Source organism: Methylobacterium sp. Leaf123 (assembly GCF_001423405.1).
Taxonomy (GTDB): Bacteria; Pseudomonadota; Alphaproteobacteria; order Rhizobiales; family Beijerinckiaceae; genus Methylobacterium.
The window spans coordinates 1-45972 of sequence record NZ_LMNS01000011.1 but is presented as its reverse complement, the minus strand read 5'-3'; the positions used below and the strand labels follow the sequence as shown (position 1 = coordinate 45972).

The window sequence follows — 45972 nt, the reverse complement described above, 5'->3', positions numbered from 1 at the left end:
CGCGTAGTGGCGGTTGGTCGTCTCGTACTCGACGTGGGCGGTCGAGATCGTGATGCCGCGCGCCTTCTCTTCCGGCGCCTTGTCGATCTGGTCGTAGGCCGTGAAGGTCGCCCCGCCCGACTCCGCCAGAACCTTCGTGATCGCCGCCGTCAGCGACGTCTTGCCGTGATCCACGTGCCCGATCGTGCCGATGTTGCAGTGCGGCTTGGTACGGGAGAACTTTTCCTTACCCATCAGGGCCTCCTAATCGTCAGTGTCGTTGATCGAGGAAGTTTGACGCGTTCGCGTCAGGCGTACTTGGCAATGACCTTGTCGGCCTCGCCGCGCGGCACTTCCTCGTAATGGTCGAACTGCATCGTGAAGTTGGCGCGTCCCTGCGAGAAGGAGCGCAACTGGTTCACGTAACCGAACATGTTGGCCAGCGGCACCATCGCGTTGATGACGTTGGCGTTGCCGCGCATGTCCTGGCCCTGGATCTGGCCGCGGCGGGAGTTGAGGTCGCCGATGACCGAGCCGGTATACTCTTCCGGCGACACCACTTCGACCTTCATCACCGGCTCGAGCAGAACCGATCCGCCCTTCTGCAGCGCCTCGCGGAAGGCGGCGCGGGATGCGATTTCGAAGGCCAGCGCCGAGGAGTCGACGTCGTGGTAGGCGCCGTCGATCAGCTCGACCTTGACGTCGACCACGGGGAAGCCGGCGAGCACGCCCGCGCCGAGGACCGAGTTGAGGCCCTTCTCGACGCCGGGGATGTACTCCTTGGGCACCGCACCGCCGACGATCTTCGACTCGAAGGCGAAGCCTGCGCCCGGCTCGTTCGGCTCGACGATGAACTTCACCCGGGCGAACTGACCGGTACCACCGGTCTGCTTCTTGTGGGTGTAGTCGATCTCCTGACGGCGGGTCAGCTTCTCGCGGTACGCCACCTGCGGCTGACCGATATTCGCGTCGACCTTATAGGTACGGCGCAGGATATCGACCTTGATGTCGAGGTGGAGCTCACCCATCCCGCGAAGGATGGTCTGGCCGGATTCCTGATCGGTCGAGACGCGGAAGGACGGATCCTCGGCGGCGAGCTTCGAGAGCGCGATGCCGAGCTTCTCCTGATCGGCCTTCGACTTCGGCTCGACGGCGATCTCGATGACGGGCTCGGGGAACTCCATCTTCTCGAGGATCACCGCATCCTTCGGATCGCACAGCGTGTCGCCGGTGCGGGTGTCCTTGAGACCGGCCAGGGCGACGATGTCGCCGGCGAAAGCCTCCTTGACGTCCTCACGGTTGTTCGCGTGCATCAGCAGCATGCGGCCGACGCGCTCTTTCTTGTCGCGCGACGAGTTGATGACGTTGGCGCCCGATTCGACCTTGCCGGAATAGACGCGGCAGAAGGTGATCGTCCCGACATGGGGATCGTCCATGATCTTGAAGGCGAGCATGGAGAAGGGGTCGCTGTCGGTCGGGTGGCGAACCACCTCTTCCTCGGTCTTGAAGTCGAGACCCTTGATCTCGCCGCGGTCGGCGGGAGACGGCAGGTAATCGACGACGGCGTCGAGGAGCGGCTGCACGCCCTTGTTCTTGAAGGCCGATCCGCACAGCACCGGATGGAAGGCACGAAGCTGCACCGCCTTGCGCACGAGCTTGCGCAGAGTCTCCTCGTCCGGCTCCACGCCGTCGAGGTAGGCGGTCATCGCGTCGTCGTCGAGCTCGACGCAGGCCTCGATCATCTTGGTGCGGTACTCGACCGCCTGATCGGCGAGATCGGCCGGGATCTCTTCCTCGGTGAAGTTGGCGCCGAGCGCCTCACCCGACCAAACGATCGCCTTCATCTTGATGAGGTCGATCACGCCCTTGAAGGACGACTCCGCCCCGATCGGCAGCTGCAGGCAGACCGGCTTGCCGGCGACGCGGCCGATGATGTCGGCCACGCACTTGAAGAAGTCGGCGCCGATCTTGTCCATCTTGTTGACGAACACGACGCGCGGCACGTCGTACTTGTCGGCCTGACGCCACACGGTCTCGGTCTGGGGCTCGACGCCCTGGTTGCCGTCGAGCACGCAGACGGCGCCGTCGAGCACGCGTAGCGAGCGCTCCACTTCGATGGTGAAGTCGACGTGGCCGGGGGTGTCGATGATGTTCAGGCGCTTGTCGCGCCAGAAGCAGGTGGTCGCAGCCGAGGTGATCGTGATGCCACGCTCCTGCTCCTGCTCCATCCAGTCCATCGTGGCGGCGCCCTCATGGACTTCGCCGATCTTATGGGACTTGCCGGTGTAGTAGAGGATCCGCTCGGTCGTCGTGGTCTTGCCGGCATCAATGTGAGCCATGATGCCGAAGTTACGGTAGTCCTCGATCGCATGCGTGCGGGGCATCGGGGTCTCTCCGGGAGAAAGCGGGCTTGGAGCGCGGCCCGGTGGCCGCGCTCGACAGGCGAATTACCAGCGGTAGTGCGAGAAGGCGCGGTTGGCCTCGGCCATCCGGTGGGTGTCTTCCCGCTTCTTGACCGCGTTGCCGCGGTTGTTGGCGGCGTCGAGCAGCTCGGCGGAGAGACGCTCGATCATGGTGCGGTCGTTGCGGCCGCGGGCGGCCTGAATCAGCCAACGGATCGCGAGAGCCTGGCGGCGCTCGGTGCGGACTTCGACCGGGACCTGATAGGTCGCACCGCCGACGCGGCGGGACCGGACTTCGATCGCCGGAGCGACGTTGTCGAGCGCGGCGCGGAACACCTCGATCGGGTTGGCGCGGGCGCGGTTCTCGACGATGTCGAACGCGCCGTAGACGATCCGCTCGGCGGTCGACTTCTTGCCCTCGTACATGATGGAATTCATGAACTTGGTCAGGACGACATCGCCGTACTTGGCGTCCGGGATGATCTCGCGCTTCTCAGCAGAGTGACGACGGGACATCTGTTTGCTCTCAGATCAATCGACTTAAGCACCTCGCGCAGGCCGCCTTGAGCGTAAACGCCGGCGACATCCTTGCGAGGTCGTGGAAATGGCCGTCCGTAGAATCTTACTTCGGACGCTTTGCACCGTACTTCGAACGGCGCTGCTTGCGGTTCTTGACGCCCTGCGTGTCGAGCACGCCGCGCAGGATGTGGTAGCGCACACCCGGAAGGTCCTTCACGCGGCCGCCGCGGATCATGACCACGGAGTGCTCCTGAAGGTTATGCCCCTCACCGGGGATGTAACCGATCACCTCGAAGCCGTTGGTCAGGCGCACCTTGGCGACCTTACGAAGCGCCGAGTTCGGCTTCTTCGGGGTCGTGGTGTAAACGCGCGTGCAAACGCCGCGCTTCTGCGGGCAGGCGTTGAGCGCCGGCACCTTGTTGCGCGCCTTCTGCGCCTTGCGCGGCTGGGCGATCAGTTGGTTGATCGTCGGCATCCTGTGCCCTCTTCATCCGGCCGCACAGGGCGGCCACCGTCTGAAACCTGTCGAAGCCCCTTGCGGAGCGGCCGGGCCCCGGGCGAACCCGCGGCAAAACGAATAGCGCCAGAGGCCGATCAAGGCCTTTGACGATGGTGAGGCAGAGGATCACGCCGTGAACGACGCGTTCTTACCCGCTGATCTGACGAACACGTCAGGGTGTGATGCCGGTATCGGTCTGACGACGGTCGCCGAAGCCCCTGGCCTCGACCCGAAAGCGACTCTCGATCCACCGGAGTGGCGCGCTTCTACGCGGGGTAGCCGGGCCCGTCAATGCCCGGAGAGGATAAAGTTCGATGAACGGGCGTCCGATCAGCGACCCAATCGGTGATCGGCGGCCCTTCGGTTATTCGGCGGCGTTCGGGAGGCGAAACGCGTCGATTCCGCGCCGATCCGGGTTGATTTCGGCCAGCGCCCGCTTTGCGGTTTCCAGCGGATGTTCGGCCTCGATTCGGACCGAGCCGAGATCGGGGCTCTTATAGACGGTGACGACGGTGTCCATCACCTCGGTCAGCGTCGTGCGCTTGTCCTCCGGCGCGGCGATGAGGAGCTGCAGACCCCAGGCGCGGAACAGGTCGACCAGCGATTGGCTGTTGCGCACGTCGAGCTTCGAGAAGGCTTCATCCAGCAGGCAGAGGCCCAGCCCCGGCGTCTCGTCGCCGGGGCGGTCGCCGGGATAGTAGGCCGAGGCCATGGAGGCGGCGATCGCGACGTAGAACGGCGCCTGTGCCTCGCCGCCCGAACCACGCAGGGCCCGACTCGACAGGGTGGTGCGGTTGCCCGCCCGGTCGCGCATGCCGATCTCGTAAACGAAGTAGTTGCGGTAATCGGCCAGCCGTCCGGCGTTCTCCTCGCCCTCGATCAGCGCCGTGATCTCGGCGAGCGCGGCCGCGAGCGGGCTCTTGTCCGGTCCGCCCTCGGGGCCATCGTCGGGGCTCGGCAGCACCGCCTGCGCCGCATCGGGCGAGCGGGCGACTTCGGTGGCGAGCGCGTGGACGGCGGCGTAGCGGCGGTCCACTTCGGCCTCGAAGGCATAGGTCTGGCCGGTGAAGGTCTGCGAGGCGAGGCGCTCGTTGAGGGCGTCGAGCCGGGCGCGCATCCGCTCGAACTTGTCGGCGAGCCGGGTCAGCAGATCCTCGGTCATCAGGCGGCGCATCTCGGCCTCCGCCCGGAGGGACTGGTCGCGGTAGCGGCGCAGTTCGTGCCCCGCCACCTCGTCGCGCTCGCGGGTCGCCCAGGCGTAGCCGAACGAGGCCGGCTGCTCGCCCGAACCGAGCGGGTTCTCGACGCGCCACGCGGCGCAGTACTCGGCCAGATCCCGCTCGGCGGCGCGGCCTTGGTTGCGCACGCTGTCGGCCGCCTCGCGAGCGGAGGCGCGGGCCTGTGAGGCCAGTGAGGCCAGCGCCTTGGTGTCGAGCGCGGCACGGTCGGCCCGTGCCGCGGCGATCCCGGCCACCGTGTCCGGCACGTCGGCGGGGACGGTGCCGGTGAGGCGGATGCGGACGGTGTCGCCGGAGGTCCAGCGCTTGAGCGCCGTGCGGTAGGTCAGGAACGCGGCGCGCGCCGCCTCCCTCCCTTGCGCGACACGGGCCTTCAGTCCGGCCTCCTCCGCGAGGGCGGCGTCGCGCTTGGGCTCCAAGACCTGCACCAGTTCGGTGAGATAGGCGGAGCGCTCCTTCTGAAGCTCCTTCAACTCCGCCTCGATCACGCCGGCATCGCCGCGGGCGACGGTCTCCTGCTCGGTGGAGAGGCTGCGGCGACGGCCCTCGATGGCGTCGGCCTCCGCGCGCAGGGCTTCGAGATCGACCGGCGCTTCCGCCAGCCGGCTCCGCAGCAGCGCGGCGATGCGGGCGGCCTCACGCATCACGGTGGCCTCGGCCCGCAGGGTCCGCGCCTCCTCGCGCGCCTCGTCGAGGCGGCGGCGGGTCTCGGCGGTGGGCCCACGCTGGCCGCGGGTCATCATCAGCGGCACGGGGCGCACTACCGAATAGGCCATGCCCGAAGTCGAGCGCCCGCTCGGCGCCACGGCGCGGCTCATGTTCCGGAGCGCCGCATCGTCCGGAGCGAGGTCGTAGCCGCCGAGCCGCGCGGCGAGGAAGGCCTCGGCGTGGTCGCTGTCAGTCTCGATCAGGCCCATCGGCCCGTCATCGAAGCGGCGGGCGGCGCGGCGGGACGTATCGGTGGTCTTCACCAGGAGGCAGCGGAAGAACTGGTTCTTTCGCGACTCGAGGAGCGCGAAGGCACGGTCGAGCCGATCGGGCTCCACCACCAGGGCCTCGCGGGCGCGGCCGAGCAGGCCTTCGAGCGCCGGGCCCCATTTCGGATCGACGATCTCGGCGAGTTCGCAGATCGGCGCCGCCTCGATGCCGAGCCGGCCCAACTCGTCGCGGAACGCCTCCGTATCGGAGGACAGGCGCGCGGCCGAGGAGCGACCGGCATTCACCTGCCCATCGAGGCCGCGGACCTCGTTCTCGCGCTCCCGGGCCTTGAGGGCGAGATCCTCCGCTTGCTCTTCCAGGGCCTCGGCCACGTCGGGCATCTGCGCGAGGCCGTCCAGCAGACCCTTCAAAGGCCCGTCGACCCGTAAGATGTCCTCCGGCGGCGCCTCGCGGCGGAGCCCCGAGCGGGCGCAGGCCTCGACGATGCGGGCCGCCTGAAGATCGATCCGGCGCAAGGGACCGGCAATGGCGCTGAGGCGGCCGGCATCCTGCACGAGGCCGACGATCCCGGCGAGGCGGTTGGTCAGGTCGCGCCGGTCGCGGGCGACCATGGCAAGGCCGGCATGGGAGGCGGCGAGCCGCGCCTCCGCCACGCTGCCGACGATCAGCGCCTTGCGGGCGGCGATCTCGCTGTCGATCTCGCGCACGAAGCCCTGGCTCGTGGTCACGCTCTCGCGGGCGATGCGCAGGCGCTCCGACGTCTCGGTGAGCAAGCGGCGGGCCTCCGCATGGTCGAGGATGCGGCGGCGCAGATCGGAGCCGGCGGCGCGCATCTCGTCGAGGGCGGCGGTGAGGCTCGCCCGCGCCCAGCCCTCGTACCGCGCGCAGATGCGCGAGAGGTGGGCGAGGCGCTTCTCCAGTTCCTCGATGGTCTCCAGCAGGCGCCGCCACGTCTCGATCGACTGGCGGATGCGGGCGACATCGAGCGGCTCGGCCTCCAGCACGAAGCTGCGCACGAAGGCGCTGGTGTCGAAGATTGGCTTGAACGCCACCGCATTGGAGAAGGTGCGCAGGAACTGGCGCGGGTCGGGCACGGCCGCCCCCTCGCGCAGGGTCGCCAGTACGGCGGCGGTGAAGCGCTCGCCGGAGGTCCGGAACTCCTCGAACGTGTCAGCCCGGCGGCGGAGATCCGCGGCGATCTCGGCCCAGGGCGCGACGAAGCTGCCCTCGCTCGTCTCGCGCACGTAATCGGCGATCTCGAAACGGTGGCCGACAGCGATGAAGCGCGAAAGCGTTTCCTCCTTCGGCTCCTCGGAGCGGGCGGCAAGCGCCAGCCCGACCGTGACGATGCGGCCGCTCGCGGGATTCTCGAACACGAGGGCGATGAGGGTCTCGCAGGCCTCCCGCGTCGGGCGCCCGCCCTCGGCCGGGTCACTGATCCAGCCGAGGCAATAGTCGCGCACCGTGCGCGCGCTGCGGCCCGAGGCGGAGGCGTTGAGCGCGAGCCGGCTCGCATTGTTGCCGGCCAGCACCGTGCCGACCGCGTCGAAGATCGTCGACTTGCCCGCACCCGTGGGACCGACGAGCGCCGCCGCGCCCCGAATCCGGATCTGCTCGCGCCGGATGAGGTACCAATTCGAGATCGCAATGTCGGTGAGGCGGTACACCGGCCTGGCCGCTTATCCCGAGGTTGAGCGAGAGACAGCGCAATGGACGCTACGCCGCACACACGCAAGGGCGGGATCGCGCCAGGCCACGGGCACCGGCCGATCCGCACAATCTGAGAATGCACCGACCCTGACGCACGATTGCTCCGAGCATCCGGCGGCATCGATACAGCAATCACCGACCCGTGATTTGACGGGGCCGCATCGATCCGAGACCAGAGCCGTTCGGCCGAGCATCGAGGCTCGACGCGTGGAACAACTGCCGCAGATGACCTACAACGGCAGGTTTACGAAACTCGGTCGATTACTGCCTTTCCACGCCCCATGCGTACTTTGACACCTGCGAGAACCTTCAATTTTGACGCAAATTCAATACGATCTGTGCCATACAATGGGCTGCACGCCCCGACCGCCCCGAACGCCGATCGTTGAAATGCCCGCCCGCCGTCCGCGCCTGACTTACGGTGTTCTCTTTATCGTCGCTTCAATTGTTCTATGGGGCACGGCATCGTGGGTCGCAGGCAGTCTCATCTGGGTCTGAGACCGACTCAGGCATCTTTTCTGCAAGCGATATAGCCTCCCAAGACATAACCGCCCTGCAGCGCGCAGAGGGAGGCGGCGATCATCAGCAGGTCGACCAGCACCAACCCGCCGCTGTGGAAGTGATAGATAACCCGCGCGACGATGATAAGAAAGCTTGCAACGGCAAGCATCCCCCAGTGATAAAACAAGCCGATCAATAGTCCGGCAATAACGAGAAGCGGGATCGCTAGCACTGGTTCATGACCCTATCCTGCCGGATCGGCACCTGAGAGCCTTTTTGACGAAATCTTTCCTTAGGTTACCGCTGCGGCCGACGGCGCGCAAAGGGCCACTTGGCTTAAAACTAGGCGGATTTTGCAGGTTCCCCTTTATCCTAGGGCATCGTTAACGAACCGGTCACCCTAAGGACGGGCGCCCGGTCGGGAAGGCATCACCTTGGCGCCGCTGCGTATCGAGCCGCGCATCAGCGTATTCAAGCGGTATCGCAATGACATGCGTCGTGCTCCGGCGTCGCTCGCTCGTCCGCGACGTCGCCGATGCCACCGCCTCAGGCCGCCCGTCCGCTTAGTTGACTCCGTCAACTTTCTCGTCGACGTTGCGGCCATGAAGGATGCCAGCGCCGACGACGTCATCGCCACAATCCGCCGCTTCAACCGGTTCTACACCGGGCTGGTCGGCGCGCTCGACGATCAGTTTCTTGGCTGCGACGTCACGCTTCCGGATGCACGCCTGCTGTTCGAGATCGCGACGCACGACCCGGCGGAGGCGCCGCTCACCGCGTCCACGGTGCAGGCAACGCTCGGCATGGATGCGGGCTATGTCAGCCGGATCCTGGCCCGCTTCGAGCAGCGGGGCTGGATCACCCGTGCCCGCGGCGCCGATGCGCGCGCCCGGCCGATCCAACTGACCGAAGCCGGGCGCAGGGCGTTCGAGGAGGTGGACGGACGGCAGCGCGCGGCCGTGAGCGACCTCGTCGGCGGGCTCGATTCCGTCCAGAGGGCGGATCTGGCAGAGGCGATGGCGCGCGTGCGCCTGCTGTTGCGACCCGAATCCGTTCCGGGCTTCGCCATCCGCCCGTTCCGTACCGGGGATATGGGCGTGATCGCGGCCCGGCAATCAATGCTCTACGCCCAGAGCCACGGCTGGGGCCGCGGCCTGGAGATCATCGAGGGCGAGACCACCACCAACTTCCTGCGGAATTTTAAGCCGGGGCACGAGCAGTGCTGGATCGCGGAGATCGACGACGTGCTGGCGGGGTCCGTTTTCCTCACCGACGAAGGTGACGGCACCGCGCGGCTGCGCCTGCTCTATGTCGAGCCTTTCGCCCGCCGCCGCGGCATCGGCGATAGGCTGGTCGAGACCTGCATCGGCTTTGCCCGCGAGACGGGCTATGGCCGCCTCACCCTGTGGACCCATACGGTTCTGGAAAGCGCCCGGCGCCTTTATGCCCGCCACGGCTTCGCCTCCATCGAGACCGCGACGCATACCAGCTTCGGCATGCCGGTTCAGGGGGAAACCTGGATGCTTCCCCTGGGCGAGACAGGGGCGGCACCGGGGCAGGTCGCGTGACGGGGGCGATGCCCCCCCGCCACATCAGGTGTGTCAGGCACAATCCCCGATCCCCGCGGGACGCTTAGCCGCCAAAATTCTTGGCGAGCCACGCTCCGGAGGCGGTCAAATCGGCCTGCGATAGGCCGTGACCGGCCGGGTTGACCGTGTGGGTCACTGCCGCGCCCGCTTGCTGGAGACGCGCGGCGAGTCGCTCGGCATTCTCGGCGGGCACGATCGGATCGAGAGCGCCCGAGAGCAGCAGCACCGGGCGGCCGGCGAGATCGGCCGGCGGGTTCTCGGCGAGCGGCACCATCGCCCGCAGCAGAACCGCCCCGGCCAACACCTCCGGATGCAGGAGCAGGGTCGCTGCCGCGATGTTGGCCCCGTTCGAGAAACCGACCGCCACCGGTGCGGCGAGCCCATAGGCCGCCCGCGTCTGCGCGACGAAGGCGGCTAGGTCGCCGGCCCGGCGCCGGACATCCGCCTCGTCGAACACGCCCTCCGCGAGACGGCGGAAGAAGCGCGGCATGCCGTTCTCCAGAACCGGCCCGCGCGGCGAGAGCAGCGCGGAGCCGGGCGAAAGCGCGCGGCCGAGGGAAAGCAGGTCGTTCTCGTCCCCGCCCGTGCCGTGCAGCAGCAGGAGCGGCGGCGCGTTCCCGTCGGTGCCGGGCTCGAAGCGGTGGACGAAGTCGAAGGTGACGCCGCTGGTCATGGCTGTCTCCGTTCAGTCTGAGGAGGGTGCGGCCGTCCGGACAGAGTCCGGGCGGCCGCGAGGGTAGGCGGTCGGTTCAGGCGACCTTCGGCAGCACCGCCTCGATCCGCCCGCGATGCGGCTCGAGGAAGGGCGGCAGCTTCAGCGTGGTCCCGAGTTCCGCCACCGGCTCGTCGATGGCGAAGCCCGGCGCGTCGGTGGCGATCTCGAACAGCACGCCGCCGGGCTCCCGGAAGTAAACCGAGCGGAAGTACTGCCGGTCGCGCTGCTCGGTCACGGACAGGCCGTGCCGATCGGTCAGCCGCTCCGTCATCGCCGCCTGCGCCGCATCGTCGGCGGCACGGAAGGCGATGTGGTGGACCGAGCCGGCCCCCTGCCGACCGGGCAGGAAATCGCCGACCGCCCGGAGCGTCACGAACCCGCCGAGACCCGCCCCGCTCGTCAGCCGGATCTGGCTGCCCTCGCGGGCGGCTTCCGCGAAGCCGAGCACGTCGGTGAGGATCGCAGCGGTCGCCTCCGCCCCGCGCAGGAGCAGGGTGACGCCGTGGAAACCGCGGATCGCGTGATCCGGCGCGATGCCCTCGGAGGTCCAGGCCGGCTCGGCCTCCGCCCCCTCGACGCCGATGAGGGCCAGCGGCATCCCGTCGGGATCGCGGAACCGCAGCACCGTCTCGCCGAAGACCGTCACCGGTGCCTCATGCGGGACGTTCAGCGAGACGAAGCGGTGCGTCCATTCACCGATGGACGCGCGCGGTACGCGGAAAGCCGTCTCCGACACCTGCCCGATGCCGACGCGGCCGGGGGCGGCCTGGGCGATCGGGAAGAAGGTGAGGATCGTGCCGGGCGCGCCTGCCTCGTCGCCGAAATACAGGTGGTAGGTGCCCGGATCGTCGAAATTGACGGTCTTCTTCACCAGCCGCAGGCCGAGCACGCGAGTGTAGAAGTCGATGGTGCGAGCGGTGTCGCTGGCGAAGGCCGTGACGTGGTGGATGCCGTGCGCGCTCATGGTGCGGGTCTCCTGTTCGAGAGGATCGCCGCGGGAAGCCGTGTCCGGCCCGGGCTGCGATCGGTGTGAGCGCAATCTGGCCCTTGCCTGTTCACTTGAAAATGGAAACGATTGAAATGCATCGTTTCCGGATTTGAGCAATGGCGAAACTCCCCGATTTCGAGGCCTGGGCCGTGTTCGCGGTCGTGGCCGACGCCCTGTCCTTTGCCCGCGCGGCCGACGAACTCGGCCTGTCGAAGGCGACCGTCTCGAAGGCCGTCGCGCGACTCGAGAGCCGGCTCGGCGCGCGGCTGTTCCACCGCACCTCCCGCCGTCTCGCGCTCACCGAAGCCGGCCGCCTGGCGCGGGAGGACGCGGCGGGGCTGCTCGCGGCGGGCGAGGCGGCGGAGGCCCGCGCCCTCGACGCCAACGGCGTGCCGCGGGGCCGGGTGCGGCTCGCGGCGCCGATGTCCTTCGGCGTCGCCCATCTGGCGCCGGTGCTGCCGGAATTCCTGGCCACTTACCGCGAGGTTTCGGTCGATCTGCACCTGTCCGACGCGCTGGTCGATCTCGTCGGCGGCGGGTTCGATCTCGGCCTGCGCATCGCCGCTCTGCCCGATTCCTCGCTGCGGGTCCGTCGGCTCTGCGGCGTGCGCCGCTCGCTCGTGGCGACCCCGGCCTATCTCGAACGCTATGGGCCGCCGCAGCACCCGGAGGATCTGAAGGGCCGCGCCTGCCTCGGCTACGCCTACCTGCCGACGCCGGACCGCTGGCCCTTCACCAATGCCGCCGGTGAAACCGTGGCGATCGTGCCCGAAGGCCCGCTGCGGGCCAACAACGCCGACGCCCTGGCGCCGGCCCTGCGCGCCGGGCTCGGCCTCGCGGTGCAGCCGGATTTCACGATCTGGGAGGATCTGAAGTCGGGCCGACTGGAGCGGGTGATGCCGGACTGGCAGCCGCCGCCGATCGCCCTCAACCTCGTGATGCCGCCGGGCCTGCCGCGGCCGGCGCGGGTCTCGGCGCTGATCGCCTTCCTGGAACGGGCCTTCGCCACCGCGCCCTGGGCGCAGGAAGAGGCTTCGCCTCAGATCGATATGCGTTGACCCCGCCCGTCGCTCGGGATCAACGCGCCCGGCGGACGACCGCCGCCACGCATTCGCGTGGGCGAACGGCGATGAATAGGCTCAGACCCCCCTCCCCTCCGCGGCGGAGGCCCAGGCGCGGACCTGATCCATCCACGCATCCGGCGAGAGCACGGTGATGCCCGGCATCACCATCAGCGGCGTGACCCGCTCGGCCCGGTCGCGCTCGCCCAGCCGCAGCGCGCCCTTGCGGGCGAACAGGCGCAGGATCTCGATCAGGCGGGCCTCGTCCGGCGGCTCGGTGCGGGCGGCGGAGCGGATCGCATCGGCGATGTCGTCGGTGCTGCATTCCACCGTGCCGTCGGTGGAGACGCGGTGGTCGCGCAGGCCCTCCTCGTAGGCGAGCCGGAGCGCCAGGAGCACCAGGGTCTCGTCCTTGCGCAAGCGTTCCCCTTGCGCGTCGTGGCGCACGCCGTCCGGCGGCAAAGCGAGGAACACCATCTGGTCGCGGTGGGCGACCTCGAAGCGGTAGCCGAGGCAGGCGAAGTAGTCGCGGAAGAACGGCGCGTAGTGCCGCGCGAGTTCGTAGGAGCGGCCGATGCCGGTGGTCGCGGCGTAGATGCACTGGCTCTTCAGCATCACCTGAAGCGCGCGGATCAGCTCCTCCTCGCTCGGCGCGGAGCTGCCGGGCGGGGGCGTCTCCTCGCCGTCGAGGATGGCGCGGAAGGGTTCGAGCATCGGGTTGTCCGTTCAGCCTGCTTTGCCGGCTCCGCGCCGGGCGGCGGGGGGCGGGATGCGCTCGATCGTGAAGTCCGGGCAGTCGAGCCAGCCGTTGGAGACGCGGCCCTCGATCCGGGCGACGCGGTAGCGGCTGCGCAGCACGCCGTCGAACAGCACATCGATCTCGCGCAGGCGCTGGAACACGACGAAGGCATCGACGTCATCGACTTGGATGTCCGAGCCGCGCAGGGCCTTCACCTGGGCGAGCCGCGCATCGAGATAGGCGACGATGCGCTCCGGCGTCACGGTGATGCGGCGGCGGAATTCATCCTTGGCGGCGATGAAGGCCTCGATCGCCGGATCGATGTCGATCTCCGGCAGCGGTTCGTACTCGATGATCCGGCGCGGCATGCGCGGATTGGTGAGCTGCGGCGGGCCGATCGGCGGGCGCAGCATGGAAACCTGCGGCAGGGGCAGGCCGGCAAGGTCGTCCTCGCCCGCGCCGACTGCCCGCAGCGCCGCCGCCGCCCGCTCGATCCGGGCGGAATCGCGCGGGTCGCGGTAGCGGAGTGCGGCCGAGATGCGCCGCTCCAGCCGGGCGACCACTTCGGCCACTGCATCGAGATGCGGGTCGAGGCCTTCAAAGATCGAGAGGATCTCGACGAGGTCGGTCCGCACCATCCGCTCGGCCGCAGCGATGTCGGCGGCGCGGCCCTCGCGCAGGTTGCCGTCGGCGAGCGCCCTGAGCGTCAGCGGATCGCGCAAGGCGCGGCCCGCCTCACGCACGATGCCGGAGCGGAAGCGGAACGGATTGAAGCGGGTGTGCAGCGTCCGGTAATCGGAGACGAGGTGGCGCTCGACGAATTCCTCGAAATAGAGCCGGAAGGCCGCGCTGAGATCGGGCTCGCGCAGGATGCGCTCTTCGAGCTTGCGCATGGCGCCGGCCAAGCCGCGCAGATGGCCGAGGAAGGTGCGCGAGGCCTTGGCCGCGTTGCGCAAGGCCTCCGAGCGGTCGGCGGGGCTGGCAATGGCGCTTTCCAGCGCGCTCAACACCTCCAGCACGGCGCCGCCATAGGAGCGGGTCTCGCCGCGCTCGATCCGGGCCAGTTCCTCGATCAGGAGCCGCGCATCGGGGTCGAAATCGACCACAGGCACGTAGCGCTCGCGCCGCTCCACCAGCCAGCCCGCCTCGATCAGCCGACGGAACACCGCCGAGCGCCGCTCGATCGGATCGACGGGCGTCGCCTCGTCGTCGGCGATCTCGGCCTGGCTCCAGCCGGCGGAAAAGTCGCCGATCGCGGCCAGCAACTCGCTCTTGCGCAGGGGCTCGGCGGCATCGCCGAACACGCGGGCATGCAGGTGCAGCAGCAGGGCCGCGTTGAAGGCGCGGCTCGGCGAGGCGAGCGGTCGGAAGAGGTCGTCGGCGAGGTGAGTGAATAGCATTTTTTCGGGTGCAGCCGGTAGCACACCCCACGAGGGTCGCGCCAACCCAGACGGATCGTCCGGCAATTTGCCTCTGGATGCCGGGGCTTCGGAGCGCTCACCCCGAAAGCGCCAGAACCTCAACCTTCCGGAGTAGATGCCCATTGAGATGGGGGATGTGCGCGACCGGAAGCAACCACGGTCCGCCCTCACGCGGGTCCACAAAGTCCATGATCGCGCGACCCGGCAGGTTGAAGCCGACCAGCGCCGCAGCCTCCGGCTCGCTGAGCAGTTGCTGGCCGAGTTCCGCCTCGTCGCCCCGTCTCCAGGCGGTGACGCGCAGGAAATCGCCCTCGCACGGGGGAAGCGCGCGGTAGCCGGCCGCTTCGATCCACCTCAGACCCTCGGCGGAAACGGTGCAACACAGAGCCAGACCGGCCCAGGCCCCTACACGGGAGGCGATCCACCAGTCGTTCTGCCAATCCTCGTAGCCGAGGAGCATTCCCTCAAGGCGCTCGAATGTCTCGTTCCAGCCGCCAGCCGGCTCCGCAGCGGCGCGCAACTGCCTGAAGGCCGGGATGCGCCATTCCTCACCCTTCGGCGTGTAATAGGCAGTTCGAATACCATCGAACCGAGAGCCAGGATTGGGCTCGAACGGCTCCAGCACAACCTCTTTGTGCAGTATGCCCCTCTCGACCCACCGGTCGAAGCTGTCCTCGCCGGGAAAACAATGCGGCGGATACTCATAGTACATGAAGGCCAGCTTCTTGCGGCCCTCCAGCATGAGCGGAAGCTCGAAATTCGTATGGATGAGGTAGGGTGCCTCCCTGACCGGCGGCGGCCGCCGCCAGAGACGCACCTCGACCTCCCGCGGGCCCAGGGCCGCGAGATCGAGCCCGACGCCGAAACGCGCTTCGATCGCCTCTCGCTCGGCCGCATCCAGAGGGTAGCACCGGGCAAGGCGGGGATCCCCCGCGCTCATCTCTCCGAGGATTGCCCGTAGGTCGTCGAGGCAGGCAACCTCGAATTTTGCCACCAGAACGGGGCACCACAGCTCCACATCAAGAGCTTCGAGTATGAAGACAGATTTTTCCGGAGCGGACTGCATCAACTCAAGTCATTACATCCCGATCGACACATTTCCACTCCGATGGCGCCGACCCTTGAACAGGTAAACCTCAACCGTCATCGGATGAAGAGAACGGAAAAATCACCTCCGCCGTAAGGCGTCGGATGCGCCGCGCCGTACGGGCGCCGCGGGAACGCATCGCCGGCCGCGCCTCTTGCGGTCATGAGAACCGCAAGGAGCGTCCATGCGCATCGAAACCGTCTTCCTGTTCGATCTCGACGGCACGCTGGTCGACAGCGTCTACCAGCACGTGCTCGCCTGGAAGGAGGCGCTCGACGCGGAGGGGATTCCGCTCTCGGTCTGGCGCATCCACCGCAAGATCGGGATGAGCGGCGGGCTGTTCACCAACCAGCTCCTGCGCGAGACCGGGCTCGCCATCGATCCGGAGCGGATCGACCGGCTGCGGCGGCTGCACGCGGAGGCCTATGGCCGGCTCTCCAAGGGCGTGGTGCCGCTGCCGGGTGCCAAGGAGTTGCTCGCCACGCTCACGGAGAACCGCATCCCCTGGGCCATCGCCACCAGCGGGCGGATGGAGACCGCCGGCCACAATCTCGCGGCACTCGACGTCGATCCCGCTCAGGTGCCCGTGGTGACCCGCGACCTCGTGAAATACGCCAAGCCCGATCCCGACCTGTTCCTCGCCGCGGCCGAGCGGCTGAACGCGCCGATCGAGCATGCGGTGATCGTCGGCGATTCGATCTGGGACATGCTGGCCGCCCGCCGCTGCCGCGGGCTCGGGGTCGGTCTGCTCTCGGGTGGATACGGCACGGAAGAGTTGGAGCGCTCCGGTGCAGTCAGGGTCTACGACGACCCCGCGATGCTTCTGGACCATCTCGACGAAGTCGGCGGCCGGCGTTGAACGCGATGCGCGCGATATGGCCAAGGTTAGGCCGGTCATCCGCCGGGCCCGGCCCCGGTTACGGGTCCGTCGCGCGATCCTGACGATTGGATGAACGGGATCTTGCATCGTCGTTCATGCGACAGGACGTAGCGTGAGCTTCGGCACATCGGGAGTGAACCGAATCCAGGCCGTACCCGTTGGGGTGCCAATGGATCGGTGATCCACCGTTCTCGGAGAGACTTCCATGAAGAAGCTTGCGATTCTGTCCGCCGTGGCTGTCCTCGGCGTGGGCGCCCTGTCTTCGACCGATGCCGAGGCCCGCTGGCGCGGCCGTGGCGGCGGTGGCGCGATCGCGGCCGGTGTCATCGGTGGGCTCGCGGCCGGCGCGCTCGTCGGTGCGGCCGCCTCGAATGCCTATGGCTACGGTGGTTATGGTGGCGGGTACGGCTACGGCGGTGGTTACGGCTATGCCCGTCCGGTCGCCGGTTACGGGTATGGCTACGCCCGCCCTGCCTACGGATACGCTCGTCCCGCCTATGGGTACGGCTACCGCAACGTCGGCTACTACGATGGCGGCTACTACGCCCCGCGTCGGGCCTATGGCGGCTATTCCTGGGGTGGCCCGGCCTACGATTACGGCTACGGCTGGTAAGCCTTTCAGCCCTTACAGGCTTCCATGACGAAACGGCCGCGCCCCCTCCGGGCGCGGCCGTTTCGCGTTTCAGGCTGCGGCGTCGCGGGCGGCGATGGTCTCGGACCAGACCACGGCGCGGCGGGCCACGCCGATATGCTGGCGCTCATACATGCGGCCCTCGACCTTGATCGCCGCACGCTTGGCGTTCTCCGGCAGGTTGAAGGCCTCGATCACGAGGCGGGCGCGGCGCACCTCCTCCTCCGTCGGCGCGAAGGAGGTGTTGGCGGGCTCGATCTGGTTCGGGTGAATCAGCGTCTTGCCGTCGAAGCCGAGGTCGCGGGCCTGACGGCACTCCTCGCGGCAGCCCTCCGGATCGGCGATGTCGTTCCACACGCCGTCGAGGACGATCAGCCCCTCCGCGCGGGCCGCCGCCAGGGTCAGCATCATCCAGGGCAGCATCGGCACGCGCCCGCGCACCAGTTGCGCCCAGGTGTCCTTGGCCAGATCGTTGGTGCCGAGCACGAACCCGGTGAGCCGGTTGCGGCGGTCGCGGCGCGCCTTGGCGATCTCGTGGATGTTGAGAATCGCCGCCGGGGTCTCGATCATCGCCCAGACCGCGATGGAATCGGGGGCGTCGAGCGCCTCCAGCGCGTCGGCCACGCTCTCTAGCACGGCGGGCGAGGACACCTTCGGCATCAGAATCGCGTCGGGCTTGGCTTGGATCGCCGCCCGCAGGTCGCCGTCGCCCCAGGGCGTCTGCGGTGCGTTCACCCGGATCACCAGTTCGCGATGGCCGTAGCCGCCGCCCTTCACCGCGGCGCAGACCTGCTCGCGGGCCAGCTCCTTCTCCTCCATGGAGACCGCATCCTCGAGATCGAGGATCAGCGAATCGGCGGGCAGCGTCTTCGCCTTATCCAGCGCCCGCTGGTTCGATCCCGGCATGTAGAGAACGCTGCGGCGCAACCGCAAATCGGACATGTCTCGTCTCCTCCCAGGGGCCGGTGAGGGGCCCGGCGCGCCGCTCCCCACCCTCGTTTGAATGCATAATACGAACTATCCCGATCGGTTGGAAGCGGCCGGAAGCAAAGCTATTTAAGCGCGGGCGCCCGTTCACCGCCAGTGGGCGCAACCTCCCCTTGCGGCGCGATCGTCCGGTTCTCGGATCCGGCCGACGCGCCCGACCCGTCTTTTCCGCCTCGTTCCCCCTTCGGGGACGACGCTTCATCCCGGAGAGTCCCATGCCCTTGATGCGTTTCGACCTGATCGAGGGCCGCAGCGACGCGGAACTGAAGGCGCTTCTCGACGCCGCGCACGAGGCGATGCTCGAAGCCTTTCAGGTACCGCCAGGCGACCGCTACCAGATCGTGACCGAGCACAAGCCCTCGCGGATGATCGTGGAGGATACCGGCCTCGACATCCCCCGCACGCGGGACGTTGTGGTGGTGCAGATGATCACCCGGCCGCGCGGGCGCGAGAAGAAGGAACTGTTCTATCGTCTGCTGACCGAGAAGTTGCAGGCCGCCTGCAACATCGCGCCGGCCGACGTGATGGTCTCGACGGTGGAGAACACCGACGAGGATTGGTCGTTCGGACACGGCCGGGCGCAGTTCCTCACCGGGGAATTGTGAGCCCCGGCCGCGCGCCCTCCGCCACCAGCCAGTCGATGAAGGCCATGAGCGCCGGCGACTTGTCGGCGTCGAACGGCGTCAGTGCGAAGTAGGCGGCGCGCCCGACCCGGATCTCCGGAAAGGGCGCGACGAGCCGGTCCGCGGCGACCATCTGGTCGAGGACCGGGAACGGCCCGATGCCGAGGCCGGCCCCGTCCTCCAAGGCCTGAAGCGTCACGAAGAAGTGGTCGAACACCCGGCGGCGCACGCCGCCGGGGAGCGTCACACCGGCGGCCGCGAGCCAATCGCTCCAATCCCCCGGCCGGGTCTCCGTGCCGAGGAGGATGTGACCGTCGAGGTCGTGTAAGCCCTCGAGCGGCTTGTCCCGCAGCAAGGCGGGGCTCGCCACCAACGTGTCGGTCTCGGTCAGAAAGGGGACGGCCCGGTGCTGGGGCCACGGCTCGGGGCCGCGCCGGACCGCGAGGTCGAACCCGCCGCGCAGCGCGTCCTGCAAGGTCGTCGTGGTGGTGACTCTGACCTCCGTGCCGGGGCGGACCGCATGGAAGTCGTCCAGGCGCGGGATCAGCCAGCGCATGGCGAAGGTGGCGGGCGCGCTGACTCGCAGGACGCGCGGCGCCTGGGGCCGTCCGCAGGCTTCCGCCGCTGCCGTGAGCCGGTCGAAGGACAAGCTGATCTCCTCGGCGAAGACGCGCGCCGCCGGGGTCGCCACCATCCGCCGCCCGACCCGCACGAACAGCCTATGGCCGAGCCACGTCTCCAGGGCGGCGATCTGCCGGCTCACCGCGCCGTGGGTCAGCCCGAGCTCGAGCCCGGCCTGCGCGTAACTGCCCGCCCTGGCGGCGACTTCGAACACCTGCAACGCGTGCAGCGGCGGTAGCCGGCGCATGTCCCTCGCTCTCTCGATCCGTGAGGAAACCGCACAGAACCCGTGAAGCAAACGGGTCTCATCGCTTAAAATTCACAAGTCTAGGATCACCGCGCAATCACCGGCGGGGATTTTCGTGTGAGCCAGGCCGTCCGAATCGATGAATTCCGGCAAGGCGACAGCGCGAGCCTCGACCGCAAGCGGCGCAGCCTCGGCGGGGCCTGCCTGGCTCACGCCCTGCACGACGGCTACACCGACCTGCTCTACGTGCTGCTGCCGGTCTGGCAGGCGGAGTTCGGCCTCGGCTATGCCGGGCTCGCCGTTCTGCGCAGCCTCTATTACGCGACCATGGGCGGGTTGCAGGTCCCCGCCGACCGGCTCGCCGAACGCTGGCCGATCCGCGTGAGCCTCGCCGTCTCGACCCTCGTCGCCGCCGCGGGCTTCGCTGCGATGGCGCTGAGCGGCAGCCTGTTCGGGCTCTGCGCCGGGCTGGTGCTCGCCGGGATCGGCGCGAGCCTCCAGCATCCCCGCGCCTCACTCCTCGTCGCGCAGGCCTATGACGACGCCGCGCGCGGGCCGCTCGGGATCTATAATTTCGCCGGTGATCTAGGGAAGGCGGTGTTTCCGGTCGCCGTCGCGCTGCTGCTGGGCGTGATGGCGTGGCGGCCGGTCGCCGGGCTGATGGCGGGCGTCGGCCTCGCCGCGGCGCTGGCGCTCGTCGTCGTCCTACCGCGGGGGGCGCTGGCCACCGCCGTCCCGCGCGCCGGCCGGAGCAGCGGCGAGGGCGCGGGCTTCACCCTCCTCATGACCGTCGGCGCCCTCGACACCGCCACGCGGATGGGCACCCTGCTGTTCCTGCCCTTCCTTCTGGAGGCGAAGGGCGGCACGGGCACGACCACCGGGCTTGCCCTCGCCCTGGTCTTTTCCGGCGGCGCCTTCGGCAAGGCCGTGTGCGGCTGGATCGGCGCGCGTGTCGGTGTCGTGGCCTGCGTCGTCGCGACCGAGACGGCCACCGCCTTGGGCGTTGCTGCACTTCTGGTTCTGCCACTCGGGCCGGCTCTGGCCCTGCTGCCACTGATCGGCGTCGTCCTCAACGGCACCTCCTCGGTGCTCTACGGGACGGTGCCGGATCTCGCACCGCGAGGGGATGTCGGCCGGGCGTTCGCGCTGTTCTACACGGCAGTGATCGGGTCGGGCGGCCTCGCGCCGATCGCCTACGGGGCGCTGGGCGACACGGCCGGACCGTCGGTCGGCCTCCTGGCCGCCGCCGCGACAGCGCTGATGATCGTTCCGCTGGTGCTTCGATTGCGCCGGCCGCTCGCGGCCAGCGGCCAGGCTTGAGCAAGAACAAGGGTGAATTCAGCCTTTGTCTTCCGCTATACGGCCAAGTCACGAAACAAAATCAGGTCAACCTTTCGTCAAGATCGAACGTCAAGGGCATCCTCGAATTGCTTTTCGAGGGGACGAACCGGATGCGAAGAACCTGCCTCGGCGCCTGTGCCGGCCTTGTGCTGCTCGCAGGATTGTCCGCACCCGCGCAGGCCGAGAACCGGACGGCGATGAGTGTCGGCGCCGGCGCCGTGGCCGGTGCGCTCGTGGCCGGGCCGGTCGGCGCCGTGGTGGGCGCGGTGGCCGGTGGCTTCATCGGTTCGAACAGCAGCGCACGTCCCCGTTCCACCCGCAAGCGCCGCGCCGCCCTGCGCCGGTCGGTCCGTGCGCCCCGCCGCGCGGCGATGGCCGAGCCGGCGGTCGCCCGCTCCGAGGCGCCGCGGGCGATGACCACCGGTGGCGCGGGCGCCGCCGCGCCGGTCCGTTCCGGCTGGCAGGATCCGCGGTGAGCGTCGCCGGACCGGCCCCGGCAAGTGTCGCTTTCACGTCACAGCCAGGGAAATGCGCAAGCGTGGCCGGTCCGCTGCCATTTTCATGACGCGATGCGGCGCGCAGGATCACCTCGTGCAATCGTCCGAGAGCGAGGAAGCGATGGCTGATCCGAGCGCCGACCCGAACCGAACGGACCGACTGCAGACGGTGTCCTGCCTCGAGCGGCCCGTCGTCAGCCGGGTGACCAAAGGTGTCGCCTCCGCCATCGGCAAGCGCCTCTCCGTCGATAAGGACGGCGCCCTGCCCGATCGCCTCGCCTCCCTCGTGGATCGTCTCCAGGCCGGACCTCTCGGCCGCACCTCCCTCAAGCATCGTCGAGTTGCCTGAATGTCCAAATTCGATCGCGCCCTCAACGACGCCGCCGTAGTCCCCTTCCCCGCCGCCGCCGCCGAGGCCGTGGCCGACGAGAACGTCGCCTCGATCATCGAGGTGCTTCAGGACCAGCTCAAGCTCGCCCGCGAGGGCAAGCTGCGCTCGGTCGCCGTGGTTTCGGTCTCGAACGATGGCAGCGCCATCGGCACGCAGTGGTCCTGCGCCCACGGCGACGTGGCGAGCCTGATCGGCAAGCTCACCGTCCTGTCCCACGACATGATGGCCGCGCGGAACTGAGTTTTTCTTCGAACGGCTTCGAAAGCAGAAAGGGCGGCGCCCACAGCGCCGCCCTTTCTTTATGTCGACGGGTTGTTGGTGTTCGCCCGACGCGTCGTGCCGCGCATGGCCCCGAACGGGTCGGAGCCGCGCCCGATCAGGTCCGAATGCAACACTCTGGACGCGCAAATGCAGCGCATCAAGCTTTCTGGTTGCACGCCCGCCCGGCGCATTCATACTGAGAGCGTTGGACGCAAACCTTCCGGTCACGACGACCCTGCGGCTACGGGGCTTACGGCGACTTAGCCGATCGCCGTCCGTGAGTAGGCAGACGGGAAGGGGGTGAGCAATGTGCTGATGTTTCCGCTTCTGCGGATCACCATCACGAAAAACCCGAGCGGTGAGTGGTCCGTGACCATCACGCTCGGGCTCATGTTAACCGTAGTCCAACAAGAGGGCCCGCAGGTAGCCGCCTGCGGGCCCTCACTTCTAAGTATGGGGTGTTGTCAGGACGAAATCAAACCCGCCTCAGACAGCATGACGACTGAAGCGGTCGTCTCTCAGACCAGCCCGAGTTTCTGCGCCAGCCCGATGCGCTGGAGCTTGCCGGTGGCGCCCTTGGGGATTTCGTCGAGGATCAAGATCTTGGCCGGCACCTTGAAGGCGGCCAGACGCTCCGAGGCGAAGCTGCGGATGTCCTTCTCCACCGCCTCGACGCCCTCGCGCAGAACGATCGCGGCGGCGACATCCTCGCCGAGCTTGTCGTGCGGCACGGCGAAGGTGACGCATTGCGACACCGCCGGGTGGTCCATCAGGATCTCGTCGACCTCGCGCGGCGAGATCTTCTCGCCGCCGCGGTTGATGATCTCCTTGAGGCGCCCGGTGATCGAGAGGTAGCCCTCGGGGCTCAGCACGCCCTGATCGCCGGTGCGGAACCAGCCCTGCCGGGTGAAGGCCTCGGCATTGGCCTTCTCGTTGTTCTCGTAGCCCGTCATCACGTTGTCGCCGCGGATGACGATCTCGCCGGTCTCGCCCGCGGGCAGCGGCTCGCCGTCCAGATCGACCACGGCGATCTCCGGGCCCGCCGCGAGGCCGACCGAGCCCGCATAATGCGGCTTGGGCGGCAGCGGGTTCGAAGCCATCTGGTGCGCGGCCTCGGTCATGCCGTAGGCCTCGATGACGGGCGCACCGAAGGTCTCTTCCAGCTCCTTCATCACCTGCGGCGGCAGGGACGAGGACGAGGAGCGGATGAAGCGCAGCGGGTTGCGCGCGATGATCTCTTTGTTGCGCGCGGCCCGGCCCAGGATCGCCTGATGCATGGTCGGCACGCCGGTGTACCAAGTGGGGTTCACCTCATCCATCCAGCCGAAGAACTTCAGCGCGTTGAAGCCCGGCGTGCAGGACACTTGGCCACCCACCGAGAGCGGGGCGAGGATGCCGGCGATCAGGCCGTGGATGTGGAACAGCGGCATGATGTTGAGGCCGCGATCCTCGGGCCCGAAGGCGAGCGCGGTGCGGATGTTGCGCGCCGAGGCGCAGACATTGGCCTGCGTCAGCGGCACGATCTTCGGCCGAGAGGTGGTGCCGGAGGTGTGCAGCACCAGGGCGATGTCGTCCGAAGCGGCGGGGCCGCTTTTCTCCGCCGGGCCGGCGCTCTCACCGGCGAAGTGCAGCGTGAAGCTGCCGGCGCCCTCTTCCGGGGTCGGCCGCAGGCGGGCCACCGACACGCCGAGCTTCTCCGCGATGGCGACGGCCGGCGACTCGGAGCCCTCCGCGACCAGCAGGAGCTTGGCTCCGAGGTCGCTCATGTAGAACTCGAACTCGTCGGCCTTGTAGCTCGGGTTGAGCGGCGCCGAGGTGGTGCCGGCGGCGACCGCGATGAAGGCAGCGGCCATCTCCGGGCCGTTCGGCAGCACGATCGCCACCCGGTCGCCGCGGCCGATGCCGCGGGCGTTGAGGTCGGCGATCGTACGCTCGGTCAGCGCCCGTAGGGCCTGGAAGGTCAGCGGCACGCCGCCGGGGCTCGACAGGGCGGGGGCCGCATCGGCGCCGGCCTGGATCAGCTCGTGAAGAGTCGTCGCGGGCACGCTGGCCTCCTTGGAGTCGGTGGGGAGAAGGGTGGACGTTTCGGGCAGAAGCATCGTCATGCTCCCTGGATCGCGAGGCGGCCGTTGGCGCGCTCCAGGCTCTGGGCCAGGAGCCGCATCAGGGCGAAGACGGTGTCGATATGCGGGGTCGGCGTGCCGGTGAGGCGGCCGAGTTCGATCACCGAGCCGACGAGGGCTTCGAGCTCGATCGGCCGGCCGGCCTCCACGTCCTGAAGCATCGAGGTCTTGTGCGGGCCGACCTTCTCGGCGCCGGCAATGCGCTTGTCGATGCCGAGGCGGAAGGTGACGCCGAGCCGGTTGGCGATGACCTCGGCCTCCCGCATCATCTCGGCGGCGATCGCCCTTGTGTCGGGGAAGCGGCAGATGTCTTCCAGCGTCGCATGGGTGAGCGCGGAGATCGGGTTGAAGCTGAGGTTGCCCCACAGCTTGAGCCAGATTTCGGCGCGGATATCGCTGGTGACGGGCGCGCGGAAGCCGGCCTTGGCGAGGCGCTGCGAGAGGGCGAGCACCCGCTCCGACTTCGAGCCGTCGAGTTCACCCAGACCGAAGCGGTTGCCCTCGATCACCTTCACGGTGCCGGGATCGGTGAGCACGGTCGCCGGATAGACCACCGAGCCGATGACGTGTTTGGGGTCGAGATGGTCGGCGATCAGCCCGCCGGGATCGGCGCTTTCCAGCCGCGTGCCGGCATGCTCGCCACCATGGCCGCCCATGAAGTACCACCACGGAATCCCGTTCTGCATCGTCACGACGACGGTGTCGGGTCCGATCAGGTGGTGCAGGTCGGCGGCGATCGGGCCGACCTGATGCGCCTTTACCGTCAGCAGCACGATCTCGTGGACGCCCGCCTCCTGCATGGAGCGGGTCGCCTTGACGGATTTCGAGTGGATCTCGGTGCCGTCCTCCTCGATCAGGCGCATGCCGTCCGCCTGGATCGCCGCCGCGTTGGAGCGGGCGATGAAGGTCACGTCCTCGCCGGCCTCCGCCAGCCTGACTCCGAGATATCCGCCGATGGCGCCGGCGCCGACGATCGCGATGCTCATGTTCTCACCCGTGCTGCCGTTCTCTGCTCCGCCGGCTCTGTTGTGAAACGCCGTTCGAGGCCGGTTCCGTCCGGCCGCGGAGACCACTTTTGCTTGAGCGTGCCTTTAATCGAACCGGTTCGAGAGCGTTCCGATGCCCTCGATCACCACGTCGACCGTGGCGCCTTTGGGGATCGGACCCGACCCCACCGAGGTACCGCAGGCGATCACGTCCCCCGGCTCCAGCGTCAGCCCCTGGGAGAGCTGCGCCACGAGGCGGGGCACCGGGATCAGCATGTCGCCGATCGGAAAGTTCTGGCGTTCGCGCCCGTTCACCAGGGTGCGTACGGTCAGCGCCGCAGGGTCGAGCCCGGTGGCGATGACCGGACCGAACGGCCCGAAGCCGTCGAGGCCCTTGGCGCGGGTCCACTGCGTGAAGCTCGCATCCGCCTTGAGGATCGCCGAGGCGGTGACGTCGTTCACGCAGGTGAAGCCGAAGACGTGGTCGGCGGCCTCTTCCTCGGTGAGGTCGCGCGCCGCCTTGCCGGCCACTTGGCCGATCACGATTCCGAGTTCGCCCTCGTAGAGCGCCCGGCCCGCCGCCTCCGGCACCGCCACCACCGCGCCGGAGGGCCGGAAGGTGTTGGCGGGCTTGATCAGGAACAGGGGCGCCTCGGGCCGCGACAGGCCCTGCTTGTCCATGAGCGCCCCGAAATTGTTCCACAGGGCGATCATCTTCGAGGGCCGGCAGGGCAGGCCGACGCTCACATCCGCGAGCGCCAGCACCTCACCCGTCGGCCGGTTCTCGCCGAACAGGTCGCCCTCGCAGACCTCGATCCGCTCGCCGTCGAGCCGGCCGAAGCCGGACTCGCCGTCGCGGACGAAGCCGATCCAGCGCGTCACGGTCGCCTCCGTCACTGGTTGCGGGCCACGAAGCGGGCGCGCATCGGCTTCAGGACGAAGAGCGCGAGGAAGCCGGCGACGAAGGCCATGCCGGAGGCGAGGTAGAACACGTTCTGCCAGGAGCCGGTGGCGGTCTGGATCGCCAGGAAGGCCGGCAGCATCAGCGAGGCCGTGCCCTTGGCGGTGTAGAGCAGGCCGGCATTGGCGGTGGCGTTCTTGTCGCCGTAGGTGTCGGCGCAGGTCGAGGGGAACAGCGAGTAGATCTCGCCCCAGGCGAAGAACACGAGGCCGGTGAGCAGCACGAAGGCCATCGGCGAGTGGGCGAACATGCCGAGCGCCAGGATGCCGGCCCCCTCGATCATGAAGGCGACGAACATGGTGTTCTCACGCCCGATCCGGTCGGAGATCCAGCCGAAGACCGGCCGGGTCACGCCGTTGAGCACGCGGTCGATGGTCAGCGCGAAGGTGAGCGCCGGCAGGGTCAGGCCCATCAGCGAGACGGGGATCGAATCGACCTGGAAGTCCTTGGCGATGGGCGCGAGCGAGGCCGTCGCCATCAGGCCGCCGGCGGCCATCATCACGAACATCGCGTACATCAGCCAGAAGACCGGGGTGCGGACCATCTCGGCGGAGGAGTACTGGCGGCGGCTCGTGGCGTTGGGGGAGACGCGACCGGCGAGCATCCGCTCCTTGTAGGCCGCGCTCGGCGCGGAGAGCAGCAGGGCGGCGACCATCACGACGATGCCCTGGCCGAGGCCGAAGACGAGGAAGGTGTGCTGGTAGCCGCTGTCGCGGATCATCGCGGCGATCGGGATGACGGTGAGCGCCGAGCCGGCGCCGAAGCCCGCGGCGGTGAGACCGGCGGCCAGCCCGCGGCGATCCGGGAACCACTTGAGGGCGTTGCCGACGCAGGTGCCGTAGACCGCGCCCGCACCGATGCCGCTGATGGCGGCGGCGAGATACAGGAACCACAGCGAGTCGGCGACCGAGTTCATCGCCCAGCCGATGGCGCAGAGCGCGCCGCCGAACAGCGTGACGACCTTCGGGCCGTACTTGTCGACGAACCAGCCCTCGATCGGCACGAGCCAGGTCTCGGTGAGGACGAAGATCGTGAAGGCGACCTGGATCGCCGGCTTGCCCCACTGGTACTTGTCGTTGATCGGATTGACGAACAGCGTCCACCCGTACTGCAGGTTGGCGATCATCGACATGCACAGCACGCCGAGGATGAGCTGTCCCCAGCGCCCGCCCAAAGGCGAATCGGCGCGCGAGGCGGAATAAGCGCTGGCGCCGGGTAATGGATCGGCGGCTTGAACGGCCATGGAGCGGTCCCTCGAACTCACGTCTTCTTGGCGGACCGGAACGGGTGCCCGGCTTAGCCATATTGGAATTTTGGATACCGCATACGTAACCGCTCGTGACCCAAGCGCTGACAGGAAAATATTTGGCCGCCGCCCAGATATTTTTTGAACGTCGCTCCGGTCGTGGCGGCTGCGAATGCAGTGGCCGACGCGTGTGCGGCGATGCACGCCCCATCATAGGAGTGGAACCAAGCGCTCCGGGCTCCCGTTCAGTTTGCCGAGAGCGTCGCGAGGCGACGCAAGACCCATGAACGGAGAAACCCGATGAGCAGCACGACCGACAAGATCAAGGGCGCCGCCAACGAGGTCGCCGGCAACGTCAAGCAGGGCGTCGGCAATGTGACCGGCAACGACAAGCTGCAGGCCGAGGGCAAGGCGCAGGAGGTCGAAGGCAAGACCCAGCGCACCGTCGGCGAGGCCAAGGAAGGCGTGAAGAACGCCGCCGATGCGGTGAAGAGCAAGCTCTAAGGCCTTAGGCCGGCAGGATTTCCCAACCCAAATCCGACGGCCGAAGCCGCACCTGACCGGGTGCGGCTTCTTCATTTCGAGCCCCCTCATTGGGTGGGCTCGGCAGATATTTGATCAAAGGGAATTCATCATGAACCGGGACCAGATCGAGGGCGGCTTCCGCAACCTCAAGGGCCGTGGCCGCACCGTGGTCGGCGCTGTCGCAGGCCGGGCCCGTCCGCAGGTCGAGGGTGCCTACGAACAGGTCGCGGGCGTGGCGCAGGCGGCCTATGGCCGGACCCGCGAGCGGGCCGAGGACATCTACGAGGACGGCTACCGGATCGCCGACGAGGCGGTCTCCCGCGGCCGTCACCTGCGTGACGAGGCTACGCGACGGGGCCGCCATCTCCACGACGAGGCCCATGCCCGCGGGCGGCATCTGCGCGACGAGGCGAACCGGCGCGGTCGCGCCCTCGCGGTGCGCGCCGAAGAGAACCGCGGCTCGACCCTGGCCCTGGTCGCCGCGGCCGCCTTCGGCCTCGGCTGGATTCTCAGAAGCCGTCGCTGACACCCACCCGTTTGAGCGCCTCCTTGGCCGCGTAGAGGACACGGTCGGCCCGCGCGAGCAGGGCATCGACCGTGTCCTCGGGGCCCTGTGCCGAAGCGAAGCCGAGACTGGCGCTGATCCGCACCGTCTCGGCCTCGATGGCGATGGGGGCAGCGATGACCGCACGAACGGCCTCGGGCGACATGGCGATGCCGTCCGGCAGGATCAGGACGAATTCGTCGCCGCCGGGCCGGGCCGCGAACAGGCCTTGCGAGGCCGCCAGCTCGGCAAGCCGGCGGCCGACTTCCGTGAGGACGCGATCACCCGCGGCATGGCCGAGGCGATCGTTGACCGGCTTGAAACCGTCGAGATCGAGGCAGAGGACGCCGGGTCGCTGTCCGGCAGCCAGTCGCCCCGCGAGATGCTCGCGCAGATACATCCGGTTGGGCAGGCCCGTGAGGTCGTCGTGGCGGGCGATGTAGCGGAGCCGCTCGTTGGCCGCCTCCCGCTCCGTCACATCCCGGTCGATGCCGCGATAGCCGCGCAACGCGCCGTCGGGACCGAGCAGCGGCACGCCGCTGGTTTCCAGCACGACGATGCGTCCGTCCTTGCGCAGGTTGCGGTTGAGAAGCTGGGCGAAAGGCCGCTGCTCGGCGGCGATGGCGCCGAAGATCCGGCCGACCCGCTCGGCCTCGTCCGGCGGCATGAAGTCGAAGGGGGTCCGACCCAGCACCTCGTCCGGCTCGCGGCCGAGCAGGGCGACGCATTGGCGCGAGGCATACGTGTAGCGCCCCTGCGCATCGACCTCCCAGATCCAGTCCGAATTCTGCTCCAGCATCTCCCGCAGGCGGGCCAGTTCCCGGCGCATCGACTCGGACGAGTCGTCATTCGCCGCACCCGTATCGGAGGGCATCGCGCCAAGCCTGTTCTGGGGAAGGGTGTTCACGAGGATTCGGCAATGGCAAAGGGGACAATCCGGCAACTCTTGCGCCAACTTGACTAACGCGCGGTTGATGCGGTTTCCGCTCGAACGAGACCGAAAGCGTTTGAGCGCGGCGCTCGACCCGCGACCACGGAGATGACAGCATGCCGGCGCGATCCTGGCTCGACCTGACCACGGCGGAAATCCGTGCCCGCGACATGAGCCGCGCCATCGCGGTCCTGCCGGTCGCCGCGGTGGAGCAGCACGGGCCGCATCTCCCGCTCGGGACCGACACCCTGATCGCGGAAGGCTATCTCGCGCGGGTCGCAGAGCAGGTGCCGGAGGCGCTCGACGTGCTGCTCCTGCCGGTCCAGGCGGTCGGCAAATCGGACGAGCACGATTCCTTCCCCGGCACGCTGAGCCTGACCGCGCCAACCGCGCTTGCGGCCTGGACCGAGATCGGCGCGAGCCTGCACCGGGCGGGCTGCACGAAGCTCGTGATCGTCTCGTCGCACGGCGGCAACAGCGCGCTCATCGACCTCGCGGCGGGCGAGCTGCGCGGCCGTTTCGGCATGGTCGCAGTGACGACCTCGTGGAGCCGGCTCGGGCTGCCAGAGGGGCTGTTTCCGGCGGGTGAGATCCGCCACGGCATCCATGCCGGCGGCATCGAGACCGCCTTGATGCTGGCGCTGCGGCCCGAGCTCGTGCGGCGGGACCACATCCAGGATTTCGAGTCCCGCACGGTGGCGATGGAGCGCGACTTCGCGCTGCTGCGCGCCGGCCGCCCGGCGGCCTTCGCCTGGAAGACGGAGGACCTCCACCCGTCCGGGGCTCTGGGCGACGCCCGCCTCGGCACGGCGGAAGCCGGCGAGGCCGCCCTCGATTACGGCGCGCGCACCTTCGTGCGGCTGCTGGAGGAGGTGGATCGGTTTTCGCTGTAGCGGCGTCGCACCGCCCGGCTCAGAGCGGCAGGGCGGGCTCACGCTCGGGGCAGGAAGCGGGGGCGAGCACCTGCTCGCGCAGCCGTTGCGGGCCCAGGGTCATCGCGAAGAAATCGTAGGCGCCCGGCCGCTCGTTCGCGAGCAGGAACTGGAAGTGCATCCGGAAGGGCCGGAAGCGCACCCGCCGGTAGGTCTCCGGGCAGAGCAGGTCGCGAAACCGCGCCGAGCGCACGAGGGGATTGGCGATCGGCTGCCCGTGCAGGTCGAGACCGAGATGGTGCAGCGGATTGAAGCCGGGGAAGTTCATCCAGTCCTGCGGCGCGTGGAAGTCGCACCAGACGATGCGCCGCTCCGTGACGAGGCCCGCGATCTCCGCCCGCAGGCGCTTGGCCGCCGGCTGCATCGCCACGAGCGGTAGCCCGGACCCGAGGGTCGCGAGGGAGAGGTTGGCGCCGGAGGTGCCGATCGTCCGGTCACGGGCGAGCACGCGCACCGCGACTTCGACTGCCGTCAGCCCGCCGGAGGAATGGCCGACGATCATCACCTCGTCGGTCGCCTCCCCCGCCGCAGCCCGCGCCGCGAGGGCGGACAGGATATGCGCGGCGAAGGCATCGAGGCGGCGCTCGTAATCGGGCCGCCAGCCCTGGCCGTGCTGCCAGTTGAACACCCAATCGTTCAGGAGCTGCCAGAAGAAGACGCGGTTCAGGAAGGCTTCGATCGCCTTGATCCAGACGATGCCCGCCACCACGGCCAGAGGCAGCGAGACCCAGAGCGGCAGCCGCAGGCTGTGGCCGAACCCGTCGCCGAGATGAGCATGCACCGTCACCCCGATGACGAGGGACAGGGCGGTGAGCAGGACCACCATCACGAAGGGGTAGAGGATGACGTTGCCGTATTTCCAGCTCCGCCGGTAGAAGCGAAACAGCAGGCCGATCAGGATCATGTGCAGGGTGCCGGCGACAAGAAGCGCCACGCTGAGAAAGCGGGAGCGGGCGAAGTCGGCGGCGACGATGTCGTCCCACAGAAGGACGTCGTAGCGCGTCTCGGCCCCGTCGCCCTGCTCGGGCGCACTGACGGTCCAGCTCTGGACCAGCCCGTCCTCGCTCGTTTGCGCGCGGGAAATCTCCCGCTTGCCGCCGAACCGCTTGGTGTAGCGGGTCCATTCCCGCATGAAGAGCAGCCGGTAGCGGGTCTTCGCCTCGGGATCATAACCGGGAATGTAGAAGACGTAGCGGTGGCGCACCGGCTCAGGCCGGGCCTCCTGCAGATCCGGCGGCGTGAAACTCAGCGATTTACGCATACGTCCGAACGCCCCATCCGGATGACGGCTTCACGCCGTGGCCGAACGCCTCAGCCGCCCGTGGAAAGAGCCTTAAACCTTTTCTAAATGCACCATCATTGGTTACATTTCTAAGAGTTCTGAAAGGGAGCCAATGCCGCGCTTCCCCTATCGCGTCACGCGTCGGTGACGATTGCCCCGTGCCGCATCTCGGGCCGGCAAGCCATTGATCTGGACAATGCTCGCGGGCGCTGCCCGGCCTGTCTGCAAGATCGCGGGTGGGATGGTGCCGGTTGCGGGACTCGAACTCGCGACCTACCGCTTACAAGGCGGTTGCTCTACCAACTGAGCTAAACCGGCAGCGTACAATCCGCTATCAGCCTGCCCCGAACGGCGCAAGCGCATCCACAGCCGCCCACTCCACTTGTTCAGTCCTCACCCTGTATATTGCGCACAACTGAGCTTGTCTGCGTGACGAGCCCAAGCATTGGGGTCAAGCCGGCATCGGGCCCTCCGTGCAAGACCCGATCGAACGTCCGGTTCCGATGGGAACGCGAGTGAGGCGGCTTGCGGAGGGTCGTTTTCAGGCGGCCTCCGGATGCCCCTGGACCCCTGCCTCATGGGTCTTCGACGCAGCCGCGCGCCGTGCGGGCCGGCGCAGCCGGGCGGGGGGATCGAGGCGCGCCGTCGCCTCCGGGCGGCCGAGCAGGTAGCCCTGCAGATCGAGTCCGCGCTCCCGGGCGAGCAACCGGCGCTGCTCGTCCGTCTCCACCCCCTCCGCCGTGATCGCGAGACCGAGGCTGCGCGACAGGCCGATGATGGCCCGAACGATCGCGGTCGAATGCGGCTCCCGGTCAAGGCCCTGAACGAAGCTCCGGTCGATCTTGATGCGGGTGAGCGGGAAGGTGTGGACGAAGCTCAACGACGAGTAGCCGGTCCCGAAATCGTCGAGGGCGATCATCACCCCCAGCGCCCGCAGCCGCCGGAGCAGGTTGAGCGCCAGTTCCCGGTTTTCCAGAACCGCCGTCTCGGTGATCTCGATCTCCAGGCGCTGAGGCGGCAGGCCGCTCTCGGCGAGCGCCCGCTCGACGGCATGGAGGAAGAGGGCACTCCGCAACTGCGTCGCCGAGACGTTGACGGCCACGGTGAGAGGGACGGGCCACGCGGCTGCCTCACGGCAGGCCTCCGTCAGAACCCAGGCCCCGATCTCGGGCATCAGGCCCGCTTCCTCGGCCACCGGCACGAACTCCGCAGGCGACATCGCCACCCCGTCCGGCCGCCGCCAGCGGAGCAGCGCCTCGAAGCCGATGGTCGCGCCGGTTCGGGCGCGCACGATCGGCTGGTAGTGCAGGACGAATTCGCGCCGCTCCACGGCGCGATTCAGCTCCGCCTCGAGTCTCGACCGCGCCGCGGCGCGGTCGCCCATCGCCGGGTCGTAGAAGCTGTAGCGGTTCCGGCCCTGCCTCTTGGCCGCATAGAGGGCGAGGTCGGCATTGCGCAGGAGGAGATCGGGATCGCACCCGACGGGCGGTGCCAGAGCGATGCCGATGCTGGCGCCGATCCGGATCGGCAGCCGCTTGACGGCGTAGGGCTGGTTGAGGGCATCGAGGAACTGCTGGGCGGTGCCCGCGAGCCGGTTGGGGTCGGCGGGTCTGAGGATCACCGCGAACTCGTCGCCGCCGAGGCGCGCGATGACGTCCCGCGGGCTCACCGTCCGCCGCAGGCGAAGGGCGACCTCCTGGAGCAGTCGATCGCCGACCGCGTGGCCGAACGTGTCGTTGATCGGTTTGAAGCGGTCGAGATCGATATAGAGGACCGCACAGCGCCCGCCCGTCTCCGCGGCGAGCGTCTCGGTCAGGATCTGATGAAGCGTCGCGCGGTTGGCGAGATCCGTCAGGGGATCGTGCTGGGCAAGGTACTGGATCTGGTTCTCGAAACGGCGCCGCTCGGTCACGTCGGCGAAGGTCGACACCCAGCCGCCCGCGGCGAGCCGCCGGGTTGTGACCGACAGGATCCGGTCCTGATGCATGATCTCGGAAATCGCAGGCTTGTGGAGGTCGAGATCGGAAAGCAGATGGTCCCGCAGGAAGAGGAGAGCGGCGGTTTCGCTGAGCGCCTCCGACAGCACCGCTCGGATCGTGGCGCCGGCCAAGGGCTCACAGCCCGGCACCGCGAGGATCTCGTGCATCCGCTCGTTGGCGAGGACCACGCGCTCCGCGCCGTCAATGAGGCATAGGCCCTGGGCCATGTTGGACATGGCGAGGTCGAGGTTGTCGAGAGCCGTGCCGAGTTCGACGGCGCTGGCGCGCCGCTCGGTGCAGTCGCGGGTGATCTTGGCAAAGCCGATGAAATGGCCCTCGTCGTCGTGGATCGCGTCGATCACGACATGCGCCCAGAAGCGGGTGCCGTCCTTGCGCAGACGCCAACCCTCCGCCTCGAACCGGCCCTCGGTTTCAGCCGTTCTAAGGCCCCGGTCGGGCAAGCCGGCGGCGCGATCCTCCGGGGTGTAAAAGCAGGAGAAGTTTTGCCCGATGATCTCCTCGGCCGTGTAGCCCTTGGCCCGCTGCGCCCCGGCATTCCAGTTCGCGACGACGCCGTCCGGGGACAGCATGTAGATCGCGTAGTCCGTCACCCCCTGAACGAGGAGGCGGTACATGATGTCGGCATCATCTTTTCGGGTCGGCATCATCGAATCGTGCAACTCGCTTCAAGGCGAGAGGAAAGCCACAAAAGTTAAATCTTGCTGCGGCGCACAGGCTGCGACGCCGCGGCAAAAAATTACTTTCCGAGGCCAACCATCTGCGCTGAAGTTTCGCGTTTCGCGATCAACGCAACCTCATCCGGGCAGGCGAGACGCGTGCTCCATGGCCCACCCCGAACCTGCCCTGAGAAGTCACGATGACGTGAAACCGCGCCGCGAAGACGCTTCGACCCGGCTGCCGCTTTCTCTCGGGGGGATCGTGCCGGACGCGCCCATCGTCCTCCGCTCGAACGGAAGCGGGATCCGAACCGGCTCGTCTCTACGCGCCAGCAGCGCGCATGGGCTCAGGCCGGACCGATGACCCGTTGATTTCCCGATGACACGCCCCCGAGTGGGAGGGATATCCCTCGGCACGGGAGGCTGTCCGCTCTATCGGGAAGCGGAGCCGGCGAGACCCTGATGACGCAAAGCCCCTTCACCCTCGACGCGGACGGCCTCGTCCTGGCGGTGCGGTTGACGCCGCGTGCCAGCCGCACCGGACTCGACGGCGTTCGCATGGAGGCGAGCGGGCGGCCGGTCCTGTCCCTGCGGGTGGCGGCTCCGCCGGTCGAGGGCGCCGCCAACGCGGCCCTCACCGCCTTCGTCGCCAAGAGCCTGGGGCTGCGGAAGGCGGAGGTGACGCTGGTCTCCGGCGAGACCTCCCGCACGAAGCGCCTGCATCTCGCCGGCGATCCGCAGGCGCTCGCGGCACGGGTGGAGGCTTGGATTAATTAAAACCTCGGCGAGGCGGGATAGCCCCTCAGGCGGCCTTGAGCCGCTCGACGATGGCGACCGCCTCGGCGAAGGCGGCTTCGGCGTCGAGTTCGGTGGTGTCGAGCACCACCGCATCCTCGGCGGCTTTTAGCGGGGCGGCGGCGCGGCTCGAATCGCGGGCATCGCGGGCACGGATGTCGGCGAGGATCGCGGCGAGCGTGGTCTCCTCGCCGCGGCCGAGCAGTTCGCGATGGCGGCGGCGCGCCCGCTCTTCCGGGGCGGCGATGATGAACAGCTTCACCCGCGCATCCGGGCAGACGACGGTGCCGATGTCGCGCCCGTCGAGCACCGCTCCCTCCGCAGTCTCGGCGAAGCGCCGCTGCCAGGACAGCAGGGCGGCGCGGACCTCCGGCACCGAGGAGACCCGCGACGCCGCCTCGCCCATCGCCCGCTCCCGCAGGCGCGGGTCGGACAGCCGTTCCGCCGACAGGTCGGAGGCGGCCCGCGCCGCGGCTCCCGTGTCGTCGAGGTCGTCCCCCGCATCGAGCAGGGTCAGCGCGACCGCGCGGTAGAGCAGGCCGGTATCGAGATGCGGCAGGCCGTAATGCAGGGCGAGTCGCTTGGCGAGCGTGCCCTTGCCCGAGGCGGCCGGGCCGTCGATGGCGATGACGAGGGGCGTGTTGTCCCGATGCACGGCGATATCATCCGGGATCATGCGGCGGCCCCGTCCTCGATCCGGGCGCCGAGCGCCAGCATGGTCGGGCGGAAGCTCGGGAAGCTCGTGGCGATCATCGCACCGTCATCCACGGTGACGGGGCTCTTGGCGGCGAGCCCCAGGACGAGGAAGGCCATGGCGATGCGGTGATCGAGATGGGTCGCGACCGTGCCGCCGCCCGCGGGTGCCTGCCCGTCACCGGTCACGATCAGGTCGTCGCCCTCGATGGCGTGGGCGACGCCGTTGGCGGCAAGCCCGGCGGCGACCGCCGCGAGCCGGTCGGATTCCTTGACCCGCAATTCGTGCAGGCCGTTCATTCGGGTCGTCCCCTCGGCAAACGCCGCGGCGACCGCCAGGATGGGATATTCGTCGATCATCGAAGGGGCCCGCTCGGCCGGCACATCGACGCCCTTCAGGCGGCTCGCGCGCACCCGCAGGTCGGCCACCGTCTCGCCCCCCTCCTCGCGCTCGTCGAGGCGGGCGATGTCGGCCCCCATCTCGATCAGCGTGGTGATGAGGCCGGTACGCAGCGGATTCATCATCACGCCGCGCAGAATCACTTCGGAGCCCGGCACGATCAGAGCCGCCACAAGGGGGAAGGCGGCCGAGGACGGATCGGCGGGCACGACCACGTCGGTGCCGCGCAGGGTCGGCTGGCCGGTGAGCGTGACGGTGCGGCCATGACCGCCCTCGCCCGACGGCGTGACGGTCACCTCCGCGCCGAACAGGCGCAGCATCCGCTCGGTATGGTCGCGGGAGGCGGCTGTCTCGATGACGGTGGTGGTGCCCGGCGCGTTGAGCCCGGCGAGCAGCACCGCCGACTTGATCTGCGCCGAGGCCACCGGCAGTTCGTAGCGGATCGGAATCGCCTCGCGCGGGCCTCTCAGGGTCAGCGGCACGCGCCCGCCCTCGGCCTCGGACACGATCTCGGCACCCATCTTCAGGATCGGATCGAGGATGCGCCGCATCGGCCGTTTGCGAAGGCTCGCATCGCCGTCGAAGGTCGCGGTCACGGGCTGGCCGCCGACGACGCCCATCATCAGCCGCGAGCCGGTGCCGGCATTGCCGAAATCGAGCACGCCGTCGGGATCCTGCATCCCGCCGATGCCGACGCCGACGATCCGCCAGCGCCCCTCGCCCTCGCGGGTGATCTGCGCCCCGAGCGCCTTGGCGGCGGCCGCCGTGCGCAGCACGTCGTCGCCCTCCAGAAGCCCCTCGACCCGCGTCTCGCCGATGGCTAGCATGCCCAGGATCATCGCCCGGTGGGAGATCGACTTGTCGCCCGGCGGCTTCAGGGACCCGTTCAACGGGCCTCCGGGATACGCGGTGACGGGCTGCGGTTCGGAATCGTGCGACACGGGAATCTGCGTCTTGCTCGAGCGCTGCGCTGAGGCGTGTCGGCACCGGGAGGGCACCGAGAGCCGCCCGCCGGACAGGCCCGGCGCGACCGGCGCCCGTTACCACGCGGACCGGCCCGCGTCATCCGGAAGGCCGGCGACGGTCTGATGGTGCTGGCGGAACCCTCGCTACGGCTCGCTCGGCGGCCCCGCCAACAGAGTACTATTCTGCCGGAATATTCCAACCTCTAGTGATAAACCTCCGGTCGCGGACAGTTCCGCCGCCGATCACGCGCGGCGCGGCACTCGACTGAGTTTCGTTAATCCGGCCCTGTGCAAAATAGGGGCAGGGCATGCTTGGCGCTGCATCAAACGGTCGACAAAGACAATCATATGCTTATAGTTCAGGCCATGACGCCCATGCGCCAATGCCTCCGCAAGGTTGATCATGCTTCGGCCAGCGCCGATTCGGCGGCGGGCACATGCATTGTTGAAGCCTTGAACGAGCTGGAAAGCGCCTATCGCCGCCCCAGCGAACGCATCGTCGCCCTCGAAGCCGTCCTTCATGAGTTCGACCGCGGCGGACGGGTGGGCGAGACGGCCTTCGGTCGGCTCCTGCGCATCAACGTCGAGCGGCGGCAGAACAAGTGGGCGCGTCGCGCCTGACACCGCCCCATCCTTCGTTGCAACCGTTCTCGCCGGGCGCCCGGCTTCGCCCTTCGGCACCCTGCTCGTCGTCCAACGCGGCATGCTCCGTGACACGGCGTTTGACATGGGCGGAGGCTGCGACTAACGGGGCCCCTCCCCCGGATCCTTTCCGTTATCCGTCCCCAGAGGTGCGCAGCCGTGGCTAGACCGGAACTCGGCGTCAAACGCCAGTGCATGAATTGCGGTGCCAAGTTCTACGATCTCGACCGTGATCCGGCGACCTGCCCGAAATGCGGCACGATCTACCAAGTCGCGACGTCCCGCGTCGCCCCGCCCGTTGTCAGCCGCACCACGGATGACGACGAGGACGAGGACGAGAAGGCCGGCCCGGAGATCGTCTCCCTCGATGAGGCCGAGGCCAGCGAGGACGATGCCGATATCGCCGTGGACGACGAAGAGGGTGGCGACAACGCCGCCGGGGGAACGGACGACGACACCTTCCTCGAGGAAGAGGATGGCGACGACGACGTCTCCGATCTGATCGACAACGATTCGGACGGCGACGAGGAAGGCTGAGCGCCCGCCGCCGAACCCGGAGACCGGTTCGGCAACCAAGGCGCCCTCGCGTGAGCTTGAGGAGAGCCGGTTCTGATCCGGGCCGGCTCCCTTGCAGAACGGCCGCGGACAGGCTGGCGGCCTTGCCGTCGAAGGGCGATCCTTGCGCCCTTCCCGCTCGGGGCCCCCGAACCGGAACGACGTCAGCCGCCGAACCGCTCCGTGCGGACCACGCCCGGCTTCACGCCCGCATCCACCAGCAGATCGGCCACCGTGCCGACGAAGCCGTTGCTGCCGCAGACAAAGGCGTGGCGCGGCATCCCTAAGCATTCAATCGCGGTATCGATCATCACGCGGTCGATGCGCCGGCCCGCGGTCGGTCCCTCGCGGGTCAGGAGCAGGGTCAGGTCGAATCCGGTCTCGTCGCGGGAGAGCGCGGCCAGCTCCGCCCGGGCGATGGCCTCGGCGGCATTGCGCACCGAGTAGATCAGCAGCATCGGCACCTTGGACGCCCGCCGCGTCCGCGCGCGCACCATGGCCAGCAGCGGCACGATGCCGGAGCCGCCGCCGATCAGCAGCACCGGCCCGCCCTCCTCCGGGCTCCACGAGAACGCGCCGAGGGGACCGCGCAGCTCGATCGCGTCGCCGATTTCGGCCACGGTGTCGAAGAAGCCCGAGACCTCGCCCGCCTCCAATCCCTCGATCATCAGCTCGATCCCGGCGGGATCGTCCGGCGCCGAGGCGATGGAGTAGCTGCGCTGCGCCTGGTAGCCGTCGGGCGCGGTGAGGCGCACGTCGACGTGCTGGCCCGCCCGGTGCGGGCGATCCAGGGGGCCGAAGCGGAAGCTTTTCACCCGCGGCGTCACGGGCGTGATCGCCCGGATCGTCACGGCCCGCCAGGGGGATGGCAAGGGCGAGGGCGCGATGCCGGTCACGTCGGGCAATCCTTCAATCGCCGCTGAAACGCTGCTCACGCCAGGGGTCGCCATACATGTGGTAGCCGCGCAATTCCCAGAACCCGGCCTCGTCCCGTTCGGTGAAGCGCAGGCCCTTCACCCATTTGGCGCTTTTCCAGAAATAGAGATGCGGCACGAGGAGACGGGCCGGGCCGCCATGGTCGGGCGGGATCGGCTTGCCGTCGTAATGGGTCGCCACCATCGCCTTGCCGCCGGTCAGATCCGCCACCGGCACATTGGTGGTGTAATCGTCGTGGCTCTCCGCCAGAAGGAAGCCCGTCGGCGCCTCGAGACCGGCCGCCGCGAGGATATCGTCGAAGCTCACGCCCTCCCAGGCGGTGTCGAACTTCGACCACTTGGTCACGCAATGGATGTCGCCGCTCCAGCGGGTGCGGGGGAGTTGCATGAACTCGTCCCAAGTCCAGCTCGCCAGCGGTCGCGAACCCTGGCGCAGGGTGAAGCGCCAGCCCTCGGTCGAGACCCGCGGTGTCGGCCCGAGTTGAAGCACGGGGAAATCGTCGGTGAGGTACTGACCCGGCGGAAGCCGCTCGCGGATCGCCGCGGCGGGGGGCCGCCCGGTAAAGCCTCGCGTCGCCATCACGCTCCTCCGCCGTCCCATCTGCCGGGAGCCGTGCCGGCGCACCGCCTCCCTTGATCCCATACGAGCCCCAGGGGCGGCAACGGAGCTTCGCCCGAAAGCGTTCCGCGTCACCCCATGTTCCCCCAAGGCGCCCTGTCCCCCAAGTGCCTTTTGCCCCAATACCCCGTCAGGCCGGCCGTGACACGTCGGAGCGCGGAAGCCGCAGGATGCGCGGCCGCCAGATGCCGAGCACGACGTTGATGACCGCGACCGCGAGGATCACCCAGAGGGTGTTGCTCTCGGCCGCCAGCGCGCCCGTGAGGGTGGCGGGATCGATCTCGCCCCGGAGCGCGGCGGCGCTGCGCCGGGCCTCCTCCTGCATCGGCCCCTGGATGCCGACGAAGCCGCCCTCGAACACCAGCACGCCGGTGGCGAGCTTGATCCAGGCCCACCCCGCTTCGCGAAAGCCCGGATGCAGCGCGACCGCCAGCAGCCCGGAAATCAGCGTGAGGCCGAGCGAGGGCAGGAAGATCCATGTCGCGACCGAGCCCATCGCCCCGCGCATCAGGGCGTAGCCGGCGAGCGAGGCGGGGGGCGGGGTGTGGCTCAGGAGGATGACGAGGCAGGCCATCGCCCCCATCAGCCCGACCGCCCCCATCGTGTGCAGGAACTTGAGAAGGCGTCGCATGTCGGTGCGCCCCGGCCATGGCAATCGCGCAAGGATTGTCGGGACGATTGTAGACATGAAAGCGCACGCGGCGCGAGCAGCCTCCGCGGGGGCAACGCCGCCCGCGAACGAACCGAACATCGGCGCCGCAGGATCGCTTCGAGCGAAGACTTCCCGGACATGCAACCGACGCAGCCTCATTTTTACTTTAGACCCAGAATAAAATGTTGTTCTTGCGCAACGACGCGCTCTCTAAATCGGACAAATCCCACAAAATAGACAAGCAAACGCTTGCCGCGTTCAAAGCCACATATGTAAACGCGCCGTACCGACTCCGTGGAGCCGGCTCTCGAATCGGAACGGCCATGAGCAACGCAGCGCAGGGAAGACCGCATCCCGTCACACCGGGATCGGCCGCGCTCATCACCGGCTCACGCGTCCTGCTCGGCCTCGCCCTGTCCTGGCCCCTCGGCGCCCAAGCGCAAACCGTCCCCCCGGAGGGGGCCGAGGCGGTTTTGTCCGAACTTTCGGTTGCGGGCAACGGCGAGCGGGCGAGCGGTCCGGTCGTCGGATACCGCGCCACGCGCTCGGCCACCGCGACGCGGACGGACACGGCGTTGCGCGACACGCCGCAATCGATTCAAGTCGTCCCGCGCGAGGTTCTGGTCGATCAGCAGAATGTGCGCCTGACCGACGCGCTCACCAATGTCAGCAACGTCCAGCCGGGGGGCACCATTCAAGGGCGCTCCGACACCTACATCCTGCGCGGCTTCCGCACGCAGACCTACGCCATCGACGGGCTGGTGCTGAACCCGGCCAACACCTTTCAGCCGACGCAGCGTGACCTCGCCAATGTCGAGCGGATCGAAGTGCTCAAGGGCCCGGCCTCCGTGCTCTACGGCCAGGGCGACCCCGGCGGCCTGATCAACATCGTCACGCGCCAGCCGACCCTCACGCCCTCCGCCGACCTGACGGTCCAGGGCGGTTCGTTCGGCTTCCGGCGGGTGCAGGGCTCGGTTTCGGGCGCGATCCCGAGCGTGGAGGGGCTTGCCGCCCGCTTCAGCTTCGGCACGCAGAACGAGGCGACCTTCCGCGATTTCGGCGGCCCGGAAAACTCCCGGCACTTCTTCGCGCCGGCCTTCGTCTGGACACCCGATCCTTCGACGCGGGTCTACCTCAACGCTGAGTTCACCCGTCAGCACAGCCAGTACGACGAGGGCCTGATCGCCTTCCGCGGCCGGGTGCCGCTCGATAACATCCGCCGCTTCTACGGCGAGCCGTGGTCGCGCTATTATGGCGAATCGAACTCGATCACCCTGCTGGCCGAGCACGACGTCAATGAGAACCTGACCCTGCGGCAGGCGGTCAACGGCCAGTGGGGATCGTTCAATCTCCTGGCGACCCGGGCGACGGGCGTGAACGCCGCCGGCACCACGGTGGCGCGGCGCCTCACCGAGGGCGAATCGATCTATCACTCGATCGACAGCCGGACCGAGGCGGTCGGGCGCTTCATCGATCCGTTCGGCTTCCGCCACACCGCCTTGGCCGGTTTCGAGATCGTGGACGGGTTCCGCCATCCGTTCACGACGCAGGGGACCGCGACCTCGGTCTCCTTCCTCAACCCGATCCGGGGCTCGGTGCCGCAAATCGGCACGCTCGCCCTGCAGAGCGACCTGCGGCAGAAGCTCAGCCTGTTCGGCGTCTACATGCAGGACCAGATCGAGTTCTTTCCCGGCCTGCAGCTCGTGCTCGGCGTGCGCTTCGATACCGCCGACCAGCTCTATTTCCAGCGCACGCCGACCACGCGGACGATCCCGCCGGAGCAGCACCTCACCGGGGTCTCGCCGCGGGTCGGCCTCGTCTGGCGGCCGGTGGAGCCGCTCACGCTCTACGGCAGCTACACCACCTCCTTCGTGCCGCAGACCGCCAACGTCCTCGACGTCGCGAGCCCGCCCCCGGAGACCGGCGAGCAGGTGGAGGTGGGCGCCCGCTTCGACCTGATCCCCGACCGGCTCACGGTGAGTGCCGCCGCCTTCCGCATCCTGCGGGCGAACGTCGCCGCCTCCGATCCGGTCAATACCGGCTTCTCGATCATCACCGGCCAGCAGCGCTCGCAGGGGTTCGAGGGCGACATCGCCGGCGAGATCCTGCCGGGCTGGAAGGTCATCGGCGGCATCGGCTATCTCGATGCCGAGGTCACGAAGGATGCGACCGTCGCCATCGGCAACCGCCTGCCGGCGGCCCCGGTCTTCAGCGCCAGCGTCTGGTCGACCTACCAGTTCCAGGGCGGCCCCCTGCATGGCTGGGGCTTCGGCGGCGGCCTCACCTATGTCGGCGAGCGCTTCGGCGACATCACCAACACCTACAAGGTCGGCGCCTATGCCCGCCTCGACGCGGCTGTGTTCTACGAGATCGACCCGACCTGGCGCTTTGCCGTGAACGGCCGCAACCTCACCGACCGGCGCTACATCGAGCAGCCGTTCAACCCATTCAACAACCAGCCCGGCGCGCCCCTGACCGTGCTCGCCAGCCTGACGGCGCGCTACTGAGGGGCGCGCCGTCCGGAAACCGAACGCCGAACCGAACTGACTTTTTCCGAGCGTCATGCCCTCAGCCTTCTCTCCCACCCGCACCGTTCTGTTTCGCCTGCACTGGGCGCTCGGCCTCACCGCCGGGCTCGTGCTCGCGCTGATGGGCCTCACGGGCGCGCTGATGAGCTACGAGGAGGCGATCACCGCCTTCGCCAACCGCGACCGGATCCAAGTCTCGGCGGCGCAGGACCGGCCGCCGCTCACGCCCTCGGCCCTGGCGGCGCGGATCGAGGCGCAGTTGCAAGGGCAGCGGGTCTCCGCGCTGACCCTGTCGGGCGATCCCGCTCAGAGCGCCGTGGCGCGGTTTGCCCGCGACCGGGCCAGCGGCGGGCGGCCCGCGCCCGTCTACGCCGACCCCACGGAGGGGACCGTGCTCGGCCCCGTGCGGCTCGAAGCGTTCTTCGCCACCGTGCGGGAATTGCACCGCTGGCTGCTGCTTCCCGACGAGGGCAAGGGCTGGGGCCGTACGATCACCGGCGCCTGCGCCATCGCACTGCTCGTCTTCCTCGGCAGCGGGCTGTATCTGCGCTGGCCCGGCCGGCACGGCTGGCGGGTCTGGCTCCGGCCGAACCTCGCCCGGCCCGGCCGGGCCCGCTGGTGGTCGCTGCATGCGGTGGCCGGGACATGGCTTCTGCCGCTCTACGCGGTGAGCGCCCTGTCGGGCCTGTGGTGGTCCTATGAATGGTACCGCGCGGGCGCGACATGGCTACTGACCGGCCAAGCGGCCCCGGCGCGGGCCGCAGACCGCGCGCCCGGCGGCAAGCCCCCCGAGGGCAAGATCCCGGAAGGCTCAGTGGCCGTCGATACCGCCTGGGCGGAGTTCTCGGCCACGCGCCGGGCGGCTCTTGCGACCCTGACCCTGCCGGGGCCGGAGGCCGCGGCAATCCGCATCCGCTGGTACGCACCGGATTCGAGCCTCCGCAACGAGGCCACCTACGACGCCCGCACCGGCGCCTCGCTCACCGACAAACGCGCCGCCGACGCGGCTCTCGGCCCGCGCATCGCCGACAACATGCTGGAGGTGCATCGCGGGCGCTTCTTCGGTGCGCCCGTCGCCCTGCTGTTCTGCCTTGCGGCGCTTGCGCTCCCCGGCTTCTTCGCGACCGGGCTGACTCTCTACGTGCTGCGCCGCCGGGCCGGGCGGCGAAGGGCTCCCGTCCGCGCGGCCCAACCGGCCGAGGCCTCGGCACGGGGGTAACTGCGCGGCTCACGCGCCGTCCAGCGGCATAGAACCCAGACTTCCGAGCCGGCGTTCCCACAGGAACACGCGAGGGGCCGGAGCCAGCGATGGGCGTATCACCACCACGAAATCGCCTGCTACAGGCGCTGCCGCCGAGCGAGCTGGAACAGCTCCTGCCGCCCTTCGAGCGCGTCGAGGTCCGCAGAGGCGACATCCTCTGGTCCGTCGGGGATCCGCTGGATTTCGTCTACTTTCCGGAGGCCGGATTGTCGTCGAACGTGGCCGTCACGAGTGAGGGACGGCGGATCGAGGTCGGCTGTTTCGGCTATGAGGGAATGGTCAGCACAGCCAGCGTGTTGAACGTGGATCGCGCGCCCCACGAGCTTCTGGTCCAGGTCGGCGGTCCCTGGCTGCGGATCGGGGTCGAAGCGTTCCGCGACGCGCTGCGGAACAGCCCCGCCCTGCACGACCTGCTGCTGCGCTACACCCACACGGTGATGACGACCGTGAGCCAGACGGCGATGTCGAACGGCGCCTACTCCGTCGAGGAGCGGCTGGCCCGCTGGATCCTCATGGCGCACGACCGGCTGGAGGGCGACGATCTCTCGCTTACCCACGATTTCCTGTCGATCATGCTGGCGACGCAGCGATCGACCGTGACGCTGGCGATCCAGGCGCTCGAGGGCTACGGCGCGATCCAGGCCAAGCGGGCCCTGGTCACCGTCCGCAACCGCGGGATGCTGTGCGACCTCGCGGGCAACAGCTACGGCCCCGCCGAAGCCGCGTACGAGCGCCTGATCGGCCCGTTCCGGAAGAGCCCGGCCGCCGCCCCCGAGTGAGGGCCGGCCGAGACGCATCGGTCCTCGCCGTTCGATCCGGCCGCCTTATCTCGCCTGGAACGGCATGGGGAAACGCGACCGATGTCTCTGCGGCTTCGGCATCTGGCTGTCGATGCTGCTCAACCGCCATGGCCACCGCATCCTGAGGGTCAAGGGTATCCTCGATCTCGCCGGAGAGGCGCGGCCGGTCGCCGTCCACGGCGTGCAGCATCTCGTTCATCCGCCGACGCATATGGCGGCTTGGCCGGAGGGGCCGCGCACCTCCCGCCTCGTCTTCATCGTGGACGGGATCGAGGAGGCGCGCATCCGCGCTTCGTTCGAAGTCTTTGCCGGCCTTGGCTGAGGCGCGATGCCGACGGTGCGGCCGGTCCGCGCGGAGCGGCGGTGCGCCTAACCCTCAGGACCAAGCTCATAGGGAAGGAGAGGCGTTGGCAGGATCAGGACTTGATGCGCGGCGCGCGTTAAGCTCCCCACAGGCCGGTCGGCATACGAGCGATGGGAAGGGCGGACATGAAGGTGACGGTTTCCATCGATGTCCCGTCGATCGAGGAGGGTCTGACGTTCTTCGGCGATGTCTTCGGGTTCGTCGAAACGGCTCGGCCTCATCCCGGCTTCGCGATGCTGACGTCGGGCGACGCGACGATCGGGCTTCTGGCCAAACCGGCCGGATCATCCCCTGCGCCGGGAAGCAACGACCTGCGCCGGTATGAGCGCCATTGGACACCGGTTCACATCGATTTCCGGGTCGATGACTTCGAAGGGACGCTCGAACGCGCTTTGGCGAACGGCGCAAGATCAGAACAGGTGCACCGCGTGCCGGGCTTTCCCCCGGTTGCGTTCTGCAGCGATCCTTTCGGACATGGCTTCTGCATCGTCGGCACGAACACGCTTTAGTGCCTCTCACAAAACTCCCGCTGCGCCGTCATCGCCAGGGAGAGAACGGTCAGAGATCGGGAGTTTTGTGAGGCTCTTAGCCCCCGACCGCGTCATCGATCTGGCCTGCTGCCGGTTTCACGGACACCCAGTTTAGGTGTGATGATGAAGCCGGAGGTGCTCCATGCAGCGTCGCAAGTTCGGACGTGAGTTCAAGATCGAG

44 protein-coding genes, 1 tRNA gene and 1 pseudogene are annotated in these 45972 nt (G+C 68.6%); 20 read left to right on the top strand and 26 right to left on the bottom strand.

What is annotated here, in order from left to right:
- The 6 genes from ASF53_RS09785 to ASF53_RS09760 form a co-directional block, all read right to left on the bottom strand.
- A partial coding sequence (locus tag ASF53_RS09785; protein WP_286134294.1) for a GTP-binding protein occupies positions 1 to 234 on the bottom strand: 234 nt, incomplete at its 3' end.
- Between the two features lie 53 nt (positions 235 to 287).
- Positions 288 to 2363: an elongation factor G gene (gene fusA, locus ASF53_RS09780; RefSeq protein ID WP_056197437.1), complete on the bottom strand. Its 2076-nt coding sequence runs from the start codon at positions 2361 to 2363 to the stop codon at positions 288 to 290.
- 63 nt (positions 2364 to 2426) lie between these two features.
- Complete coding sequence (gene rpsG / locus ASF53_RS09775; RefSeq protein ID WP_004447768.1) at positions 2427 to 2897, bottom strand: 30S ribosomal protein S7; 471 nt, start codon at positions 2895 to 2897, stop codon at positions 2427 to 2429.
- A gap of 106 nt (positions 2898 to 3003) precedes the next feature.
- Positions 3004 to 3375 (bottom strand): 30S ribosomal protein S12, encoded by a 372-nt coding sequence (gene rpsL / locus ASF53_RS09770; RefSeq protein ID WP_004447775.1) that lies wholly within the window; start codon positions 3373 to 3375, stop codon positions 3004 to 3006.
- Positions 3376 to 3763: 388 nt separating this feature from the next.
- Positions 3764 to 7243: an SbcC/MukB-like Walker B domain-containing protein gene (locus tag ASF53_RS09765; protein ID WP_056197435.1), complete on the bottom strand. Its 3480-nt coding sequence runs from the start codon at positions 7241 to 7243 to the stop codon at positions 3764 to 3766.
- Between the two features lie 548 nt (positions 7244 to 7791).
- Positions 7792 to 8019 carry a hypothetical protein gene (locus ASF53_RS09760; RefSeq protein ID WP_056197433.1) on the bottom strand — a complete coding sequence of 76 codons (228 nt, stop codon included), beginning with the start codon at positions 8017 to 8019 and terminating at the stop codon, positions 7792 to 7794.
- A 202-nt stretch (positions 8020 to 8221) separates the two neighbouring features.
- Here ASF53_RS09760 and ASF53_RS09755 point away from each other — a divergent pair, with 202 nt between their 5' ends.
- On the top strand, positions 8222 to 9355 hold the full coding sequence (locus ASF53_RS09755) for a bifunctional helix-turn-helix transcriptional regulator/GNAT family N-acetyltransferase (protein ID WP_286134291.1): 1134 nt from the start codon (positions 8222 to 8224) through the stop codon (positions 9353 to 9355).
- Positions 9356 to 9419: 64 nt separating this feature from the next.
- Here the strand turns inward: ASF53_RS09755 and ASF53_RS09750 are convergent, their stop codons facing one another.
- Positions 9420 to 10049 (bottom strand): alpha/beta hydrolase, encoded by a 630-nt coding sequence (locus ASF53_RS09750; protein WP_056197428.1) that lies wholly within the window; start codon positions 10047 to 10049, stop codon positions 9420 to 9422.
- Between the two features lie 76 nt (positions 10050 to 10125).
- Complete coding sequence (locus ASF53_RS09745) at positions 10126 to 11055, bottom strand: ring-cleaving dioxygenase (protein WP_056197426.1); 930 nt, start codon at positions 11053 to 11055, stop codon at positions 10126 to 10128.
- 140 nt (positions 11056 to 11195) lie between these two features.
- On the opposite strand from ASF53_RS09745, the gene ASF53_RS09740 reads away from it, so the two are divergent.
- A complete protein-coding gene (locus tag ASF53_RS09740) occupies positions 11196 to 12137 on the top strand; it encodes a LysR family transcriptional regulator (RefSeq protein ID WP_056197424.1) in 942 nt (313 codons plus the stop codon).
- 81 nt (positions 12138 to 12218) lie between these two features.
- Here the strand turns inward: ASF53_RS09740 and ASF53_RS09735 are convergent, their stop codons facing one another.
- From ASF53_RS09735 to ASF53_RS09725, 3 genes are all read right to left on the bottom strand, one after another.
- Positions 12219 to 12854 carry a DUF4194 domain-containing protein gene (locus ASF53_RS09735; RefSeq protein WP_056197423.1) on the bottom strand — a complete coding sequence of 212 codons (636 nt, stop codon included), beginning with the start codon at positions 12852 to 12854 and terminating at the stop codon, positions 12219 to 12221.
- A 12-nt stretch (positions 12855 to 12866) separates the two neighbouring features.
- Positions 12867 to 14279 carry a Wadjet anti-phage system protein JetA family protein gene (locus ASF53_RS09730; RefSeq protein ID WP_056197421.1) on the bottom strand — a complete coding sequence of 471 codons (1413 nt, stop codon included), beginning with the start codon at positions 14277 to 14279 and terminating at the stop codon, positions 12867 to 12869.
- A 97-nt stretch (positions 14280 to 14376) separates the two neighbouring features.
- Entirely contained in the window at positions 14377 to 15369 is a 993-nt protein-coding gene (locus ASF53_RS09725) for a hypothetical protein (protein WP_210168532.1), read from the bottom strand.
- Between the two features lie 202 nt (positions 15370 to 15571).
- On the opposite strand from ASF53_RS09725, the gene ASF53_RS09720 reads away from it, so the two are divergent.
- Positions 15572 to 16246 (top strand): HAD family hydrolase, encoded by a 675-nt coding sequence (locus ASF53_RS09720; RefSeq protein WP_056197418.1) that lies wholly within the window; start codon positions 15572 to 15574, stop codon positions 16244 to 16246.
- A gap of 226 nt (positions 16247 to 16472) precedes the next feature.
- Positions 16473 to 16880, top strand: coding sequence for a hypothetical protein (locus ASF53_RS09715; RefSeq protein WP_056197416.1), 408 nt, complete (start codon positions 16473 to 16475; stop codon positions 16878 to 16880).
- Positions 16881 to 16949: 69 nt separating this feature from the next.
- Here the strand turns inward: ASF53_RS09715 and ASF53_RS09710 are convergent, their stop codons facing one another.
- Complete coding sequence (locus ASF53_RS09710) at positions 16950 to 17840, bottom strand: HpcH/HpaI aldolase/citrate lyase family protein (protein WP_056197415.1); 891 nt, start codon at positions 17838 to 17840, stop codon at positions 16950 to 16952.
- A gap of 260 nt (positions 17841 to 18100) precedes the next feature.
- On the opposite strand from ASF53_RS09710, the gene ASF53_RS09705 reads away from it, so the two are divergent.
- The gene (locus ASF53_RS09705; protein ID WP_056197413.1) at positions 18101 to 18490 is read left to right on the top strand and encodes a tautomerase family protein; all 390 of its coding nucleotides are present in this window, start codon (positions 18101 to 18103) and stop codon (positions 18488 to 18490) included.
- Here the strand turns inward: ASF53_RS09705 and ASF53_RS09700 are convergent.
- The gene (locus ASF53_RS09700) at positions 18474 to 19376 is read right to left on the bottom strand and encodes a LysR substrate-binding domain-containing protein (RefSeq protein WP_056197408.1); all 903 of its coding nucleotides are present in this window, start codon (positions 19374 to 19376) and stop codon (positions 18474 to 18476) included. The genes ASF53_RS09705 and ASF53_RS09700 overlap by 17 nt on opposite strands.
- A gap of 117 nt (positions 19377 to 19493) precedes the next feature.
- On the opposite strand from ASF53_RS09700, the gene ASF53_RS09695 reads away from it, so the two are divergent.
- The 4 genes from ASF53_RS09695 to ASF53_RS09680 all read left to right on the top strand — a co-directional run bounded on the left by ASF53_RS09695 (position 19494) and on the right by ASF53_RS09680 (position 21845).
- Positions 19494 to 20696 carry an MFS transporter gene (locus tag ASF53_RS09695; RefSeq protein WP_056197406.1) on the top strand — a complete coding sequence of 401 codons (1203 nt, stop codon included), beginning with the start codon at positions 19494 to 19496 and terminating at the stop codon, positions 20694 to 20696.
- A gap of 131 nt (positions 20697 to 20827) precedes the next feature.
- Positions 20828 to 21193 carry a hypothetical protein gene (locus ASF53_RS09690; RefSeq protein WP_056197446.1) on the top strand — a complete coding sequence of 122 codons (366 nt, stop codon included), beginning with the start codon at positions 20828 to 20830 and terminating at the stop codon, positions 21191 to 21193.
- Positions 21194 to 21335: 142 nt separating this feature from the next.
- Complete coding sequence (locus ASF53_RS09685) at positions 21336 to 21563, top strand: hypothetical protein (RefSeq protein WP_012752772.1); 228 nt, start codon at positions 21336 to 21338, stop codon at positions 21561 to 21563.
- A complete protein-coding gene (locus tag ASF53_RS09680) occupies positions 21564 to 21845 on the top strand; it encodes a hypothetical protein (protein WP_003600059.1) in 282 nt (93 codons plus the stop codon).
- 539 nt (positions 21846 to 22384) lie between these two features.
- Here the strand turns inward: ASF53_RS09680 and ASF53_RS09675 are convergent.
- The 4 genes from ASF53_RS09675 to oxlT form a co-directional block, all read right to left on the bottom strand.
- The gene (locus tag ASF53_RS09675; protein ID WP_056197444.1) at positions 22385 to 23965 is read right to left on the bottom strand and encodes an acyl--CoA ligase; all 1581 of its coding nucleotides are present in this window, start codon (positions 23963 to 23965) and stop codon (positions 22385 to 22387) included.
- A 2-nt stretch (positions 23966 to 23967) separates the two neighbouring features.
- Complete coding sequence (locus tag ASF53_RS09670) at positions 23968 to 24975, bottom strand: 2-dehydropantoate 2-reductase (protein ID WP_056197403.1); 1008 nt, start codon at positions 24973 to 24975, stop codon at positions 23968 to 23970.
- Between the two features lie 105 nt (positions 24976 to 25080).
- The gene (locus tag ASF53_RS09665; protein WP_056197442.1) at positions 25081 to 25857 is read right to left on the bottom strand and encodes a fumarylacetoacetate hydrolase family protein; all 777 of its coding nucleotides are present in this window, start codon (positions 25855 to 25857) and stop codon (positions 25081 to 25083) included.
- An 11-nt stretch (positions 25858 to 25868) separates the two neighbouring features.
- Positions 25869 to 27179, bottom strand: coding sequence for an oxalate/formate MFS antiporter (gene oxlT, locus ASF53_RS09660; RefSeq protein WP_056197402.1), 1311 nt, complete (start codon positions 27177 to 27179; stop codon positions 25869 to 25871).
- Positions 27180 to 27482: 303 nt separating this feature from the next.
- Here oxlT and ASF53_RS09655 point away from each other — a divergent pair, with 303 nt between their 5' ends.
- Together ASF53_RS09655 and ASF53_RS09650 are read left to right on the top strand one after the other, a co-directional pair.
- Positions 27483 to 27686 (top strand): CsbD family protein, encoded by a 204-nt coding sequence (locus tag ASF53_RS09655; protein WP_056197399.1) that lies wholly within the window; start codon positions 27483 to 27485, stop codon positions 27684 to 27686.
- 130 nt (positions 27687 to 27816) lie between these two features.
- The gene (locus ASF53_RS09650; RefSeq protein ID WP_056197397.1) at positions 27817 to 28233 is read left to right on the top strand and encodes a CsbD family protein; all 417 of its coding nucleotides are present in this window, start codon (positions 27817 to 27819) and stop codon (positions 28231 to 28233) included.
- Here ASF53_RS09650 and ASF53_RS09645 read toward each other — a convergent pair.
- Positions 28217 to 29158 (bottom strand): diguanylate cyclase domain-containing protein, encoded by a 942-nt coding sequence (locus tag ASF53_RS09645; RefSeq protein WP_056197395.1) that lies wholly within the window; start codon positions 29156 to 29158, stop codon positions 28217 to 28219. The genes ASF53_RS09650 and ASF53_RS09645 overlap by 17 nt on opposite strands.
- A gap of 140 nt (positions 29159 to 29298) precedes the next feature.
- Here ASF53_RS09645 and ASF53_RS09640 point away from each other — a divergent pair, with 140 nt between their 5' ends.
- Positions 29299 to 30075 carry a creatininase family protein gene (locus ASF53_RS09640; protein ID WP_056197392.1) on the top strand — a complete coding sequence of 259 codons (777 nt, stop codon included), beginning with the start codon at positions 29299 to 29301 and terminating at the stop codon, positions 30073 to 30075.
- 19 nt (positions 30076 to 30094) lie between these two features.
- On the opposite strand, the gene ASF53_RS09635 is transcribed toward ASF53_RS09640, so the two are convergent.
- From ASF53_RS09635 to ASF53_RS09625, 3 genes are all read right to left on the bottom strand, one after another.
- A complete protein-coding gene (locus tag ASF53_RS09635) occupies positions 30095 to 31375 on the bottom strand; it encodes a hypothetical protein (protein ID WP_056197390.1) in 1281 nt (426 codons plus the stop codon).
- 263 nt (positions 31376 to 31638) lie between these two features.
- Positions 31639 to 31714 (bottom strand) — tRNA-Thr (locus ASF53_RS09630).
- Positions 31715 to 31937: 223 nt separating this feature from the next.
- Positions 31938 to 34010 carry a sensor domain-containing protein gene (locus ASF53_RS09625; RefSeq protein WP_286134284.1) on the bottom strand — a complete coding sequence of 691 codons (2073 nt, stop codon included), beginning with the start codon at positions 34008 to 34010 and terminating at the stop codon, positions 31938 to 31940.
- A gap of 504 nt (positions 34011 to 34514) precedes the next feature.
- On the opposite strand from ASF53_RS09625, the gene ASF53_RS09620 reads away from it, so the two are divergent.
- Positions 34515 to 34829 carry a DUF167 family protein gene (locus ASF53_RS09620; RefSeq protein WP_056197389.1) on the top strand — a complete coding sequence of 105 codons (315 nt, stop codon included), beginning with the start codon at positions 34515 to 34517 and terminating at the stop codon, positions 34827 to 34829.
- Between the two features lie 25 nt (positions 34830 to 34854).
- On the opposite strand, the gene cmk is transcribed toward ASF53_RS09620, so the two are convergent.
- Both cmk and aroA read right to left on the bottom strand, forming a co-directional pair.
- Positions 34855 to 35523 carry a (d)CMP kinase gene (gene cmk / locus ASF53_RS09615; protein ID WP_056197386.1) on the bottom strand — a complete coding sequence of 223 codons (669 nt, stop codon included), beginning with the start codon at positions 35521 to 35523 and terminating at the stop codon, positions 34855 to 34857.
- On the bottom strand, positions 35520 to 36881 hold the full coding sequence (aroA, locus tag ASF53_RS09610) for a 3-phosphoshikimate 1-carboxyvinyltransferase (protein ID WP_056197384.1): 1362 nt from the start codon (positions 36879 to 36881) through the stop codon (positions 35520 to 35522). The genes cmk and aroA overlap by 4 nt, the downstream gene beginning before the upstream one ends.
- Positions 36882 to 37259: 378 nt before the next feature.
- On the opposite strand from aroA, the gene ASF53_RS09605 reads away from it, so the two are divergent.
- Positions 37260 to 37526, top strand: a complete 267-nt coding sequence (locus ASF53_RS09605; protein ID WP_502690579.1) for a hypothetical protein — start codon at positions 37260 to 37262, stop codon at positions 37524 to 37526.
- Positions 37527 to 37706: 180 nt separating this feature from the next.
- A complete protein-coding gene (locus tag ASF53_RS09600; protein WP_082482617.1) occupies positions 37707 to 38084 on the top strand; it encodes a TIGR02300 family protein in 378 nt (125 codons plus the stop codon).
- A 182-nt stretch (positions 38085 to 38266) separates the two neighbouring features.
- Here ASF53_RS09600 and ASF53_RS09595 read toward each other — a convergent pair whose 3' ends face one another.
- The 3 genes from ASF53_RS09595 to ASF53_RS09585 form a co-directional block, all read right to left on the bottom strand.
- Positions 38267 to 38998: a ferredoxin reductase gene (locus ASF53_RS09595; protein WP_056197438.1), complete on the bottom strand. Its 732-nt coding sequence runs from the start codon at positions 38996 to 38998 to the stop codon at positions 38267 to 38269.
- 13 nt (positions 38999 to 39011) lie between these two features.
- Positions 39012 to 39617 (bottom strand): sulfite oxidase-like oxidoreductase, encoded by a 606-nt coding sequence (locus ASF53_RS09590; RefSeq protein WP_056197381.1) that lies wholly within the window; start codon positions 39615 to 39617, stop codon positions 39012 to 39014.
- 169 nt (positions 39618 to 39786) lie between these two features.
- The gene (locus ASF53_RS09585) at positions 39787 to 40287 is read right to left on the bottom strand and encodes a hypothetical protein (protein WP_056197378.1); all 501 of its coding nucleotides are present in this window, start codon (positions 40285 to 40287) and stop codon (positions 39787 to 39789) included.
- Between the two features lie 344 nt (positions 40288 to 40631).
- Between ASF53_RS09585 and ASF53_RS09580 the strand changes: the two genes are divergently transcribed.
- The 5 genes and pseudogenes from ASF53_RS09580 to ASF53_RS09560 all read left to right on the top strand — a co-directional run bounded on the left by ASF53_RS09580 (position 40632) and on the right by ASF53_RS09560 (position 45770).
- Positions 40632 to 42815 (top strand): TonB-dependent siderophore receptor, encoded by a 2184-nt coding sequence (locus tag ASF53_RS09580; RefSeq protein ID WP_056197376.1) that lies wholly within the window; start codon positions 40632 to 40634, stop codon positions 42813 to 42815.
- Positions 42816 to 42870: 55 nt separating this feature from the next.
- A complete protein-coding gene (locus ASF53_RS09575; RefSeq protein WP_056197373.1) occupies positions 42871 to 44055 on the top strand; it encodes a PepSY-associated TM helix domain-containing protein in 1185 nt (394 codons plus the stop codon).
- An 89-nt stretch (positions 44056 to 44144) separates the two neighbouring features.
- Entirely contained in the window at positions 44145 to 44876 is a 732-nt protein-coding gene (locus ASF53_RS09570) for a Crp/Fnr family transcriptional regulator (protein WP_056197372.1), read from the top strand.
- A gap of 94 nt (positions 44877 to 44970) precedes the next feature.
- A pseudogene (locus tag ASF53_RS09565) lies at positions 44971 to 45219 on the top strand (GTP-binding protein); the annotation flags it as partial.
- Between the two features lie 167 nt (positions 45220 to 45386).
- Complete coding sequence (locus ASF53_RS09560) at positions 45387 to 45770, top strand: VOC family protein (protein ID WP_056197369.1); 384 nt, start codon at positions 45387 to 45389, stop codon at positions 45768 to 45770.
- Positions 45771 to 45972: the final 202 nt, after the last annotated feature.

Excerpts from the sequence above, each read along its gene's own strand:
- ASF53_RS09710 (WP_056197415.1), bottom strand. The coding sequence starts at position 17,840 with ATGTCCGATTTGCGGTTGCGCCGCAGCGTTCTCTACATGCCGGGATCG.
- ASF53_RS09650 (WP_056197397.1), top strand. The coding sequence starts at position 27,817 with ATGAACCGGGACCAGATCGAGGGCGGCTTCCGCAACCTCAAGGGCCGT.
- ASF53_RS09640 (WP_056197392.1), top strand. The coding sequence starts at position 29,299 with ATGCCGGCGCGATCCTGGCTCGACCTGACCACGGCGGAAATCCGTGCC.
- ASF53_RS09655 (WP_056197399.1), top strand. The coding sequence starts at position 27,483 with ATGAGCAGCACGACCGACAAGATCAAGGGCGCCGCCAACGAGGTCGCC.
- ASF53_RS09590 (WP_056197381.1), bottom strand. The coding sequence starts at position 39,617 with ATGGCGACGCGAGGCTTTACCGGGCGGCCCCCCGCCGCGGCGATCCGC.
- ASF53_RS09570 (WP_056197372.1), top strand. The coding sequence starts at position 44,145 with ATGGGCGTATCACCACCACGAAATCGCCTGCTACAGGCGCTGCCGCCG.
- ASF53_RS09745 (WP_056197426.1), bottom strand. The coding sequence starts at position 11,055 with ATGAGCGCGCACGGCATCCACCACGTCACGGCCTTCGCCAGCGACACC.
- ASF53_RS09625 (WP_286134284.1), bottom strand. The coding sequence starts at position 34,010 with ATGTACCGCCTCCTCGTTCAGGGGGTGACGGACTACGCGATCTACATG.
- ASF53_RS09735 (WP_056197423.1), bottom strand. The coding sequence starts at position 12,854 with ATGCTCGAACCCTTCCGCGCCATCCTCGACGGCGAGGAGACGCCCCCG.
- ASF53_RS09730 (WP_056197421.1), bottom strand. The coding sequence starts at position 14,279 with ATGCTATTCACTCACCTCGCCGACGACCTCTTCCGACCGCTCGCCTCG.
- ASF53_RS09575 (WP_056197373.1), top strand. The coding sequence starts at position 42,871 with ATGCCCTCAGCCTTCTCTCCCACCCGCACCGTTCTGTTTCGCCTGCAC.
- oxlT (WP_056197402.1), bottom strand. The coding sequence starts at position 27,179 with ATGGCCGTTCAAGCCGCCGATCCATTACCCGGCGCCAGCGCTTATTCC.
- ASF53_RS09635 (WP_056197390.1), bottom strand. The coding sequence starts at position 31,375 with ATGCGTAAATCGCTGAGTTTCACGCCGCCGGATCTGCAGGAGGCCCGG.
- ASF53_RS09620 (WP_056197389.1), top strand. The coding sequence starts at position 34,515 with ATGACGCAAAGCCCCTTCACCCTCGACGCGGACGGCCTCGTCCTGGCG.
- ASF53_RS09685 (WP_012752772.1), top strand. The coding sequence starts at position 21,336 with ATGGCTGATCCGAGCGCCGACCCGAACCGAACGGACCGACTGCAGACG.
- ASF53_RS09750 (WP_056197428.1), bottom strand. The coding sequence starts at position 10,049 with ATGACCAGCGGCGTCACCTTCGACTTCGTCCACCGCTTCGAGCCCGGC.
- ASF53_RS09705 (WP_056197413.1), top strand. The coding sequence starts at position 18,101 with ATGCCCTTGATGCGTTTCGACCTGATCGAGGGCCGCAGCGACGCGGAA.
- ASF53_RS09740 (WP_056197424.1), top strand. The coding sequence starts at position 11,196 with ATGGCGAAACTCCCCGATTTCGAGGCCTGGGCCGTGTTCGCGGTCGTG.
- ASF53_RS09700 (WP_056197408.1), bottom strand. The coding sequence starts at position 19,376 with ATGCGCCGGCTACCGCCGCTGCACGCGTTGCAGGTGTTCGAAGTCGCC.
- ASF53_RS09670 (WP_056197403.1), bottom strand. The coding sequence starts at position 24,975 with ATGAGCATCGCGATCGTCGGCGCCGGCGCCATCGGCGGATATCTCGGA.
- ASF53_RS09680 (WP_003600059.1), top strand. The coding sequence starts at position 21,564 with ATGTCCAAATTCGATCGCGCCCTCAACGACGCCGCCGTAGTCCCCTTC.
- ASF53_RS09560 (WP_056197369.1), top strand. The coding sequence starts at position 45,387 with ATGAAGGTGACGGTTTCCATCGATGTCCCGTCGATCGAGGAGGGTCTG.
- fusA (WP_056197437.1), bottom strand. The coding sequence starts at position 2,363 with ATGCCCCGCACGCATGCGATCGAGGACTACCGTAACTTCGGCATCATG.
- rpsL (WP_004447775.1), bottom strand. The coding sequence starts at position 3,375 with ATGCCGACGATCAACCAACTGATCGCCCAGCCGCGCAAGGCGCAGAAG.
- rpsG (WP_004447768.1), bottom strand. The coding sequence starts at position 2,897 with ATGTCCCGTCGTCACTCTGCTGAGAAGCGCGAGATCATCCCGGACGCC.
- ASF53_RS09715 (WP_056197416.1), top strand. The coding sequence starts at position 16,473 with ATGAAGAAGCTTGCGATTCTGTCCGCCGTGGCTGTCCTCGGCGTGGGC.
- ASF53_RS09675 (WP_056197444.1), bottom strand. The coding sequence starts at position 23,965 with ATGCTTCTGCCCGAAACGTCCACCCTTCTCCCCACCGACTCCAAGGAG.
- ASF53_RS09585 (WP_056197378.1), bottom strand. The coding sequence starts at position 40,287 with ATGCGACGCCTTCTCAAGTTCCTGCACACGATGGGGGCGGTCGGGCTG.
- cmk (WP_056197386.1), bottom strand. The coding sequence starts at position 35,523 with ATGATCCCGGATGATATCGCCGTGCATCGGGACAACACGCCCCTCGTC.
- ASF53_RS09580 (WP_056197376.1), top strand. The coding sequence starts at position 40,632 with ATGAGCAACGCAGCGCAGGGAAGACCGCATCCCGTCACACCGGGATCG.
- ASF53_RS09690 (WP_056197446.1), top strand. The coding sequence starts at position 20,828 with ATGCGAAGAACCTGCCTCGGCGCCTGTGCCGGCCTTGTGCTGCTCGCA.
- ASF53_RS09720 (WP_056197418.1), top strand. The coding sequence starts at position 15,572 with ATGCGCATCGAAACCGTCTTCCTGTTCGATCTCGACGGCACGCTGGTC.